Raw genomic sequence first — 55,151 nt, forward strand, 5'->3', positions numbered from 1 at the left:
GGGGTGGAGCAGCCCGGTAGCTCGTCAGGCTCATAACCTGAAGGTCACAGGTTCAAATCCTGTCCCCGCACCCAAGGCCCTAGACCGTAACACCCACCCTGTCCGCGCGCGGTCAGGGCTTTTTTGTACCTCTGCGTGCAATCCAGAGTGGCATTCCGGCAACGCTCGAAGCCGGAAGCGCGAATTTTTATGGCCTTGGCCGCCTTACAGCCGATTTTCTCCATTCAAAGCCCATAGCGCATGGCGCGGTTTTGCGTCATGACTTCCGTTGGAAGGACGCGGGCCGACTATCAGCCCGTCGATTGAGGTGTTTGAGGATAATATGGCGAACGGTGTCGTTAAGTGGTTCAACCCGGCCAAGGGCTTTGGTTTCATTCAGCCCGAGGACGGCGGCCAGGACGTGTTCGTCCACATCGCCGCGGTTGAACGTTCGGGCCTGGCTGGCCTGAATGAAGGTGACCTGGTCAATTACGAGCTGGAAGAAGATCGTCGCTCGGGCAAGACCTCGGCCGGCAACCTGCGCGTCACGGGCCAAGGCGCCGTGCCGGCCGGTGGCGGCGCCCGCGGTGGCCCCGGTGGCGCTCGTCCGCCGCGCAGCTTCGACGCCCCGCGTGGCGGCGGCTACGGTGGTGGTGGCGGTGGCGGCGGTGAAGCCGGCACGGGCGTCGTGAAGTGGTTCAACACCACCAAGGGCTTTGGCTTCATCCAGCCGGACAACGGCGGTGGCGACATTTTCGTGCACATCTCGGCCGTGGAACGCGCCGGCCTGCGCGGCCTGAACGAAGGCCAGCAAGTCGGTTACGAGCTTGAACAGGACCGCCGCTCGGGCAAGACCTCGGCCGGCAACCTGCGCATCCTCTAAGGGTGCGAATTCGAAAAGGCCGCCCGGACGGAGGGCCTTTTCAGAGACTTTTGAGGGGCCCCGCCGACGTGCGAACGTCGGACGGGGCCTTTCGGCGTTCTGGACAAGCTTTACCGGTGGCCGCTTTGGCGCTCCCGGCGGGCCGGCTCGGGCCACCCGGCGATGAAAAAGGCCGCCCGGCATGGGGCGGCCTTTCACCATTCTGGATGGGGGCGAGGCTGACCGTCAGGTCCCCTAAAGGGCCCGTTCCGAAGCCGCCTGATTCACGCTGAGCGCCGTCAGGTTGACGATGCCGCGCGCCGTGACACTGGGCACGAGCACGTGCAGCGGCTTGCTCATGCCCAGCAGGACCGGGCCGACCAGCAGGGACTCCGTGGCGGCGCTGAGCAGGGTCAGGGCGATATTGGCCGCGTCGAGCGTCGGCATGACCAACAGGTTGGCCGAGCCTTTCAGCGGGCTGTCGGCGACCATGCGCTCGCGCAGGTGCTGGCTGAGGGCGGCGTCGGCGTGCATCTCGCCGTCGACCTCGAGCTCCGGCGCCTGCTCGCGCAGGATCGCCAGGGCCTCGCGCATCTTGCGGGCGGTCGGCGAATTGCTGGCGCCGAACGAGGAGTGCGAGAGCAGGGCGGCCTTGGGCGTCAGGCCGAAACGCCGCACGGCCTCGGCGGCCAGCTGGGTGCACTCGGCGACCTGTTCGGCGGTCGGGTCGACGTTCACGTGGGTGTCGCAGAAGAACAGCGTGCCGTTGTCGAGGATCAGGGTCGACAGGGCGTAGACCCGGCTGACGCTCTCCCGGCGCGGGATGATCGGCAGGGCGTAGGTCATGTGCTGCCACCAGTCGCCGCTGCCGCCGACCAGGGCGGCCTCGACATAGCCCGACGACAGCAGCATCGAGGCGGCCACGGTGCGACGGCCCTCGACGCGACGCTCGGCGGCGGTCGGCGGCACGCCGCGGCGACCCACCAGCTTCTGATAGTCGGCGACCAGCGGCCCGAACAGGTCCTTGTCGGTATAGGGGTCGACGATCTCGACCTTACCGCCCAGGTCCAGGCGCAGGCCCATCTCGGCGACCTTGGCCTTGATCACTTCGCGACGGCCGACCAGCACGGGATGGGCCAGGCCTTCATCGACCACGGTCTGGACGGCGCGCAGCACGCGTTCGTCCTCGCCCTCGGCATAGGCCACCTTGACCGGGGCCTTGCGCGCGCGCTCGAACACCGGGCGCATCAGCTGGCCCGAGCGGTAGACGAAGAGCTCCAACTCCGCCTGGTAGGCGTCGAAGTCGGTGATCGGCCGGGTGGCCACGCCGCTGTCCATGGCCGCCTTGGCGACGGCCGGCGCGATCTGCAGGATCAGGCGCGGGTCGAACGGCTTGGGGATGATGTATTGCGCGCCGAACACCGGGGCGACGCCGCCATAGGCCGAGGCGACGACTTCGGAGGCCTCGGCGCGGGCCAGTTCGGCGATCGCCTCGACGGCCGCGACCTTCATCGCCTCGTTGATCTCGCTGGCCCCGACGTCCAGGGCGCCCCGGAAGATGAAGGGGAAGCAGAGGACGTTGTTGACCTGATTGGCGTAGTCGCTGCGGCCGGTGGCCATGATGGCGTCGGGACGGGCGGCGTAGACCAGCTCGGGCAGGATCTCCGGCTCCGGGTTGGCCATGGCGAGGATCAGCGGGTTCGGCGCCAGCAGCGGCAGCCACTCGGCCTTGAACACCCGCGGAGCCGACAGGCCCAGGAAGATGTCGGCGCCGGCGATGACCTCCGACAGGGTGCGAGCGTCGGTCTGGCGCGCATAGCGGGCCATGTTGTCGAGCATGTCGTCGTCGCGACCGGCGTACACGACGCCCTTGATGTCGGTCAGGGTGACGTTCTCGACCGGCAGGCCCATCGAGACCAGCAGGTCGACGCAGGCCAGGGCCGCCGCGCCGGCGCCCGAGGTGACCAGCTTGACGTCCTTGAGGCTCTTGCCCTGGACCAGCAGGGCGTTGCGGACGGCCGCGGCGCAGACGATGGCGGTGCCGTGCTGGTCGTCGTGGAAGACCGGGATGTTCATCCGCTCGCGCAGGGTGCGCTCTATGATGAAGCACTCGGGGGCCTTGATGTCCTCGAGATTGATGCCGCCGAAGGTGGGCTCCAGCGCCGCCACCACCTCGATGAAGCGGTCGGGGTCGTTGGCGTCGACCTCGATATCGAAGACGTCGATGCCTGCGAACTTCTTGAACAGGACGGCCTTGCCCTCCATCACCGGCTTGCTGGCCAGCGGGCCGATATTGCCCAGGCCCAGCACGGCGGTGCCGTTGGAGATCACGGCCACCAGATTACCGCGCGCGGTGTAGTCGCGGGCCTTGTCAGGATCGGCGGCGATGGCTTCGCAAGGCGCGGCGACACCGGGGGAATAGGCCAGGCCCAGGTCGCGCTGGGTGGCCATCCGCTTGGTGGCCTCGATGGCCAGTTTCCCGGGCCGCGGCAGACGGTGGTAATCCAGCGCCGCCTTACGGAAATCCTCGTCCATCGGTGTCCCTCTTGAAGCATCTGCGCGCACGCGGCGCGGCCCGTCTCTGTCGCGAGCCGTCACGGGTCAAGCTATAGGGGTCTAGCTACCGGGGATGGCCCGGTTTTCCAACCCTGCGCGCGCCTTTGGCGTCGCGTGCGATGATGACGTCATCGAAAAGGGCCTCGTCAAATCGCTCCGCTAAGTAATAAATCTATTATATAATGCCTCTGCTTCGGGCGCCCGCCGCCCCGTTCCTCGGCGCTGTTCCTTCCCGCGCCGCCTCGAGGGGCATGGTGCTGGACAGGGCGCCCGGAGCGACCGAGCATCGACTCGGCAATGAGATCCGAGGGCGGAGCATGAGCGGACTGACGACACACATCCTCGACCAGGCGGCCGGAAAGCCGGCGGCCGGCGTGACGGTTCGGGTGTCGCGGCGCGAGGGTTCGCACGTCTCGCTGCTGGCGGAATACCGCACGGACGCCGACGGTCGTGCGCGGCTTGTCGCCGGCGAGGACCTGGAGGTCGGCGCCTATCGCCTGGAATTCGCGATCGGCGCGCATTTCGCGGCGTCCGGCCTGCCGGTCACCGCCCCGCCGTTCCTGGACGTGGTGGTCATCGATTTCGCCGTCTCGAACGTCGACCAGCACTGGCACGTGCCGCTGCTGGTTTCGCCGTACGGCTATTCCACGTACCGGGGCAGCTGATGGGCGAGACGATCCGCTTTCTGTTGGACGGTGAGGTCCGAGAAGTCCGTGGGGCGAACCCGACGACGACCCTGCTGGAGCACCTGCGCGGGCCAATGCGCCGGACCGGGACCAAGGAGGGCTGCGCCGAGGGCGACTGTGGGTCTTGCACCGTGCTGGTGGGCGAGGCGGACGGCGAGGCCGTGGCCTGGCGTGCGGTCAATAGCTGCATCCAGTTCCTGCCCATGCTGCACGGCAAGGCGCTGCTGACGGTCGAGAGCCTGGCCAAAGGGGGCGCGCTGCATCCGGTGCAGCAGGCGATGGTCGACAAGCACGGCTCGCAGTGCGGCTTCTGCACGCCGGGCATCGTCATGTCGCTGTACGGTCGCGCGATCGCGGCCAAGGGCGCGGCCGCGCCGGTCGGCGAGGTGCTGGCTGGGAACCTGTGCCGCTGCACCGGCTATGGCCCGATCCTCGAGGTGGCCAAGGGCGTGGAGGCGGAGGCGGCGCCGGCGGTCGATCTGTCGACGGTGCGCGACGAGACGATGCTGAGCCTCAGTTACGAGGACGAGATTCACGGCGTCACCCGCACGTGGCTGTCGCCGCGCACCGTCGATGAACTTGCTCAGGCCTATCTGGAACATCCCGACGCGACGATCGTGGCCGGCGCGACCGATGTCGGCCTGTGGGTCACCAAGCAGCGGCGTCCGCTGCCGACCCTGATCAGCGTGTCCGAGGTCGTCGAACTGAAGGCTCTGGAGGAGACGGTCGAGGGTCTGCGCATCGGCGCCGGCGTTCGCTATGTCGACGCCATCGAGGCGGTGGCGAAGCTCTATCCGGACCTTGGCGCGATGATGCGGCGGCTGGGCTCCACCCAGGTGCGCAATAGCGGCACGATCGGCGGCAACATCGCCAACGGCTCGCCGATCGGCGACATGCCGCCGGCGCTGATCGCGGCGGGGGCGACCCTGGTGCTGCGCCGGGGAGGCGAGCGGCGCGAGCTGGCGCTGGAAGACTTCTTCCTCGACTACGGCAAGCAGGACCGCCGGCCCGGCGAGTTCGTCGAGGCGGTGATCACGCCGAAGCTGGACGCCGGCCGGATCTTCAAGGTCTTCAAGCTGTCCAAGCGCTTCGACCAGGACATCTCGGCGGTATGCGGGGCGTTCTCGCTGGCGATCGAGGGCGGCGTCGTCACCGACGCCCGCATCGCGTTCGGCGGCATGGCCGGCACGCCCAAGCGAGCCAAGGGCTGCGAGGCGGCGCTGATGGGCCAGCCGTGGACGGAGGCGACCGTCGCGGCCGCCATGGCCGCGCTCGACACCGACTACGCGCCGATGAGCGACATGCGCGCCTCGGCCGCCTACCGGTCACTGACCGCGCGGAACATGCTGCGCAAGGTGTTTCTGGAAACCGAGGACACAGCCGCGGAAACGCGCGTCATTCCGGAAAGTGTCGGGCCGGAGAGGGCTCATGGCTGATTCCGCCGCGACCGCGTCCGTCCAGAACGCCGCCTTCCAGGGCGTCTCCGCGCCGCTGCCGCATGACAGCGCCGCGCGGCATGTCGCGGGCTCGGCGATCTATATCGACGACATGCCCGAGCCAGCCGGCCTGCTGCACGTGGCCTTCGGGATGAGCGCCAAGGCGCACGCCAGGATCACCAGGATGGATCTGTCGGCCGTCCGCGCCGCGCCCGGGGTGGTGCTGGTGCTGTCGGCCGAGGACATTCCCGGCGAGAACGATGTCAGTCCGGTCCTTCACGACGACAAGCTGTTCGCTGATGGCGAGGTTTATTGCGTCGGCCAGAGCCTGTTCGCCGTGGCCGCCACCTCGATCGCCGCCGCTCGCGCCGCCGTCGGCAAGGCCGTCGTCGACTACGAAGACCTGCCTGTCGCCGTCGACATCGCCGCCGCGCGCGAGATGGACCTGAAGCTCGAGGCCAGCCAGCGCATGGCGCGGGGCGACGCCCAAGCCGCGCTGGCGACGGCGCCGCGCCGCGTCCAGGGCAGGTTCGCGATCGGCGGTCAGGACCACTTCTATCTCGAAGGCCAGGTGGCGCTGGCGACGCCGGGCGAAGACGGCGATGTCCACATCTGGTCCTCGACCCAGCACCCCAGCGAGGTCCAGCATCTGGTCGCCCGCGTGCTGGATCGTCCGCACACCGCCGTCACCGTCGAGGTCCGCCGCATGGGCGGAGGCTTCGGCGGCAAGGAGACGCAAGCCTCGCTGTTCGCCGCCGCCGCCGCCCTGGTCGCGGTCAAGACCGGGCGCGCCGCCAAGTGCCGTCCGGACCGCGACGAGGACATGGTCATGACCGGCAAGCGGCATGACTTCGAAGTCGCCTACGATGTCGGCTTCGACCATGACGGCCGGCTGACCGGCCTGTCGCTGGACCTGGCCTCGCGCTGCGGAGCGACGACCGACCTGTCGATGGCGATCAACGATCGGGCGATGTTCCACGCCGACAACACCTACTACCTGCCGGCGGTCGAGATCCTGTCGCACCGGTTCAAGACCCACACGGTCTCGAACACCGCCTTCCGAGGTTTCGGCGGACCGCAAGGGATGCTGGCCATCGAGCGGGTGATGGACGCGGTCGCCGCCGAGGTCGGGATCGATCCGCTGGAGGTGCGCCGCCGCAACCTCTATGGCGGCGAGGGTCGCAACCTGACGCCCTACCACCAGGTGGTGGAAGACAATGTCGCGCCGCAGCTGATCGACGAGCTCTCGGCCTCCTGCGCCTATGAGGACCGCCGTCGCGAGATCGAGGCGTTCAACAAGACTAGCCCGGTGCTTAAGAAGGGCATCGCCCTGACGCCCGTGAAGTTCGGCATCTCGTTCACCACCACCCACCTGAACCAGGCCGGGGCGCTGATCCACCTCTATGCCGACGGCTCGATCATGCTGAACCACGGCGGGACCGAGATGGGGCAGGGGCTGAACATCAAGATCGCCCAGATCGTCGCCAACGCCTTCCAGGTCGAGATCGGCCGCGTGAAGATCACCGCGACCGTCACCGACAAGGTGCCCAACACCTCGGCGACCGCCGCCTCGTCGGGCGCTGACCTGAACGGCATGGCGGCCCTCAACGCGGCCGAGACCATCAAGGCGCGGCTGGTGGCGTTCGCGGCCGGGAAGTGGGGCGTGGATCCCACCGAGGTGGCGTTCACGCCGGACGGCGTCCGCGTCGGGGCCGAGACCTTTGAGTTCGGCTGGTTCGCGCGCCAGGCCTATCTGGCGCGGACCTCGCTGTCGGCGACCGGCTACTACGCCACGCCCAAGATCCACTATGACCGCGCCACCCATACGGGCCGGCCGTTCTATTACTTCGCCTATGGCGCGGCCTGCAGCGAGGTGCTGATCGACACCCTGACCGGCGAGATGAAGGTGACCCGCGCCGACATTCTGCACGACGTCGGCAAGTCGCTGAATCCCGCCATCGACCTCGGCCAGATCGAGGGCGGCTTCATCCAGGGCATGGGCTGGCTGACGACGGAGGAGCTGGTCTACGACGCGCAAGGCCGCCTGCGGACCCATGCGCCGTCGACCTACAAGATCCCGACCATCGGCGACCGCCCGGCGCACCTGGACGTTCGCCTGTGGAAGGCCGGCCGCAATGTCGAGGCCACGGTGCACCGCTCCAAGGCCGTGGGCGAGCCGCCGCTGATGCTGGCGATCTCGGTCTACTGCGCGATCAACCACGCGGTGGCCAGCGTCGGGGACTACAAGCTCCTGCCGCAGCTGGACGCGCCGGCGACGCCCGAGACCATCCTGATGGCCTGCGAGGACGTGCGGGTGAGGGCCATGAATGCCTGAGTTTCTTTCTCCCGTTCTCCCCGGCGAAGGCCGGGGCCCAGATCGAACCCACGAGCGGGCGCACTTGTGGTCTCGGCCGTGGGCGCGAGCGCACCACCCCATCCGGATGAATCTGGGCCCCGGCCTTCGCCGGGGAAATCGGATTCTTGGGGTAGTCGCATGAGCCGGAACTGGGCGCGTGCGGCCTTGGCCAGGCTGGACGCCCACGACGAGGCCGCCCTGGTCACCGTGCTGGCCACCGAGGGCTCGGCCCCGCGCGAGGCCGGGACCAAGATGGTCGTCTGGCGCGACGGGCAGTCCGGCACGATCGGCGGCGGCAATCTGGAATACCGTGTCGCTGACCAGGCGCGACGGATGCTGGACGGCGGCCAGGCCCATTTCGCGATCCAGGACTACCCGTTGGGCCCGCTGCTGGCCCAGTGCTGCGGCGGCCGCGTGCGCCTGTTCCTGGAGCGTCTGAACGACAACAGCCGCGACTGGCTGACCGAGGCCGCAAGGCGGATGGACGCCGCCCAGCCGTTCGAGGTCCGCACCCGCTTCGATCCCGGCCTGCTGACCAAGGTGGTCGCGCCGATCATGGCCACCGATGGCGACGGCCCGGCGGTCTCCTTCGGCGAGGTCCAGGCCGCCGCGCGCGGCGCGCGGCCAGAGCTCGGCGATGTGATGGTCGAGCGCGCCGACGCCCCGCGTCCGCCGCTGTTGCTGTTCGGCGCCGGCCATGTCGGCCAGGCCATCGCCAGGGCCTTCGAGCCGCTGCCCTTCCGCCTCTTCTGGTACGACACCCGTCCCGAAACCGCCGACATCCCCGGCGTCACGGTGCTGGCGCCCGCCGAGGTCGCCGCCAAGGCCATGGGCGCAAGCCCCGACGCCTACGGTCTGGTTCTCACCCACGACCACGCGCTCGACTACGCGCTGGTCTCGGCCGGCTTGGCAGGCGGCGGATTTTGTTTCTTCGGCGTCATAGGTTCGAAGACCAAGCGGGCTAGGTTCATGAGCCGGCTGCGCGACGACGGGTTCTCGGAGGCGGTGCTGACCCGTCTGACCAGTCCCATCGGCCTGCCGCAGCTGAAGAGCAAGGCGCCCGAGGTGATCGCGGTCTCGGTGGCGGCCGACCTCCTGATGCGCCAGGAAGCGGCGCGCATTCGAAACGACGAGAGCGCCAGTGCAAGCTTATAGGGCGTCGATCCTCCACCTCGTGGATGATCCGACCAAGAACGCGGAAGCCGTGGCCTTCCACGAGGATGGCCTGCTGCTGGTCGAGGACGGCCGCGTCGCGGGCTGCGGCGCCTATGCCGAGCTGTCGCCGTGGCTGGGTGACGCCGAGCTGCACGACCTGACCGGCCATCTGATCACGCCGGGCTTCATCGACACCCACATCCACTTGCCGCAGGTCGACGTCATCGCCGCCCACGGCAAGCAGCTTCTGGACTGGCTGGAGCAGCACACCTTCCCGGCCGAGGCGGCCTTCGCCGATCCCAAGCACGCGGCCGACACGGCGGCGTTTTTCATCGACGAGCTGCTGCGCAACGGCACCACCACGGCGCTGGTGTTCGGCTCGGTGCACAAGGTCTCGGTCGACGCCCTGTTCGCCGAGGCCTATGAGCGCGACATGCGGCTGATCGCCGGTAAGGCGCTGATGGACCGCAATGCGCCGGACGGCCTGACCGACACGGTCGAGAGCAGTCGCGCCGACATGGAGCAACTGATCGCCGACTGGCACGGCAAGGGCCGCCTTGGCTACGCCGTCACCCCGCGCTTCGCGATCAGCTGCAGCGACGCACAGCTGGCCATGGCCGGTGAAGTCCTGGCCGCGCATCCCGACGTCTGGATGCAGACCCACCTGTCGGAGAATATCCACGAGATCAAGGAGACGGCGCGCCTGTTCCCCGCGGCTAAGGACTATCTCGACGTCTACGACCGCTTCGGCCTGCTGCGCGAACGATCCGTCTTCGCCCACTGCGTCCACCTGAAGGGCGACGCGTTCCGGCGGCTGGCGGCCAAGGGCGGGGCGGTGGCTTTCTGCCCGACCTCGAACCTGTTCCTGGGGTCTGGCCTGTTCCCGCTGGAGGAGGCCTGTTCGCACGGGGTCAAGGTCGGCATGGGCACCGACGTCGGGGCGGGCACGACCTTCTCGATCCTGCATACGCTGGGCGAGGCCTACAAGGTCGGCCAACTGCGGGGCGACGCGCTGGATCCGTTCCAGGCGCTGTACCTGGCGACCCTGGGCGGGGCGCGGGCGCTGGATCTCGGCGACAAGATCGGCAATCTCGAGCCGGGCAAGGAAGCCGACTTCGTGGTGCTGGACCTGGCCGCGACGCCGCTGATGGCGCGGCGGCTGGCCGGGGCGAAGAGCCTGGAGAACAAGCTCTTCGCGCTGACCGTGCTGGGGGATGATCGGGTCGTGGCCCGGACCTATCTGGCGGGCGTGGAGCGGTACAGGCGCTAGGCCCCCATCGTCTCCGCATAGAGCTTCAGCAACCGGGCCCCGTCCACCGCCACGGTCGCGGCCTGGATCGGCTGGTCGTCCCAGGCTGAGGGGCCGAACAGCTCGCCCTCGGGGCTCTGGCAGGTCTGGCCGAGCGTGATGCCCTCGGTCACCACGCGCACCGGACCCCGGCGCACGGCGAACAGCGTCGGATCGATCACGAAGGCCACCGCCGCGGCGTCGTGCACGCAGCAGCCGACGATGCCGTCGCGGCCGCCGTAGAACGCCGCATAGGGCTTGGAGATCGCGTTCAGGAACCCGCCGGCGTCACTGCCCGTGGCGGCCAACGCCTCCATGTAGTCTGGCGACATCACCACCTGGGTGGTCACGTCCAGGCTGACGGCGGTCAGGTTCCAGGGAGCGGTGAACACCTGGTCGGCGGCTTCCGGGTCGTTCCAGATATTAGCCTCGGCCACCGGGGTGACATTGCCCGGCTTGCCGGCCACGCCGAACGCGCCGCCCATGATCACCACGGACTTCAGCAGGGTGGCGACCTCGGGATCGGCCTTCAACGCCAAAGCGAGGTTGGTCAGCGGACCGACGGCGCAGAGGACCACCTCGCCCGGATACTGGCGGGCCAGGTCGATGATCGCCTGGTGGGCCGGTTTGGCCTCGGGCTCGGCGGGAACCAGGCCGGTCAGCTCGACATCGCCAAGGCCGTTCTCGCCATGCACGAAGGTCGGCGAGGGGTTGCGCGGCCGGGTCAGGGGCTTCTCCGCGCCCTTGTAGACCGGCGCCGTCAGGCCGAAGCGGGCCTTCAGGTAAAGCGCGTTGCGCGTCGTGGTCTCGATGTCGGAATTGCCGAAGACAGTTGTCACCGCGATCAGCTCGAGGGCGGGGCTCGCCTCGATGAACAGCAGCGCCATGGCGTCGTCGATGCCGGGATCGGTGTCGAAGATGATCTTGGTCGTCATTCGCAGGCTCTAGCGCTTTTCTTCGTTCGAGGCGAGGCGCTGGTCGGCCCCGCCCTGCATCAGGGACACGTGGGCCGAGACGACCTTCCAGCCGGCCTCGGTGCGGATCCAGGTCTGGCTCTGGCGGCCGATCTTGCCGCTGTCCTCGCGGCGGAATTCGACATGGGCGACGGCGAAGTCGGTCCCGAAGGTGGTGATCTCCGTCCGCAGCCGCGTGCGCGGCGGCGAACCGCCGGTCCGGCCGACACGGAAGGCGGCGATCTCGTCGAAGCTCCACAGGTTCTCGGCCACGCCCAGCCGCACCGTGTGGGCCGAGTTCCAGAACGCGCCGTCCAGGGCCTCGACATCGTTGCTCATCAGCGCCGCCTCATAGGCGTCGACCAGGGCCGTCACCTCGGCCAGCACGGCGGGATCGTTGACGATCATAGAGCGCCCTTCGGGGGATGGGCGGCCACGACACCCTCGCGCTGCAGCCTTACGGCGGCGGAGAAGGCCAGGTCCTCACGCCAGGCCGGGGCGATGATCTGCACGCCGATCGGCAACTGGCCCGGACGGTTCACGGGCGCGGCCACCACCGGCAGGCCGATATAGCTGATCGGCTGGGTGAAGGCGCCGAGGTTCTTGCGCACCGAGACGGGGACGCCGTCCATCTCCATCGTCGCCTGGCCGATCGGCGGAGCGGGGCAGACGGACGACGGGGCCAAGAGGACATCGTAGCGCTGGAAGGCCTCGCGGACCTCGTCGCGGAAGATCGTGCGGAAGCGCTGGGCGGCCTTGTGTACGCCCTCGGGCAAAAGGGCGCCGGCCAGCAGGCGGTCGCGGACGGCCGGGTCGTAGTCCATGGCGCGTTTGGCCAGGTCGTCGTGATGCAGCTCGCCGCCCTCGAAGGCGGTCAGGCAGAAGGCCGCGGCGCGGGCGGCGACCGCGTTCGGCAAGGTGACGAGGTCGTCGGCCTTCAGCGCCGAGCCGACGCGGCCGAGGGCTTCGAGCACTTCGGGGAAGGCGCCCTGCTGGAACCAGCCGCCCAGCACGCCGACCCGCAAGGGACGCTCGGCCAGTGTGTCGAGGCGATCGGCCAGAGGCTCGGCGTCGCGCACGCAGATCGCGTCGCCTTGGGGATCGGGACCCTGCAGGACGTCGTACGCAAGGGCCAGATCTTCGACCGACCGCGCGAACGGACCGACATGGTCCAGGCTCTCGACGAACGGGAACACGCCCTGGCGCGACAGGCGGCCGTAGGTGGGCTTGAGGCCGAACACGCCGCACAGGCTGGCCGGGATGCGGATCGAGCCATTGGTGTCCGAGCCCAGGGTCAGAGGAACCAGCCCCGCCGCCACGGCCGCCGCCGAGCCGCCCGACGAGCCGCCGGCGATCCGGCTGGGGTCGTGCGGATTGTGGACCGGCCCGTCGTGGGCGTTCTCGGTGACGAAGCCGTAGGCGAACTCGTCCATGTTCAACGCTCCGACCAGGATCGCCCCTGCGGCGGTCAGGCGTCGGACCAGGGTCGCGTCGTGGGCCGGCGGGGCGGCGTCGCGGCGGATCCTCGAGCCGGCCAAGGTCGCCAGACCCTCGATGTCGAACAGGTTCTTCACCGCCACCGGCACGCCGGCCAGCGGACCGACCGGACGGCCGGCGGCGAGGTCGGCGTCGACCGCCTCGGCGGCGGCCAGGGCGCGCTCGGCGGTGACGGCCGTGAAGGCGTTGATCCCGCCGTTCAGGCGCTGGATGCGCGAGAGGGTGGCCTCGGTCACGGCTCGGGCGGTGACGCGGCCCGCGCGGACCTCGCCGGCGATCTCGACGACGCTGCAGAAGCTCACGGCTGGAACGTCTCCGGCGGTTCGCCGGCGAGGTCACCCCCAGCTGTCTCTTGGAGCGCTGACACGAACAGGGACGCCTGGGTGCGCAGCAGGGCGACGTTGTCGATCACAGTCGGCAGGACGTCCGGTGACAGGGTCAGGTCGCGCGCGGCGGCGCGGGCGGCCGTCCACGGCGCGATCTCGTGGTCCTTCAGGTCCAGAAAGGCCTTCGTCTCCGCGTCCAGCGCCATGCGGTCTCCCTGAAGCTCTGCAAGTAAGAAAAAACTTCATACACCCGCGTTCGTGGGAATCGCCAGCCCCGGCGCCGCTGGAAGGGCGCAGCGCCCAAGCCCGCGCCATCCTGGCCGCCGATCGCCCGCGTCGCGAGCAGGGAAGGGCGATCGTCACTCCGGCCCTCCGCCAGGCCTAGGCGCTGAGCCAGCGTAAGCGCGAGATACGCTTGTAAGAAGGAACTTACTTGATGGCGCATCACCGGCTGGCTTCCACCCCCGACACCATCCGCTTCGGCATGTTCGACGCGGCTTTCGATCCCGTGCTGACGGTGAACTCCGGCGACAGCGTCACCTTCGAGTGCGTCTCGGGCGGCGTCGAGGTCATGCCGCCGCCGGGTTCGCCCCTCGTTGTGCCGCCCGCGCTGAGGGCGATCCATGACAGCAATCCGCCGAGGATCGGTCCGCACATCCTGACCGGCCCCGTCGCCATCGCCGGCGCCGAGCCGGGCGACACGCTGGAGGTGCGGATCGAGACGATCGAGCCCAATAACGACTGGGGCTATTGCGCCGTTCGGCCCCTGGCCGGCACCCTGCCGGAAGACTTCCCCGAGCGCTATGTCAGCCACATCGCCGTCGACCGCGCGGCCGGGACCTGCAAGCCGGAATGGGGCCCGGAGCTGCCGTTGGCGCCGTTCTTCGGCACCATGGGCGTCGCCCCGCCGGCCAGCTACGGTCGCCTCTCCAGCCGCGAGCCCCGGGAGCACGGCGGCAACATGGACAACAAGGAGCTGGTCGCCGGCTCGACCCTCTACCTGCCGGTCTGGGTTCCTGGCGCGAACTTCTCGGTCGGCGACGGCCACGGCCGCCAAGGGGACGGTGAGGTTTGCGTCAACGCGCTGGAGATGGGCCTGACCGGGACCTTCACCTTCGCGCTGCACAAGGGGGGCGAGCCCTTCAAGTGGCCGCGCGCCGAGACGCCGACCCACTACATCCTGATGGGCTTCAACGAGGATCTCGACCTAGCCATGAAGCTGGCCCTGCGCCAGACGATCGACTTCATCATCGCGCGCTCGGCCCTGACCCGCGTCCAGGCCTACCAGTTCTGCTCCCTGGCCGTGGATTTCCGGGTGACCCAGACCGTCAACGGCGAGAAGGGGGTCCACGCGCTGCTGGCCAAGGGGCTGTTGTTCTAGCGATACTACTTCTGAGCGTGGCGAAGATCGCGTGCGAACCCACGCGTCGCGTGCGGGCGTCGAAGAGGCTCGCGCTTCATGCGATCGACGCAAATCCCAATCCCGTAAAGGGTTGGTTGTTCCAGAACGACACGCGCGCCCCGTTTCGGCACAGGATTTATCCTTAATATTCCCGCGAACGCTGAAAGCGCTCCGGCCCACGTCTTGCACTCGCTAGGTCACGCTGAGGTTGCAGCTTGTTGCGAGGGGTTGAGGCGATGGATTTTCGGGGCACGGAAGGCGCGGACGTTCTGAACGGCGGCGCGGGTGACGATGTCATCTACGGGTTCGGCGGCAATGACACCCTGAAGGGTGGCGCGGGCAACGACGTCCTGGCCGGCAACGACGGCGCCGACATCCTGCAAGGCGGCGACGGCGACGACTATATCCTGGGCGGCGCGGGCGCCGACACCATCGACGGCGGCGCGGGCAATGACTGGGCGGCCTACGAGGACGCCACGGCCGGCGTGAAGATCGACCTGAACCTCGCCGGCGCGCAGAACACCGGCGGCTCCGGGACCGACAAGCTGACCGGCATCGAGAACGTCTACGGCTCGGCCTTCAACGACACCCTGACCGGCGACGCCAAGGACAACATGATGGTCGGCGCCGCCGGCAATGACACGATCAGCGGCGGCAAGGGCAATGACACCCTGTGGGGCGACGCTGGCGCGGACGTCCTGGATGGCGGCGACGGCGACGACTACATCGTCGGCGGCGCGGGCGACGACATCATCAAGGGCGGCGCGGGCGACGACTGGTCCTCGTACGAAAACGCCACGGCCGGCGTGACGGTCGACCTGACCAAGACCGGCGCCCAGGACACGGTTGGCGCCGGCAAGGACACCCTGACCGGCATTGAACTGCTCTACGGTTCGAAGTTCGACGACGTCCTGACCGGCGACGCCAAGGACAACTACCTCTGGGGCAGCGACGGCAACGACAGACTGTACGGCGGGGCGGGCGACGACCACCTGTCGGGCGGCAACGGCGTCAACCTGATCGATGGCGGCGAGGGCTTCGACACGGTCGACTATGCGTTCAGCGACAAGGGGGTGACGATCAACCTGTCGGGCGGTCCGGCGCCGCAGATCCCGATCCCGGACGGCTTCGACGCGATCCGCTCGGTCGAGGCGGCGATGGGCTCGGCCTATAGCGACGCCATCGTTGGCAACGACGCCGAGAACTACCTGTTCGGCGACGCCGGCGACGACGTCATCTTCGGCATCGGCGGCCACGACACCCTGGACGGCGGCGATGGCAACGACGTCCTGCGCGGCAGCTTCTACAAGCCCGGCGACATGCTGCTGGGCGGCGCGGGCAACGATCAGATCATCGTCTGGGCGGGTCCGGGCAGCGAAGGCGACGCGACCACCGTCGATGGCGGCTCGGGCGTAGATGATCTGATCTTCTCGACGGCCGCCGACATCACCCTGAATCTGGCGAACGCCGGTGACCAAGTGATCTCGCCGGGCGTCCACATGATCGTCTCGAACATCGAAAACGTCATGGGCAGCTACGGCAACGATCGGATCACCGGCGACGCGGGCGCCAACGTGATCATCGGCGGCCAGGGCAACGACGTCCTCGACGGCGGCGCGGGCTTCGACATCGCGTCCTATGAGGGCGACCAGGCCGTCCGGGTGGACCTGTCCAAGACCGGCCCGCAGAACACCGGCGGCGCGGGCGTTGACACCCTGAGCAACTTCGAAGGCCTCAGGGGTTCGCTCCGGGCCGACATCCTGATCGGCGACGCCAAGGACAACACGCTCGAAGGCAATTCGGGCGACGACATCCTGGATGGTGGCGCGGGTGCCGACACGGCGGTCTACTGGGCGAGCTCCTCGAACTACACTTGGGCCCTGAACGCCAACGGAACTTGGACGGTGAAGGGCCTGGAAGGCACGGACACCCTGCTGAACATCGAGAAGCTGCAGTTCAGCGACAAGACGGTGGCGCTTTCGCCGTCGACCACGACGGTGACGGTGGATGAGTTGCTGTCGCCGAAGGTGCTGCTGACCTCGACCGAAGGCTTCAAGGACGCCATTCTGTCGGCCGACGGCCGCAAAGCCTATGTCGCGACGATCGACGGCAATGTGGCCGGCATCGACACCGTCACGGGCGACCGTCTGGCCAGCATCAAGGTCGGTACGGACCTGGGCGGCATGTCCCTATCCGGGGATGGCCGCTATCTCGTGGTGACCGAAGCCAAGCTCCAGGATCGCTCGTCGCCGGGCGGCGCGCCGATGAAGATGGCGGTCGTCCACGTGCTGGACCTGCAGACGGGGACGGTGAAGGATTATTCGACGATCACGGCCGACCACGGCTTCGTCGATGCGGCGTTCATGAGCGACGGCAAGATCATCCTCACCCAGGACGTCTATGTGGGCGGCGTCGCGCCGCTCACGACGCTGGATCTGGCGACGGGCCAGTTCACGCAAGGCGACGCGAACCGCTACGGGGGCGCTGGGACGCTGCTGTCGACCGACGACCAGAAAAAGGTCCTGATGGCGCCGATCATGTACCCCTATGGGCCCCTCTATACGATCGAGGTGGGCAAGGGCGAGACGGCGTCGCACAATCACGGCGGCGTCCAGGATGGCGTTTCGACGAGCAACTTCGGCATCATCGCGATGTCGGGCGACGGCTCGATGATCGCCCAGCTATCCTATCCGAACGTCATCTACATCTACGACGGCGCGCTGGACTACAAGGTCGACCTGTCCCAGTTCGACCAGAACGTCTCCTACGTGCATGGGATGACCTTCAGCGCCGACGGCAAGCACCTGTATGTCGTCGACGCCGTCGAGGACCGCATCCTCGACTACTCGACCGCGACCTGGTCGTTGAACGAGGTCTACGAGATCGGTGCGGACATCGTTTATCAGGACTACGTCTTCAATGCCGGAGCCATCTATGGCGACCGGGTTTCGCTGAGCGACGACGGCCAGCGCATGCTAATCCTCGACGCCAACAAGGTCGTCTCGCTGAACATGAGCCTGCTGAAGCCGGCGGGCGGCACGGAGGGGGCCGACCTGATCGAAGGCTTCAACAACGTGGACTATTTGCGTGGGTTCGGCGGCGACGACACGATCAGGGGCGGCGGCGGCGATGACACCCTGATCGGCGGCAAAGGCGCCGACAAGCTGACCGGCGGCGGCGGCGCGGACACCTTCGTCTTCGCCAAGGGTGACACCACTTGGTCGCCCAACGGCGATTCCGGCGTCGACGTGATCACCGACTGGGAGGCCACTGACAGGCTGTCGTTCGGTCCGCACAGCGAGTTCATCCACTACGCCGAGCAGACCTCGAGCAGCTGGCTCGCGGCCGCGACCACCGCGCCGCAGATCATGGGCTCACAGCACCTGTCGTACCTAGCCATGCAGGTCGGCCCCGACGTCTACGTGTTCGCCGCCGCCAGCGGCGCGCAGAACGGCGCGGTCGAGAACGTCGTCAAGCTGGCCAACACCACGCTGGACAAGATCAGCGCCGACAACTTCGTGCCGGTCGGCGACGACAGCGCCAACATCCTGGTGGGCGGGGCGCTGAACGATAAGATCTATGGCTACAGCGGCAATGACACCATCAAGGGCGGTCAAGGGGCAGACGTCCTGTTCGGGGGCGCGGGCGCCGATACCTTCGTCTTCGAGGTGGGCGATACGACCCTGACGACTTCCAACAATACCGGCATCGACGTGATCATGGACTGGGAGGTCGGCGACAAGCTGTCGTTCACGTCGCTTGGCGGAGGCTTCGAGCTGCGCAAGGGGACGGCAAGCATTTGGCAAGAGGCCGTGTCCGACGCCGCGCAGTCCATTGGAGCCGGGAACCCAGCTTACCTAGCCTACCAGGTCGGAAACGACGTCTATGTGTTCTACAAGCCGAACGGCTTGTCGGGAACTATCGAGAACACGGTTCGGTTGGCGAACACCACGCTCGACAAGATCGATGAGAAGACCTTTAGCCCCGCCGCGACAGTCCCCATAAGAGGCGACGACAGCGCCAACATCCTGACGGGCAGCGCGCAGGACGACCTGATCTACGCCTATGGCGGGAACGACATCATCACGGGCGGCAAGGGCAACGATGTCATGGCCGGCGGTCCGGGCACGGACGTGTTCAAGTTCCTGGCCGGCGAAGGCCTATTCAATCCGACGCTTCAGAATTTCGACACGATCACGGACTTCGGCTCAGGTGACAAACTGGCTTTTAGCAATGCACCGACGGTAGTGACGGGAAACGACGTCCTGCACTTCAACGCGTTCATGAACCCGGACGGCACGATGAGTACTTCCTCCCAGCTGACGATCGAGGCTTACAACAACGGAGCCCTGAACGGCATCTATAGCCAAAAATACCTGGTCGTTGGCGCTGGCGCGGACACCTATATCGTCGCCAATACCGACGGCGTCGCAGGGTTCGACCAAGTCGTCCTCCTTAAGAACGTCTCCTCATCGCTCGTGACGGCCGACATGTTCATGGCCGCCTAAGGCGCCCGACCTCCCGCAACCTCTGTCGGGTCCCCTACGTTGACGTTGCGTCGGCGTAGGGGCCTGTTGCTCCGGCTGGACGCCCGGCGTGAAGATCGGGCCCTTGGAGGGAAGCGTATGAGATCGATCCTGCCCGTGGTCGCGCTGCTCGCGGTGGCCGCCTGTTCGCCCCAGCCCGCCGCCGACAAGAAGGCCGACGCGCCCGTCGTCGCCGCGCCGCCGGCCGCCGCGCTGAAGCCGCCGAAGGCTGATATCCCGGCCGGCGACTACACGCTGGACAAGCATCACGCGACGTTGGTGTTCAGCGTCAGCCACCTGGGCTTCTCGAACTACACGGCCGCGTTCGCCGACTTCGACGCCAAGCTGCATTTCGACCAGAACAACGCCGCGGCCAGCACGCTGGAGGCGACGATCAATCCGATGTCGCTGACCCTGCCGGTCCCGCCGGAGGGATTCCTGGCCGAGCTGACCGGGCCGCAGTGGCTGAACGCGGCGACCTATCCGGCCATCACCTTCAAGTCGACCAAGGTCGAGACCACCGGTCCCGACACCGGCAAGGTCACCGGCGACCTGACCCTGCACGGCGTCACCAAGCCGGTCGTGCTGGATGTGACCTATAATGGCGGTTATCCGGGCCATCCGATGGATCCGCACGCCCGTATCGGCTTCTCGGCCAAGGGCGCGTTCAAGCGCTCGGACTTCGGCATCGCCTACGGCGTCCCGGCGCCGGGCACGACCATGGGCGTCAGCGACGAGGTCCAGGTGGCGATCGAGGCCGAGTTCAGCGGTCCGCCGCTGGCGACGGCTCCGACCGCCGCCGCGCCAAAACCTTAGCGCGCGCCGCGCGTCAGATAGCCTTCGAGCAGCGCCAGGGCGTGGTCCAGCCGCGCTTTGCGCCACTCGGGAGCGCTCATGTCGGTGTCCAGCGTCGCCGACAGCGAATAGCCGTTGGCCAGGTGGAAGCGGCTCATGGCCGCGATGGTCACGTAGATCTGCACCGGGTCGAGGTTTGGACCAAAGATCCCCTGGCGCTGGCCGCTCTCGATCAGCTTCTCGATCGTGCGGCGCAGCGGGAAGGCGGTCTCGGTGACCACGCGCGACTGGGCGGCGAACTTGCCGTGCTGCAGGTTCTCGTTGCGCAGCAGGCCCTCGAAGCGGGGGTTCTTCTCGAAATAGTCGAAGGTGAAGCGCTGCAGCTCAAGGAAGCCGTCGAGCGGCTTGTCGAAGTCGATCTTCAGCTCGGCCTCGCGAGTGCGCAGGTCCATGTAGGCGCTCTCTAGGACGGCCATGTACAGGCCCTTCTTGTCCCCGAAGTAGTGGTACAGCATCCGGATGTTGCACTTGGCGGCCTTGACGATCCGCTCGATGCGCGCGCCGGCGAAGCCCGCCTGGGCGAATTCCTTCAAGGCCGCGGCGAGGATCGCCTTGCGCGTGCGCTCGGCGTTGCGCTTGCGCGGGGTGTTCTCGGTCTCGGTCTTGGTGGTCGCGTCCAGGACGGCGTCGGTCACGGGATCTTGGCTCCTTGATGGATCCAGGCGCCCAGCTGGGCGCGCTCCTCTACAGTCATGCTTGTCTCGTTGCCAAGGGGCATGCTGGTCGAGAGCACGGCGCGCTCGCGGATTTTCGGGGCGTAGGTCCGGATATGCTCAGGCGTGTCGAAGGTCGCGCCCAAGGGCGGGGCGGAAAAGCCCGGGTGCGTCGGCGTGGCGCCGTGGCACATGACGCAGTGCTTCTGGATGATGGCCTGGGCGGTTGAGAACGGGACCGGGGTTGAGATCTCGACCTTGTCCTTGGGCTTCATGCTGGCGACGACCGTGGCGGCGAAGATCAGCATCGCGCCGTAGAACAGGAAATCATGGCGGATCTTGCCGTGGTGCTTGAGCAGGAAGAACTGCCGGATCGAGATCCCGCCGGCGCTGATCATGGCCAGCAGCAACCAGCTCAGCGGATGGCCGGTGACCATCGGATAGTGGTTGCTGATCATGATGAAGATGACCGGCAGGGTCATGTAGGTGTTGTGCACCGACCGCTGCTTGCCCATCGCGCCCAGGCGCGGGTCGACCGGCCGACCGGCCAGCATGTCGGCGACGATCCTGCGCTGGTTGGGGATGATCACCAGGAAGACGTTGGCGACCATGGCCGTGCCAATGATCGCGCCCACGTGGATGAAGGCGCCGCGGTCGCTGAACAGCTTGGACAGGGCATAGGCCGCCGCCGTCAGCGCGCCGAACCACACGATGCCGAACCACAGGCCGCGCTGGCCCAGCGGCGAGCGACACAGGGCCTCGTAGACCGCCAGCCCGCCGAAGATGAAGGCCAGGCCCGCGCCGATCGCCGCCGGCTGGCTGAACGCGTGCTTGGCGGTGTCGATCAGATAGACCGGCGCCTGCCAGTAGTAGAGCACGATCAGCAGGGCGAAGCCCGACAGCCAGGTGGTGTAGGCTTCCCATTTGAACCAGTGCAGGTGGTCGGGCATGTGCGCCGGGGCCACCATGTACTTCTGCGAATGATAGAAGCCGCCGCCGTGCACGGCCCACAGCTCGCCCTTCACGCCGTCTTTCTCAGGGACGGGCGCGCGCAGATTGTTGTCCAGCCAGACGAAATAGAACGAGGCCCCGATCCAGGCGACGCCGGCGATCACGTGCAGCCAGCGCAGCGAGAGGTTCAGCCAGCCGGGAAGGTCGTAGTCCATCCTATTGCGCCACCGCGTCGAGCAGCCGGAGTTTGGAGATCAGGCCGATCTGCAGAATCGCCTCGGCGATCTCCTCGGCCTCGTCGTTGGCGAGGCGCGCCTGCATGGCGGCCAGGATCGAGCTCTTGTCGTTCAGCCGCACCGCGATGATGAACGGGAAGCCGAAGCGCTCGCCGTAGGCGGTGTTCAGGTCATGGAAACGCGCGAACTCGTCCGGCGTCAGCCTGTCGAGGCCCGCGCTGGCCTGTTCGGCGTTGCTCTCGGCGGTCAGCGACTTGGCGATCGCGGCCTTGCCGGCCAGTTCGGGGTGGGCGCGGATCAGCGCGAGCTTGTCGGCGGTGGTCGCGGCGTCCAGCACGGCCATCATCGCGCCGTGCAGGGCCTCGACGCTGGCGAACGGCCGCTCATTGAAGGCGCGTTCGACGACCCAGGGTGACAGCTCGAAGGCGAAGCCCAGGGCGGTGGTGAAGCCGGTCTGGTTCATGCTGTTCAGCCGAGCCAGGGTCAGGGGCGGTGCGCCGCTCATTGTAAGGCTCCTCTCCCTTCCCCCTCGATGGGGGAAGGGGCGGGGATGGGGGTGAGTGCAGGGCTTTTCGGAGCGGGCGCGAGAGGCGCGAAAGGGGCGGTGGTCAGAGCGCGGGCTGACGCCGTGATCACCCCCATCCCAACCCTTCCCCCATCAAGGGGGAAGGGCTCTGAAAGCACGCTCATGCCGTTTCTCCCGCGTAGGGGTGGGTCGCGATCCAGTGGCGGGCGATGTCGATGCGCCTGGCCACCCAGACGCGGTCGTGCCGAGTGATGTGTTCCAGGAAGCGCCGCAGGGCGCCGATGCGGCCAGGCTTGCCGACCACGCGGCAGTGCAGGCCGACGCTCATCATCTTGGGCGCGGTCTCGCCTTCCAGATAGAGCGCGTCGAAGGCGTCGCGCAGATAGGTGAAGAACTGTTCGCCGGTGTTGAAGCCCTGGGCCGCGGTGAAGCGCATGTCGTTGGCTTCCAGCGTGTAGGGCACGATCAACTGGGCGCGGCCGTGCTGGTCGTCCCAGTACGGAAGATCGTCGGCATAGCTGTCGGCGTCGTAGACGAAGCCGCCTTCCTGCGCGACCAGACGGGCGGTGTTGGGGCTGGTGCGCCCCTGGTACCAGCCCAGCGGCCGCTCGCCGGTCAGTCGCGTCTGGATCTCGATGGCGCGATGAATGTGCTCCAGCTCCTGCTCGGGCGTGAAGTGCTGGTAGTCGATCCAGCGATAGCCGTGGCTGGCGATCTCCCAGCCGGACTTCATCATCGCCTCGACGGCGTCTGGGTGGCGCTCCATGGCCTGGGCGACGCCGAACACCGTCAGGGGCAGTTGGTGCTCCTCGAACAGTCGCCGGATGCGCCAGAAGCCGGCGCGCGAGCCGTATTCGTAGAGGCTCTCCATCGACATGTTGCGCATGCCTTCGATGGGCTGGGCGCCGACCATTTCCGACAGGAAGAACTCGCTGACCGGATCGCCGTGCAGGATGGAGCGCTCGGCGCCTTCCTCGTAGTTCAGCACGAACTGCACGGCCACGCGGGCGCCGTTCGGCCAATTAGCCTGGGGTGGGTGTTCGCCGTACCCGATCAGGTCTCTCGGATAGCTCATGCGAAGACCTTCGCCGCCGCGTCGACGCCCGCGCCGGCCGGGGCGCTGAAGCCCTCCCAGCGCAGCACGGCCTCGAACGCCGCCAGCGTCTGCAGCACCGCGTGTTTCCGCGCGTTCACGCCCATGGTCCCGATCCGCCAGATCTGGCCGGCCAGAGGTCCGAAGGCCGCGCCGATCTCGATCTCGAACTCGGTGCGCATGCGGGTCTTCACCCGGTCGTAGTCGACGCCGCTGGGCGCGATCACGCCGGTGACGTTGGTCATCTTGTGAGCCTGGTCGCCATAGACCTCAAGGCCCAGCGCCTCGATGCCCGCGACCATGGCCGCGCCGGCCTGCTTGTGGCGGGCGAAGCGCGCGTCGAGGCCTTCCTCCAGCACGATCCGCGCGCATTCCCGCGAGGCGAACAGCATGTTGGCCGCCTCGGTGTGGTGGTTCAGGCGCTTGTCGGACCAGTAGTCCATGATCATCGCCAGGTCGAAGTAGTTGGAGGCGATCCGGCGACCCTGGCCCGAGGCGGCGCCCGCCGTGGCGATGCCGCGCTCGACATGTTTGCGACTGGCGATGTGCTCTGCGGCGCGGTCGCTGATGGTGATCGGGGCCGAGCCCGAGGGCCCCCCCAGGCACTTTTGCAAACCGGCGGTGACAATGTCGGCCTGCCAGGCGTCGACCGGGACGTTCATGCCGGCCAGCGTCGCGGTCGCGTCGACATAGAGCAGGGCGTCGTGGCGGCGGCAGATCTCGCCGATGGCCTCGATCGGCTGGGCGATGGTGGTCGAGGTGTCGCCATGGACGCAGGCGACCAGGCGCGGTTTGACGCGGGCCACGGCGTCCTCGACCGCCTGCGGGTCCACGATCGTACCCCATTCGCCTTCGACGAAGGTGACCTTGGCGTCGCAACGCTCGGCGATCTCGGCCAGCAGCAGGCCGAAACGTCCGGCGTTGACCACCACGACGTCGTCGCCCGGCGAAAGCGTCGAGACCAGGGCCGCCTCGATGCCGGCGCGCGAGGTGCCGTCGATCAGGAAGGTCCATCGGTTCGTGGTCTGGAAGACGCCGCGATACAGCGCCATGACCTCGTTCATATAGCCGGTGAACTCGGGGTCGAACTGGCCCAGCAGTTGCACCGACATGGCCCGCAGCACGCGCGGATGCACGTTGATCGGGCCGGGCCCCATCAGCAGGCGGGCGGGGTGGTCGAGCTCGCGGAATGTGTCGGTCATCGTGTCTTTGTTCTTGGGCCACCCTCGTCCTTCGACAGGCTCAGGATGAGGGTTACTGTTGGGTCGTCGCGGCGGATCATTCGTAGTCCTCACCCTGAGCCTGTCGAAGGGCGAGGATTACGCGCCGCCAGCTTCTCGACAAACCCGAGCATGGCTTGGGCCGCCAGGGCGCAGTCGGCCTCGGTGACGGCTTCGGCCGGGTTGTGGCTGATCCCGCCCTCGCAGCGGATGAACAGCATGGCGACCGGACACAGGTCGGCCATCACCATGGCGTCGTGACCCGCGCCCGACGGCAGGCGACGCACGGGCAAGGAAAGGTCAGCCAGCGCTCCATCCAGCAGGCCCATCAGCGATGGGGCGCAGGGGCTCTCGGCCAGGGCCTGCATCAGGGTGACGGTCGCCGACAGGCCGCGCTTGGCGGCGATGGCGTGGATCTCGGCGCCGATGGTGATCACCGCCTCGTCGCGCGTCGCCGAGGTCTCGGCGCGGATGTCCATCGAGAACTCGATCGCGCCGGGAATGACGTTGAAGGCGCCGGGCAGGGCGGTCATGCGGCCGACCGTGCCGACTAGGCCATCGGTCCCCGCGCGGCAGATCCGCTCCAGGGCCAGGATCGCCTCGGCGGCGGCCGGACCAGGGTCCTTGCGCAGGTTCATCGGCGTGGTGCCGGCGTGGCCGGCAGTCCCCTCGATGCGGACCATCAGCCGCTTCTGGGCGGCGATGGCGGTGACGACGCCCAGGGCCAGGCCCTCGACCTCCAGCACCGGACCCTGTTCAATGTGCGCTTCGAGGAAGGCCAGCACCTGCTCGGGCTTGCGCGCCGCGCTCGCGATAGCGTCCGGATCGCCGCCGAACGCCTTCAACGCCTCCGCGACCGACACGCCCTCGGCGTCCTTCATCTCCAGCGCCGAGGCGTCCAGCGTCCCGGCGATCGCCCGGCTGCAGCTCATCGAGGCCGGGAAGCGCGAGCCTTCCTCGTCGCCGAACGCCACGACCTCGATCGCGAACGGCAGGCGGCGGCCGGCGCGGTTCAAGGCCTCGACCACATCGATCCCAAGCATGATCCCCAGCGGCCCGTCATAGCGCCCGCCATTGCGGACGCTGTCGATGTGCGACCCGATGATCAGGGCCTTCGCGTCAGGGAACTCGCCCTCGTAGCGGCCGATCAGATTGGCGGCGGCGTCGCGGCGTACGCTCGTGCCGGCTTCCAGCATCCAGCCGCTCACGGCGGTCAGAGCGGCCTCATGCGCCGGAGTCAGGAACCGTCGCGTCAGCTGCCCCTCGACCTCGCTGTAGGGCGCGAGGCCCAGCAGGTCGCAACGCGCCTTGGCTCTGGCCCCGATGTCGAACGCTTCCGCCACTCCCGATTCGACCCCGCTCTACTCGCCGTCGAGGCCCCAGCGATAGCAGGAGAGACCCGCGAAGCCCCGTTCCGCAACCGTCGCCGCGTGCTCATCACGCGCGGGCGCCTCGACACGCGCCATCCATCGAGGGGCGGCGCCTGTTGCTAAGTCATAAACGACTTACTTGGCGACGGCGAGAGCGGCTATTCCGTCTGGGCCACGAACTTGCCGGCCGCGCGCACCTGCCCGGTCGCGACGCCGGTGGGCGCGCCGCCGGGCGGTTCGTCGGTGATGGCCAGTAGGGCGGTATAGGTCCCCGCGCCGGTCAGGCCGGCGGGCAGGGCGATGGCCTTGGGCGCGTCGCTGGGAACAATGCCCAGGGAGATGGCTTTCTGGCCCTCGGGGATGATCCACAGTTCGGCCTCGCGGCCGGCCGGCATCTTCATCGAGACGGGCGTCAGGATCAGCTTGCCGGCGGCGTGATCGAGGGTCGCGACCAGGGCGGGCTGCTTGGTGGCCGGATCGGCGATCAGCGCCACCTCGGCGACGGCCGGCGGCGGCTTGGCCGGGGCGACGGCCGGCGGCGAGGCCGGACGCGGGGTCACGACGAGGGCGACGATGCTGGCCGCCGCCAGCGCCAGGGCGCCAGCCGAAGCGCCTTGCCACAGGCGGACATTGTTCCAGGCCGAGGGTTTCCGCGTCGCGGCGCCGATCAGATTGGCGATGCGCGGCCAGATGGAGGCCGGGGGCTCGACCGGCGGGATGCGTTCGGCCAGATGGGCCAGGCGACCTTCCCACCATTCGACGGCGCGGGCGAAGGCCGGTTCGGCGGCGATCCGGCGTTGCGCTTCCGCGCGCTCATCGGCGTCGAGGACGCCCAGAGCGTATTCGCCGGCCAGCGGGCGGTCTTCACCTTCGGGGGGCAGGGCGTCGGTCATGCTTCGAGGCACGCGCGCAGGCTGATCAGGCTGCGCCGGATCCAGCTCTTCATCGTACCCAGAGGCACGCTTAGCATGTTGGCCAGGGCCTCGTAGGTGACGCCCTCGAAGAAGGCGGTGCGCACCGCGCCGGCGTGTTTCGGGTCCAACTGATCCAGGCAGCCTTCGAGGCGGCGGCGGTCGTCCTCGTCCTCGATCAGGGTCGAGGCCAGGGGAGCGCCGTCGGGCAGGGCCTCGGCCTCCTCGACTCCGGCGGTCACGGCGCTTCCCCCCCTGGCGCCCCGGGCGCGCAGGCGGTCGATCGAGCGGTTGCGCGCCAGACTGACCAGCCAGGTGATCGGGCTGGCCTTCTCGGCGTCGAACCTGTCGGCCTTGTTCCAGACGGTGAGGTACACATCCTGAAGCACGTCTTCCGCCTCCTCGCGGTCGTTCAAGATACGGAGGCAGACGCCGAACAGTTTCGCGGATGTGTGACGATAGACGTATTTCAGCGCGTCTGAGTCGCGGTTGGCCACGCGCGCGATGGCGCGCGACAGCAAGGCGCGGCTGGTGTCGGCGTCCATCAAGCGTCCCCGCGAGCTCCCAAGGGCCGGGACGCTCGCACGGTCAATTCGGTCTGGCAACGTGACTATTTCCCCATCCAGCGCATCACGGCGTATCCGGTCGAGGCGGCGGCGGTGGTGACCAGGGTTCCCCAGGCCATGTCGACCAGCGTGATCGTGGTCGACCAGGTCTTCAACGTCGCCTGGTTGGTGAGGTCGTAGGTGGCGTAGGCGACGAGGCCGAAGACGACCGCATGGGTCAGCAGGCGTCGCCACCCGCCCTCACGCAAGGCCGGCTGGATGGCCAGCACGACGATGGCGGCGACGTACAGAAAGTAGAAGACGACGGCCGGCGGCAGCGACGGCTTGTCGGCCAGCAACTCGCCGATACGCGGCTTGTAGAGGCGCGGCGTGGCCAGGGTCAGCCAGACCCCGTCCAGGACCAGCATGGTCAGGGCGGTGGTCGCGTAGCCGGCGGCGAGGCGGATCATCGGGCGGTCTCCAGAACCGGACGCATACGATAGTGGCTGACGCCCCATTCCTCGCCGCCGCGATGGCCGAAGAGGCCGGCCGTGGCCAGGAAGAACAGTCGCCAGCGCCGCCGCCAGACGGCCGCGTCCTTGCCGTAGACCTCGGTCAGCACCGGATCGAGCTTGGCGCGGTTGGCGTCCATGTTGGCCAGCCACTGGCGGGCGGTGCGGGCGTAGTGCTCGCCGCTCCAGCGCCAGTCGGCCTCGACGGTGAACAGGTCCGGGAACTGCCGCGCCAGGTCGTGGCTGGGCATGACGCCGCCGGCGAAGAAGTACTGGGCGATCCAGTCGGCGGGATCGTTTGTCTCGAACCGGTAGGGCGTCGCGCGGTGGGTGAAGACGTGCAGGAACAGCAGTCCGTCCGGCTTCAGCCAACCGCGGACCCGCGCCAGCAGCGCGCGCCAGTTGGACATGTGCTCGAACATCTCGACCGAGACCACGCGGTCGAAGCGGCGGTCCGTGCTGAAGTCGTTCATGTCCGCGGTGACGACGGTCAGGTTGCTCAGGCCGCGTTCGGCCGCGCGACCCTCGATGAAGGCGCGCTGCGAGGCGGCGTTGGAGACGCTGACGATCCGAGAGTTCGGAAAGCGCTGGGCCATCCACAACGACAGCGAACCCCAGCCGCAGCCCAGCTCCAGCACGTCCTGGCCGTCGCGCAGGTTGGCATGGGCGGCGGTCTCGCGCAGGGCCTCGGCCTCGGCATGCTCCAGCTTGGTCGCGCCGGGCGGATAGAGGCCGCTGGAATATTTCAGGTTCGGACCCAGCACGGTCTCGAAGAAGGCGGCGGGCAGTTCGTAGTGCTGGGCGTTGGCGTCTTCGGTGTGGGTGGCGATCGGATGGCGGTCCATGTCGCGGGCGAAGAGGGCGGTCGCGTCGGCCGGGGCGTAGGAGAGCCGGCGGCGCACGTCGCCGACCAGCATGTCGATCACCCTGCGCGACAAGACGTCGGGCGCCGGCGCATCCTCGAACGCGCGGATCGCCGCCTTCACCAAGCTCATGGGCCGTCCTCTCCCCTGTTCCGGGTATAGTTACGCGCGGAACCACGGATAGGATGCGTCCGTTTATCTCGACGACCCGTAGCTGCTCCCGAAGTGTCGCTCGGACGCTCTTGGGAGATAGCTTTGGCCACCGTCGTTCCTCGTCTGTCCGTCGCCGTGATCGGCGCCGGGATCTCGGGACTTTCCGCCGCCTGGCTGCTGTCGCGCGGCCATGACGTGACGTTGTACGAGGCCGACGACCGGCTCGGCGGTCACGCCCATACGGTGCGCGTGGACGGCACGGCGATCGACACCGGCTTCATCGTCTACAACGAGCCGAACTATCCGAACCTGACGGCGCTGTTCCAGCATCTGGGCGTCGAGACGGCGGCGACCGACATGTCGTTCGGCGTGTCTCTGGACAACGGAGCGCTGGAATATTCCAGCACCAACATCCTGGCCCAGAAGCGCAACGCGCTGAACCCGCGCTTCATCAAGATGCTGCTGGACGTCATGCGGTTCTATCGCGAGGGCCGCCGCATCCCGCCGGATCTGGAGAGCGGCGGTCTGTGCCGGCTCGACGAATATCTGCGCCAGCAGGGTTTCGGGCGGGCGTTCCAGGAAGACCACCTGCTGCCGCAGGCGGCGGCGATCTGGTCGACCTCGATGAGCGATATCCGCGAGTTTCCGGCGGCCGCCCTGCTGCGGTTCTTCGACAATCACGGGCTGATGCTGCCGGTCGACAAGCGGCCGATCTGGCGCACCGTGGCCGGCGGCAGCGCCCGCTATGTGGAGAAGCTGGCCGCCGGGATCTCGGGCGACATCCTTACGAGCCGGCCCGTGAAGGCGATCCATCGTCAGCCGGACGGGGTCTCGATCGAGGACGCGGCCGGTCAGATGCGGACCTACGACCAGGTGGTCATCGCCGCCCACGCCGACCAGGCGCTGGCCATGCTGGCCTCGCCGACGGCGGAGGAGCGCGCGCTGCTGGGCGCCTTCCGCTATAGCCGCAACCGGGCGGTGCTGCACCGCGACGTCGGCCAGATGCCGCGCCGGCGGGCGGCCTGGGCCAGCTGGAACCATGTCGGCCGGCGCGGCGAGGACGGTGGGGTGACCTACTGGATGAACCGCCTACAGCCGATCGGCGAGGCGCCGGTGTTCCTGTCGCTGAACCCCGACAAGACGCCGGGCGAGCTGCTGCACGACCAGGTCTACGAGCACCCGCTGTTCGACAGTCCGGCCATGCTGGCCCAGCGACGGTTGTGGTCGCTGCAAGGCCGCTGCCGGACGTGGTTCTGCGGCGCCTATTTCGGCTCGGGCTTCCACGAGGACGGCCTGCAGGCGGGCCTCGCCGTCGCCGAGCAACTGGGCGGTGTCCATCGTCCGTGGATGACGCCGGATCCGTCGGGGCGCATCTTCCTCAAGTCTCCCGCGGTCGAGGCCGAGCGGGCGCGGGTCGCATGACGTTCCGCTCGGCGCTTTACAGCGGTCATGTCCTCCACGAGCGCATGCGACCCAAGCGCCATCGGCTGCGCTATCGGGTGTTCATGCTGCTGCTGGATCTCGACGAGATCGACGCGCTGGACCGGTCGCTCAAGCGGTTCTCGCGCGGGCGCTGGAACCTGATCGGCTTCCACGATCGCGACCATCTCGACGAGCCCGAGACGTCGTTGAAGGAGACCGTGCTGGCCAAGCTGGCGGCGCTGAGCCTGGCGCCGGAGGGCGCGCGGATCAGCGTACTGGCCATGCCGCGCATCCTGGGCAAGGGCTTCAACCCGCTGAGCGTGTTCTTCTGCCACGACGCCGACGGCAAGCTGGTCGCCACGGTCCACGCCGTTCGCAACACCTTCGGCCAGCGCCACGACTACGTGCTTCCGGTCCGGCGGACGGTGGGCGGGTGGATCGAGCAGGACGCGCGCAAGGCGTTCTACGTCTCACCGTTCCTGCCGATGGACCTGCGCTACGGCTTCGAGATCGCGCCGCCGGGCGAGACCGTCCATGTCGGCGTCGACGTGCTGGACGCGGAGGGCCTGGTGCTGGCCGCGACTTTTTCGGGTGAGCGGCGCGATCTGACCGATGGCGCGATCTGGAAGGCGCTCGCTAGCCATCCCTGGCAGGTCGCGGGCATCCTGGCGGCGATCCATTGGGAAGCGCTGAAGCTGGTCGCGAAGGGCTTCAGGATCTTCCCGCAGGATCGCGCCACGCGCGGCCTCAGGCGGCCGGCGTCGCCGCTTCCGCCCACGCCTCCAGAGCCTTCAGAGCACGCAGGCTCATCAGCCGCTTCTTGGCCCGGCCACGCTCCTTGAGCGGGATCTTCTTGCCGTCCTCGTCGACCTTGGGCGCTTCCAGCGGCGGCAGCAGGCCGTAGTTGATGTTCATCGGCTGGAAGCTGCCGGGGCCATTGCCGGCCTCCAGGTGGCCGCCGGTGATGTGCTCGACCAGAGCGCCCAGCGCCGTCGTCGGCGGCGGGGCGTCGATCGGCGCGCCCTTGCGGTCGGCGGCGGCGAAGCGACCGGTCAGCAAGCCCATGGCGGCGCTCTCGACATAGCCCTCGACACCCGTGACCTGGCCGGCGAAGCGCAGGCGCGGCTGGACCTTCAGGCGCAGCGACCTGTCCAGCAGCTTGGGCGAGTTGATGAAGGTGTTGCGGTGCAGGCCGCCCAGCCGGGCGAACTGGGCGTTCTCCAGGCCCGGGATCATCCGGAAGGTCTCGGCCTGGACGCCGTGCTTCAGTTTGGTCTGGAAGCCGACCATGTTCCACAACGTGCCCAGGGCGTTGTCCTGGCGCAGCTGGACGATGGCGTAGGCCTTGACCAAGGGATCGCGCGGGTTGGTCAGGCCGACCGGCTTCATCGGGCCATGGCGCAGGGTCTCGCGGCCGCGCTCGGCCATCACCTCGATCGGCAGGCAGCCGTCGAAATAGGGGACGTTTTCCCACTCCTTGAACTCGGACTTCGGACCGGCCAGCAGGGCGTCGATGAAGGCCTCGTACTGCTCTTTGTTCATCGGGCAGTTGATGTAGGCGGCCGCGTCGCCGCCGGGGCCTTCCTTGTCGTAGCGCGACTGGCGCCAGGCCTTGTCCATGTCGATCGAGTCGAAGTGGATGATCGGCGCGATGGCGTCGAAGAAGCTGAGCTGGCCTTCGCCGGTCACGTCCAGGATCGCCTGGGCCAGGGCGGGCGAGGTGAGCGGGCCGGTGGCGACGATGACATTGTCCCACGCTTCCGGCGGCAGGCCGGCGATCTCCTCGCGGACGATGGTGACCAGCGGATGGGCTTCCAGGCGGCGGGTGACTTCGCCCGAGAAGCCGTCGCGGTCGACGGCCAGGGCGCCGCCGGCCGGCACCTGGTGCTGGTCGGCGCAGGCCATGATCAGGCTGTCCAGCTTGCGCATCTCGGCGTGCAGCAGGCCCACGGCGTTGAACTGCCAGTCGTCCGAGCGGAACGAGTTGGAGCAGACCATCTCGGCCAGGCCGTCGGTATTGTGGGCGTCGGTGCGAATCTTTTTTACTTGCCCCAGCGCTTTGCTGCTTGAGGGCGCGCCGGTCGCCTCGTCCCTGCGCATCTCGTGCAGGACGACGGGCACGCCGCCCTGGGCGATCTGCCAGGCGGCTTCGGAGCCGGCGAGGCCGCCGCCGACGACGTGGACGGGCTTATGGGTAGAATTCGTGGTCATGGGGCGGGCCTATACCCCCGGCTGTCGCTCGGCGAAACCTGCTGTTAGTGTCGCGTGACTGGGCGGGGCCCTTCGCGCCTGGCGAGCATGGGTGGGAACATGGCGAGCTTTTCCGTGGGCGAGGCCGCGACGGCCGGCTTTGGCTTGGTCGGTCGCAAGCCCCTGGCGGTGGTCGGATGGGCGATCGCCGTCGTGGCGGCGCTGATCGTCCCGGCCGTCCTGTGCGTCCTGGCGATGGGGCCGGCTTTCGCCCAGATCCTCCAACTGGCCATGACCCAGCGGGGCGGCGATCCCAGCCCCGAGATGATGCAGCGGATGCTCCAGGCCCAGTCGGGCATGACGGCCTTCAACCTGCTCTACTGGCTGTGGTCGTCGTTCGTGAGGGCGGTGTTCTGCGCGGCGGTGTTCCGGGCGGTGCTGACGCCTGAGCAGTCGGCCTGGGCCTATCTTCGGGTCGGCTCACGCGAGCTGTGGCTGACTCTGCTGCTGCTGGTCGAGCAGGTGCTGGCGATGATCGCCATCTTCGTCATCGTCCTGGTCGTGGTGGTGATCGTGGCGATCGTCGCGGTCGGCGGCGGCGAGAGCGGCCACATGGCGGCGATCGCGACGGCCGTTGTCGGCTGTTTCGTGGCGGGAGGTCTTATCCTGTGGGTGGCGCTGCGCCTGTCGATGGCCGCGCCAATGACCTTCGTCGACAACCAGTTCCGCCTGTTCGAGTCGTGGAGCCTGACCAAGGGCCAGGGCTGGCGGCTGCTGGGCGTGGCCCTGCTGCTGGTGATCTTCGTGCTGGGACTGGAGATCCTGGTCGGCGCGGTGATGGTGGGCCTGCTGATCGCCGCCGGCGGTTCGCTGACGGCGCTGCACGGATCGGGCGCGATCGAGACCTTCATGGCCCGCCCGCCGCTGGAGATCCTGCGCGACGTCTGGCCCTGGCTTACGGGACTGGGCGTGCTCGGCGCCCTGTTCAGCGCGGTGGTCCAGGCGGTGTTCTTCGCGCCCTGGGCGGTCATCCACCGGGCGTTGACGCGCGAGCCGTAGCGGCGAGCGCGGCGAGGCCATAGATTGCGCGGATCGCGGCGACTCGGCGCGCAAGAGGACTTGGAAGGATGACGGACGGATCGGCGACGATCAGCGCGACCTTGCGCGCGGGCCTTTCCGATGTGGTCAGCGCCGTTCGCGACTGCTGGGCGGCCCTGGCCGTCGCGGCGGTGGTCAGCGTCGCCGCCGATGTCCTGCCACCGGGTTTGAAGACCATCGGCGCCGTGCTGCCCATCGTCATCGCTCAGGGCGCGCTGTTCCGACGCGCGTTCGGTCGCGAGATGGGTCTGAAGGGTCTGCGGTGGGGCCGCGACGAGTGGCGGCTGCTGGCCGCTCAACTGATGGTCCTGGCCCTGCTGTGCCTGATCGGCGCGATCCTGATGGTCATTGTCGGCGGCGTCGCCCTGGGCGTGGCCCGCACCGCCGCGCCGAACTTCGACCCCGGCACGATCGACGGCTGGAAGGGCGCCTTCGCCAGCGCCGGCCCGGCCGGCTTCGTGCTCAGCCTGGTCCCGTTGGCCAGCCTGGCGATCCTGATCTGGCTGAGCCTTCGCCTGTCGCTGTCGGCCCCGGCCACGGTCGAGCAGTCGGGCGTGCGGGTCCTGAGCGCCTTTCCGCTGACCAAGGGCCGCGTGCCGACCCTGTTCGTCGTCGGCCTGGCGATCGCCGCCCCGCTATTCGTGCTTAGCGCGCTGCTGGCCCTCGCGCCTGGCCAGGGGCTGGTCATCGCGGCGATCCTGGCGGCGAGTTCCTATTTCTACGCCATGCCGGCCTGGGCCGGTTCGCTGGCCCATTTCTACCGCGTCAGCGCGGTCACGCAGGAAGCCTAGATGTCCGTCCGCCCCGTCGACGCCGCGCTCGAAGGCCTCCAGACCATGCGGCGCAAGCCGCTGGCGGTGCTGGCCTGGGCGACCTTTTCGCTGGTCATGCTGCCGATCCTGGGCCTGTTCGCCAAGATCGTGCTGGGCGACGAAGGTCGGGCGGCCCTGGCGGGGCGCGCCGGCTCGGCCGACCCGCGCGAGATCCTCGACCTGATCACGCACCTGGGCGGGGTGATGGTGATCCTGATCGCGGTGGCCCTGTTCCTGGCCTCGGTGCTGCAGGCGGCGGTCATCCGCTCGGTGGTGGAGCCCAACAATGATCGCTTCGCCTATCTGCGCCTGGGCAAGGAAGAGCTGCAGTTGCTGATCGTGTCGCTGATCACCTGGGCCGCGGCTCTGGGGGTGACGGTGATCCCGTCCGGGGCAGTGGTGCTGGGCGCGTCACTGCTGTCGGGCGCGGCGGCCGGCTGGTTCGCGACCCTGGGCGCCCTGGCGGTGATCGGCCTGTCGCTATGGGTGGCCGTTCGCCTGTCCTTGCTGGGCCCGCACGCCTTCTCGCATCACCACATCGACATCCGCGAGGCCTGGGTGCAGACCCACGGCCAGTTCCTGCGCCTGCTGGGCATGTACGTCCTGGCCATCGTCCTGGCGGCCGTGGTCTCGATCATCGGGACGACGGTGTCGTCGATCATCGGCAACGTGCTGGGCGGCGGCGTCGACGCTGGCGCGGGCGACGTGGTGGCCAGCCACCCGCGCCTGATCCTGATGCTGCTGGCCAACCTGCTGCTGGCCCCGATCTTCCTGACCCTGCAGACCGTGATCCTGGTCGCCGCCCCGGCTCGCGCCTTCGCCCAGCTGAACCAGGACGAGATCGACGCGGGCCTGCACGGCTGAGGGATCGAAACCTCGTCCTTCGACAGGCTCAGGATGAGGTTTCTACTTCGGCCTCGGCAATGGTCCTCATCCTGAGCTTGTCGAAGGACGAGGATCACGCGCCCGCGCTGGGCCTCGCCGCCATCCGCTCGCGCCAGGCCAGGACGTGCTTGGCCTCGGCCGGCGTGTGCAATCCCGTGAAGTCCGCGAAGTCCAGCGTCGTCTGTCCCGCGATATCGGCGATCGTATAGGCGTCGCCGGCCAGGTAGGGGCGGCCGTCGGCCAACTCGCGGTCCAGCCACAGCTGGGCTTTTTCCACGACCTCGCGGTTCGACTCCCCGAACTCGACGTTCTGCTTCAGCAGCCGCGCGGTCAGCGGATGGGCGTGGCGCCAGAACAGGCCGACGGGGACCATGAGGCGGAACTCGATCCGCCGCGTCCACATCTCGACCGTCGCCTGCTCAAGGGCCGAGACGCCGAACAGCGGCGGGTTCGGGTGCAGCACCTCGAAATAGCGGCAGATGGCGACGGTCTCGCTGATCGTCGTTCCGTCGTCGAGCTCCAGCACCGGCACCTGGCCCAGGCTGTTGCGCGCCAGATGCTCGGGGCTGCGGTGGCCGCCCTGGCGCAGGCCGATCTGGATCTCCGGGACCTCGACGCCCTTCTCGGCCAGGAAAATCCGCACGCGCCGCGGATTGGGCGCGGGCATGGCCTCGCCGTAGAGCTTCATGGTGTCCTCCCTGATTTTAAACGGATGTTAGAGGCGCCCGTCGACGGACCGCAAGCCCGCGCGAATAAAGCCAGCCTCGGCCCTGTCGAAGCGGCGCGAACCTGTTTAGCCTTGGGGCGTCCATCCTTCGAAGAGCACGACATGTCCAAGTTCTCCGCCTCCGACGCGGCCTTCTCCGGTTTCCGGCTCGTGCGGGAGAACCTGAAGACCGTCGCCATCTGGGGCGGACTGCTGACGGTCGCCTCGTTCCTCTACAACGTCGTGTCGATCCATTTCTTCGGACCGCAGATGCACGCCCTGTCCGAATATTTCGCCAGCAATACCGACAATCCCGACGTGGAGGAGTTCGGCCGTCGGGTCGCGGACCTGACCCCGATGATGCTCTGGACGCTGCCCTACAGCCTGGTGCTGAACGGGGTGCTGTTCGCGGGGATCAATCGGCTGGTGCTGCGGCCCGAGGAGAAGGGCTTCGCCCACCTGGGCTTTGGCTTGACCGAGGCGCGGCAGGCGGCGGTCTGGCTGTCGATCAACGTCGCGATCTGCGGGGTGGTCGGCGTCGGCCTCGGTCTGGCGGAGTTCATGGGCGCGCTGGGCGGTCCCACCGGCGCGTTGCTGGCGCTGGCGATCACGCTGGCGACCCTCGGCGCGCTCTTCTATCTGCCCGTGCGCCTGTCCATGGCCTCGGCGACGACCTTCGACACCGGCAAGCTCACCGTCGTGCGCTCCCTGCCCCTGACCAAGGGTCTCTTCTGGTCGCTGCTGGGCGCCTATTTCCTGGCGGTGGTGATGTGCGTGATCGTCTTCCTGCTGCTGATGGTCATCCTTTCGGCCGCCACCGCGCTGCTGACCGGTGATATCGGCGCCGGCGGTCGGGTGCTGCACGCCGACAGCACCTCGCTGAAGGCCTATCTGACGCCGCTGGGCATGGTGCAGACCGTGATCTCGACGGCGATGTCGCTGTTGATCAGCCTGATCGTCTTCTCGCCGCCGCCGACCATCTACAGGATCCTGCGCGAGCAGGGCGCCGACCGCGACAGCACCGGCGGCTGGTAGGCGGGCCTGAAAGACAAAACGCCCCGGAGAGCGATCTCCGGGGCTTCGGCTTTTCTAGGCCCGCTTGGCCTTCTTCAGTTCGGCCACCCGGGCCTTGCGGCGGTCCTCGTGGCGGTCCAGCAGTTCCTTGAGGTAGCGGCCGGTCCAGCTGGCCTCGACCGTGGCCACGTCCTGCGGCGAGCCGGTGGCGACGATCTCGCCGCCGCCGTCGCCACCCTCGGGGCCGAAGTCGATCAGCCAGTCGGCGGTCTTCACCACGTCCAGGTTATGCTCGATGACGACCACGGTGTTGCCCTGGTCGGCCAGTTCGTGCAGCACCTCGAGCAGCTTCTTGGTGTCCTCGAAGTGCAGGCCGGTGGTCGGCTCGTCGAGGATGTATAGCGTCCGGCCGGTGGCGCGGCGCGACAGCTCCTTGGACAGCTTCACGCGCTGGGCTTCGCCGCCCGACAGGGTCGTGGCCTGCTGGCCGACCTTGATGTAGCTGAGGCCGACGCGCTTGAGCGTCTCCATCTTGTCGCGGATCGGCGGCACGGCCTTGAAGAAGTCGGCGGCCTCTTCGACGGTCATGTCGAGGACGTCCGCGATCGTCTTGCCCTTGAACAGCACGTCCAGGGTCTCGCGATTGTAGCGCTTGCCCTTGCAAATATCGCAGGTGACGTACACGTCCGGCAGGAAGTGCATCTCGATCTTGATGACACCGTCGCCCTGGCAGGCCTCGCAGCGACCGCCCTTGACGTTGAAGCTGAAGCGACCCGGGCCGTAGCCGCGCGCCTTGCTCTCCGGCAGGCCGGCGAACCAGTCGCGGATCGGGCCGAAGGCGCCGGTGTAGGTCGCCGGGTTCGAGCGCGGGGTGCGGCCGATCGGGCTTTGGTCGATGTCGATGACCTTGTCGAACTGCTCCAGGCCCTCGATCCGCTCGTGCGGGGCGGGGGCGTCGCTGGCGTTGTTCAGGCGGCGCGCGGCGGCCTTGTACAGGGTCTCGATCGTGAAGGTCGACTTGCCACCGCCCGACACGCCGGTGACGCAGGTGAAGGTCCCCACGGGGATCTCGGCGGTGACGTTCTTCAGGTTGTTGCCGGTGGCGCCGATAACCTTCAGCACCTTCTTCTTGTTGATCGGCCGGCGCTGTTCGGGGACCTCGATCTCGCGCGCGCCGGTCAGGTACTGGCCGGTGATGCTTTTCGGGTTGGCCATGATGTCGGCCGGCTTGCCCTCGGCGATGATCTCGCCGCCGTGGACGCCGGCGGCCGGACCCATGTCGATCACGTAGTCGGCGGTGAGGATGGCCTCCTCGTCGTGCTCGACCACCAGCACCGAATTACCCAGGTCCCGCAGACCCTGCAGCGAGGTCAGCAGGCGGGTATTGTCGCGCTGGTGCAGGCCGATCGACGGCTCGTCCAGCACGTACAGCACGCCGGTCAGGCCCGAGCCGATCTGGCTGGCCAGGCGGATGCGCTGGCTCTCGCCGCCCGACAGGGTGCCCGAGCCGCGCGAGAGATTCAGGTAGTCGAGGCCGACATCGACCAGGAACCGCAGGCGATCGTTGATCTCCTTCAGGATCCGCCGGGCGATCTCCATCTGCTTGTCGGTCAGCTTGCCTTCCAGGCTGGCGAACCAGTCGCGCGCCGGACGGATGGCCAGCATCGACACCTCGGCGATGTCCATGGCGTCGATCTTGACGGCCAGGGCTTCGGGTTTCAGGCGCTTGCCGTGGCAGGTCTCGCACGGAGTGTCGGACTGGTAGCGGCCCAGCTCCTCGCGCACCCAGCTCGAGTCCGTTTCACGCCAGCGGCGCTCCAGGTTCGGCAGCACGCCCTCGAAGGGCTTCTCGACCTCGTACTTGCGGGCGTTGTCGTCGTAGATGAACTTGATCTTGGTCCCCTTGGACCCGTTCAGCACCACGTCACGCGCGTCGGGCGACAGCTTGTACCAGGCCTCGTCCATCGAGAAGCCGTAGTGGCGCGCCAGGGCCTGCAGGGTCTGGGTGTAGAGCGGCGAGGGTCCCTTGGCCCACGGGGCCACGGCGCCCTTGTGCAGGCTCTTGTCCTTGTCGGGGATCACCAGGTCGGCGTCGAAGGCCAGCTTGGCGCCCAGGCCATCGCAGACCGGGCAGGCGCCCGCCGGATTGTTGAACGAGAACAGGCGCGGCTCGATCTCGGCGATCGTGAAGCCGCTGACCGGACAGGCGAAGCGTTCCGAGAACAGGATGCGCCGCGGCTCCTTCTCGCCGTCCTCCATATTGGCGAACTCGGCAACCGCGAGACCATCGGCGAGCCGCAGGGCCTGCTCGATGGAGTCGGCCAGGCGCTGCTCCATGTCGGGCTTGGTCACCACGCGGTCCACGACCACGTCGATGTCGTGCTTGAACTTCTTGTCGAGGACCGGGGCGTCCTCGATCGGATAGTATTCGCCGTCGATCTTCAGCCGCTGGAAGCCGGCCTTCTGCCACTCAGCGATCTCCTTGCGGTACTCGCCCTTGCGGTCGCGGACGACCGGGGCCAGCAGGTAGAGACGCGTGCCTTCGGGCAGGGCGGTGATCTTGTCGACCATCTGGCTGATGGTCTGGCTCTCGATCGGCAGGCCGGTGGCGGGCGAGTACGGCACCCCGACCCGCGCCCACAGCAGGCGCATGTAGTCGTGGATCTCGGTCACCGTGCCGACGGTCGAGCGCGGGTTGCGGCTGGTGGTCTTCTGTTCGATCGAGATCGCGGGCGACAGGCCCTCGATCAGATCGACGTCGGGCTTGCTCATCAGCTCCAGGAACTGACGGGCGTAGGCCGACAGGCTTTCCACATAGCGACGCTGGCCCTCGGCATAGATCGTGTCGAAGGCCAGGGACGACTTGCCCGAGCCCGACAGGCCGGTCAGCACGACCAGCTCGCCGCGCGGGATATCGACGCTGACGTTCTTCAGATTGTGCTCACGGGCGCCGCGAACGCGGATGAAGTTCAGTTGCTCAGCCATGTTTTCCGGAACGTTGGGCCGCGACATTGGTCGCGGCGCAGCGGCTATATGTAGGGCTCGACGCGCGAATTAACACAAGAACAACATGCGAACAAATGTCGCGCACGCGCGGGGGCGCTTCTGCTGACAGTGGATGTCAGCAGCGAGAGGCGGGAGAGACGCAGGAGGCGCAACCTCTCCTCAACCCTGTTTGGAAGCGGGTTCTTCAGTCCACGCATGATTAAAAGCGCAGGTTCGAGCCGAAGCTCGACCTTGCGAAGGAATGAGCCATGGCCAAGAAAGAGGCCGGGAACGCCAAGCTGGACGCCAAGCAGGAGGCGTTCAACGCGCTGAAGGCGCCCAAGCCGCGCTCGATCGTCATCGACATGATGGTCTTCTGCGCCGGGATCGGCTCGCTGGTCTGGGTCCTGCGCGAGATGGCGCCGACCTAGAACCTGGCCTCAGGCCCGGTCTATCCGCGCCGCGTAGCAACCCCACTTGGCGTAGTGGGCGTGCAGATAGGCGATCCGCGGATCCTCGAACATCCTTTCGATCAGGCCTTGCGCCTGGGCGCCCTCGACGATGTCGGCGGCGATCATCATGCCGTCGGCGTCGAAGGCCCGCAGCGACAGCAGGCGGCGGCGCAGGGCGGGGGGCATTTCGTCGATCGCGGCGACGGGTTCGACTCCCTCGCGCACGAAGATGGCGTGACTGGCGCGGAACGGCGTCGAGGCGCTCTGGTGCTCGTAATTGACCAGGATCAGGGTTTCGCCCGGCTCCGCGTCATCCAGGCTGACCCGGCAGGGAAAGCCCAGCGGCGCATCGGCGACGACGCGACGGGCGCCGCGCGAGGCCAAGGCTTCGTCGTCCATCGCGAACAGCGGGGCGAACGGTTCGGCGGGCAGGCTGGTGACGGTGTAGGCCATGGGTAACTCCTAGGGTTGTCCGCGTTGTCGCGTCAGCCGCCGAGGAACGACACCCGATCCTTGCGACGGCGATCCAGCTTGCCGAACTTCGTTCGCGGGCGTAAAAGCCGCCCCTTCCCATCCGATGGAGGCTCCCATGATCAGCAAGACGGAAGACCGCTTCGTCCTTCCCGTTTCCCTGACCGTGGGTTCGCATGTCCTTCGTCACTCTGGACGCCGTTTCCGCCGCCACGCCTGACGGCCGGCTTCTTTTCGAAAATCTGAACCTGGCGATCGGGGCCGAGCGGATCGGTCTCGTCGGGCGCAACGGCGTCGGCAAGAGCACCTTGCTGGCGTTGATCGCCGGCGCACGCGCGCCGCTGACTGGGACGGTCACGCGGGCGGGGACCGTCGCGACCCTCGATCAGACGCCAGACGTCTCGCCGGGGGCGCGACTGGCCGACCTGCTGGGCGTCGGCGAGGCCTGGGATCGCCTGTCGCGCATCGAGCGCGGGGAGGGCGACGAGGTCGACCTGGCCGAAGCGGACTGGGATCTGCCGGCGCGGCTGGATCAGGCGCTGGCCGATGTCGGCCTGGCGGGCTTCGACCCCGAGCGACCGGCGACGGCGCTGTCGGGTGGGCAGGCGACGCGCGCCGGCCTCGCGCGGCTGCTGATCGCCCGGCCCGACGTTCTCTTGCTTGATGAGCCGACCAACAATCTCGACACCGAGGCGCGGGGGATCGTCGGCAAGGTGCTGGCCCGCTGGCGCGGCGGGGCGGTGGTGGTCAGCCACGACCGCGGCCTGCTGCGCGGCATGGACCGGATCGTTGAGCTGTCGTCGCTGGGCGCGCGGTCTTACGGCGGCGGCTGGGACCTCTATGTCGAACGCAAGGCCGAGGCGGCGCAGGCCGCCCAGCGCGACCTCGACCACGCCGAGAAGGAGGTCCGCCGCGTCGCCCGCGAGGCCCAAGTGGCCTGCGAGCGCAAGGAGCGCCGGGACGCCGCCGGCCGCAAGTTCGCGGACCGGGGCGGGACGCCGAAAATCGTGCTGGGCATGATGGCCGAGCGGGCCGAGAACAGCGGCGCGCGCGAGGGTAAGCTCGCCGACAAGCTGACGGCCGAGGCGGCCCAGGCCAAGGTCTCGGCCGAGGCCCGCGTCGAGCGCGCCCGGACCCTGGGCTTCGACCTGCCGTCGTCAGGCCTGGCGGAAGGGCGCGGCGTGCTGGCTTTCGAGGCGGTGACCTTCGGCTGGCCGGACGGAACGCCGGTGATCGAAGACCTGTCGTTTCGCATCGCCGGGCCCGAGCGGGTGGCGATCTCCGGACCGAACGGGACGGGCAAGACGACCCTGATCCGGCTGGCCACCGGCGCGTTGGCCCCGACGGCGGGGGCGGTGAAGCTGTCCGTCCCGTTCGCCCTGCTCGATCAGCGGGCGGCGCTGCTGGCCGACGACGAGACCATCCTGGAGAACTTCCGCCGCCTGAACCCGACCGCGTCCCAGAACGACGCCCATGCGGCCTTGGCGCGGTTCCTGTTCCGTAACACTGCGGCGCATCAGGTCGCGGGGACCCTGAGCGGCGGCGAGCGCCTGCGGGCGGCTCTGGCCTGCGTGCTCTGCGCCGCCGTCCCGCCGCAACTGCTGATCCTGGACGAGCCGACCAACCACCTGGACCTGGCCTCGATCGAAGCCGTCGAGGCGGCGCTGTCGGGCTATGACGGGGCGCTGCTGGTGGTCAGCCACGACGCCGATTTCCTGGATGCGATCGGCGTCGAGAGAACGATAAGCTTGGGCGGCGAGCCATGACGACCGATCTCGAAGCCTTCATCCTGGATCGTCTGCCGCTGGAGCCCGCGCCAGGCGTCCCGGAGATCCGCCTGCATCGCGCGGGGCCGCGCAGCGGCCTGATGCGGCTGGCCGAGGCCGATCCGGGTTTCGGCTCGCCCTACTGGGCGCGGCCGTGGGGCGGTGGCCTGGCTTTGGCGCGACACGTCCTCGATCATCCGGAGATCGTCGCCGGCAAGCGCGTGCTGGACCTCGGCGCGGGCTCGGGCCTGGTGGCCATCGCCGCCGCCCTGGCGGGCGCGGGCGCGGTGAGGGCGGTCGACATCGATCCCTATGCCGCGACCGCCACGCGCCTGAACGCCGCCGCCAACGGCGTGGCGGTCGAGGTCACGCGGTCCGACATCACCGGCGGGGATCCGCCTGAGGTCGACCTGATGCTGGTGGGGGATCTCTTCTACGACCCTGACCTGGCCGGGCGGGTCACGGCCTATCTGGAGCGCTGCGCCGCGTCCGGAATCGCGGTGCTGATCGGCGATCCCTTCCGGGCCTTCCTGCCCACCGAACGCTTGCGCGTCGTGGCCGAGTATCCGGTCGCCGACTACGGCGACGCCCAGGGGGCGATGCGAGCGGCGGCGGTGTTCGAATTCATCGGTTAGGCAGAGTGTGATCCTCGTCCTTCGACGGGCTCAGGATGAGGATCAGTGCTGGCGTTCGGTGGAAACCTCATCCTGAGCCTGTCGAAGGACGAGGTTTCTGTTCCTAGGCCTTGCGGTTCAGGGTGATCGCCGCGCCGTGCTGCGGGCGGTCGGTGACCATGCCGCCGGCGCCGTAGGTGGCGGCCGGGGCGGCGCGCTGGCTGGCGATCTCCTGGGCCACGGCGTGGACCAGGCCCTCGGTGACCGTCTTGGCGGCGTTCACGGCGCGCGCCTGGCGGGCGAGAACCGCGTCGAAAGCCTCGGTGGCGCGGATCAGCCTCTGGCGCAGCTCGGGACGGGCGCTTTCGAGCAGGGCGGGGTTGTGGCGCACCCGCATCGACTCGTGCCGGTAGACATTGGCCAACTTGGCCGTCTCTTCGACATACTGCGCCGCCTCGTGCGGGCGGTGGCTTTCGAAGGCCGAGGCCTCCCGGGCGATCAGGTCGGTCAGGCGCTCGGTCAACAGGGTCAGCTGGTGGACGCGATCGTCGGCGTCGATGGCGGCGATGGCCATGGGGTTACTCCTTCAGACCTTGCATCTTCAGCATTTCGCGTTGGATCGTGGCGGCCAGGCCGATGCCGCCGGCCTTGGTCACTTCCTTCGACATCGCGTCGGTCAGGACCGACTTGAACATCTCCTCGCCGTTGCCGCCGCCGAACGGTTCGGAGGTTTTCACGCCCTCGAACATCTGCTGCATCATCACGGACATGAACGAGGACTCGAAGGTCTTGGCCGTGTCGGCGATCTTGGCGCGCCGGGCGGCCTCCTTGGCCGCGCTGGCGGCGTCCTGAACCGCGCCCTGGGCCGTGCTCGCGGCGCTCTGCACCGCCTTGGCGGCGGTCTTGATCGTGGCGGCGGTCGCGCCGAACTGCGGGACGAAGGTGGAGATGGTCGACAGCGTGCTCATCACATCACCTCGATGTCGGCTTGCAGGGCGCCCGCGGCCTTCACGGCCTGCAGGATCGAGATCATGTCGCGGGGCGTGACGCCCAGCGCGTTGAGGCCGCCGACCAGGCTCTTGAGCGACGGCGAGCCGCCCAGGGTGAGCAGTTTCTTGCCCTTCTCCTCGTCGACATTCACCGTCGATTGCGGGACCACGGCCGTCTGGCCTTGGCTGAAAGGCGCCGGCTGGCTGACGGCGGGGTTTTCCTGGACCGAGATGGTCAGGTTGCCCTGGGCGATGGCCACCTTGCTGATGCGGACGTCGTCGCCCATGACGATGACGCCGGCCACTTCGTCGATCACCACCTTGGCCGGACCGTCGGGCTCGACCATCAGGTTCTCGATGTTGGTCATGAAGGTGATCATGTCCATGCCGGGAGGGGCGCGGGTGGCGATGATCGTGGGGTTCTGGGCCTGGGCGCAGCCGGGGAACTTGGCGTTGATGGCGTCGGCGACGCGGCGGGCGGTGGTGAAGTCCGGATTGCGCAGGGTCAGGCGCATGATGTCCATATTGACCATCTGGAAGCCGGTCTCGCGCTCGATGACGCCGCCGCTGGCGATGCGGCCGGCGGTCGGAACGCCCTTGGTGACCGAGCTGCCCGAGGCGCCGCCCGCCGAGACCGAGCCGGTCTGGACCGTGCCTTGCGCCACGGCATAGGTCTGGCCGTCCGCGCCTTGCAGGCTGGTGACGAGCAGGGTGCCGCCCAGCAGGCTTTTGGCGTCGCCCAGGGTCGAGACCGTCACGTCGACCTTCGAGCCGGCCGCCGAGAAGGGGGGCAGGGCGGCCGTGACCATGACGGCGGCGGTGTTCTTGGTGTTAAGATTGCCGTCGCGGACGTTGACGCCCTGGCGTTCCAGCATGGCCTCGAGGCTCTGCTTGGTCATCGGCGCGTTGCGCAGGCTGTCGCCGGTGCCGTTCAAGCCGACGACGATGCCGTAGCCGATCAGCTGGTTCTCGCGAACGCCTTCGAAGGCGACGATGTCCTTGATCCGCGACTTGGCGAACGCCGGGGCGGCGACCAGCGCCGAAGCGGCGACCAGGGCGGTCAGCAGGATGCGAAAGAATGAACGCGGCATGGCAATCTCGTCGTGGGGAACCGTCCCCGCGCCGCTCCATGCCAGAAGCGGGCCAGTTTCCTGATCGTGCTCAGGGCCTTGTGACTCAACGGATTCGGGATTCGGCGGTGGTCCGCAGGGCGCCTCGCGGCAGAATCTGCCCGGCATTAACCATACTTCAAGCGCCCAGGCGGATTATGTTGAGATCGCGGGATAAGTGACTCGCGCCATGAGCTTTTTGGAGCTGTCGGATGAAGGTTTCCAGCACGGGGGGCGTAGGTGCGAGCGGCGCGTCGCGGGCCAAGCCGGCCGGCGGGTCGACGGGCTTTTCGCTGCCATCCGTGAACGCCGCCAGCGGCGCCGCGAGCACCGCCTCGGTCGGCGGCCTGTCCGGCGTCGGCTCGGTCGACGCCCTGCTGGCGCTTCAAGAGATGGGCGCGGTCGGCAATCCGCTGGAGCGCAAGCGCCGCGCGGTGCGCCGCGCCGAGCACATCCTCGACCTGCTGGGCGATGTGCGGGTCGGGCTGATCGACGGCGACATCTCATCCGACACCCTGGACCGCCTGACGCGCGCCATCCGCGAGCAGCGGGACAATACCGACGATCCCAACCTGGAAGGGATCCTCAACGACATCGAGACGCGCGCCGCCGTCGAGCTGGCCAAGCTTCAGGCGCGTAGCTGAGATGGCCGGGGCGGGGACTTCAAAATCGGCGTTTCCCTGCCACGCCAGTCTTTCTTGCGCGTTCTATACGCGTCGTCGCCGTGTTCACGGCCCTTTTGCGGGAGGCGCGCGACCTGAACGCGCCGCTCACGCGAGGTTCATTGAACCCGGCTCACCTTTTGCTATAAGCACGCAGCCCTTAAGGGCTGAGTTCATTGGGGCGTGAGGCGTTGATGCAAACGGCCACTGTTCTTGTCGAAAAGTCTGACTATCGTCCTTCCGAGGACGAGCCTTTCATGAATGAGCGGCAGCTTGAGTATTTCAAGGACAAGCTGCTAGCCTGGAAAGAGGAGATCCTTCGCGAATCTCGCGAAACGGTCGCTCATCTCCAGAAAGAAACCGAGAATCACGCCGATCTCGCTGATCGCGCGTCCTCGGAAACCGACCGGGCTCTTGAGCTCCGTACCCGCGATCGTCAACGGAAGCTGATCTCCAAGATCGACCAGGCCCTGCGCCGCGTCGAGGACGGCTCCTACGGCTATTGTGAGGAGACGGGCGAGCCCATCGGCCTGGCTCGACTGGATGCTCGCCCTACGGCGACCATGAGCGTCGAAGCCCAGGAACGCCACGAGCGCCGCGAACGCGTCCATCGCGACGACTAAGCGCTGCTCTCCAAGGGAACTTGGGGCGACTCAATGTGTTTCAAGCGGCCTTGGGTGGGGAGCCCAGGGCCGCTTTTGTTTTGAGATCAGGTGCGTAAGGTCGTGCGCGGACCCGGAGACACCGCTTGAGCTTTTTCGAGAGCCTGCTCGTCCTGCTGGCCGCCGCCGTCCTGCTGCTGCAGGTTTCGCGTCGGCTGAACGCGCCCTATCCGGCCCTGCTGGCCGCGGCCGGCGTGTGCTTCGCCCTTGTCCCCGGCCTGCCGAAGATCTCGATCGAGCCGCATACGGCCCTGGCCCTGTTCCTGGCCCCGGTGCTGGTCGACGCGGCCTTCGACTTCCCGGTCGCTGATGTGCGCAAAATGTGGCGGCCGTTGTTCGCCCTGGCCATCGTGGCGGTGATCCTCAGCGCCGGCGCGGTGGCGTGGCTGGGCGTGACCATGGTCGGCCTGCCGATCGCCGCGGCCCTGGCCCTGGGCGCGATCGTCGCTCCGCCGGACGCGGCGGCCGCCACCGCCATCCTCACCACCGTGCGCCTGCCGCGCGGCTCGGTCGCGGTGCTGAAGGGCGAGAGCCTGCTGAACGACGCCTCGGCCCTGCTGCTGTTCTCGGCGGCGCTGGCTTTCCAGGCCCAGGGCGGCATCGACACCGCCCTGGCCGTGAAGCTGACGCTTGCGGCGCCCGGCGGGGTGATCCTGGGGATCGTCCTGGCGCGCGTGCTGCGCTTCATGAACCCTTTCGTGACCGGCACGCTGGGCGGCAACATGGCGGAGTTCGTCGCGTGTTTTGGAGCCTGGATCATCGCCGAGCGCCTGGGGCTGTCGGCGGTGCTTTGCCTGGTGGCCTTCGCCATGACCATCGCCAGAACGGCCAGCCTGCGCACGCCGCCGCGCATGCGCATCCACAGCTTCGCGGTCTGGACCTCGTCGGTGTTCCTGCTGAACGTCCTGGCCTTCCTGTTGATGGGCCTGCAGGCGCGCACCATCGTCGCCAGCATGCCGCGCGAGCGCCTGATGGAGGCGGCCGTTTTCGCCGCCGCGGTGGTCGGCTGCCTGGTCGCGGTGCGGATGGTCTGGGTGCTGACCTATATCCGGCTGTCGCAGATCCTCCCCGGCCTGCGAGGCGACGCCTATCCGACCCCCAGCCTGCGCCACGGCGTGCTGGTCGGCTGGTGCGGCATGCGCGGCCTCGTGACCCTGGCGACCGCCTTCGCCCTGCCGGGCGACTTCCCGCAACGCGACCTGATCGTGCTGACCGCCTTCGCCGTCGTGCTGGCCACCCTGGTGCTGCAGGGCCTGACCCTGTCGCCGTTGGTCCGTCTGCTGCGCTTGGACGGCGAGAACGGCCTCGACGCGGAATTGGTCCGTATCCGGGCCGACATGGCCGGCGTCGCCCTCAAGGCGCTGGAGGGCAAGACGAGCGCGGCCGCAGACCACTGGCGCTACCGTTTCGCCGCGGTGCCGACCACCTTCCCGACGCGGACCGGTGAGCTGGAAGCGCGGAGGGCCCTGGGCCTCAAGGCCATCCGCCGCCAGCGTGAGCGGCTGGAGGAATTGCGCGACGGCCAGGCTGTCGGCGCCGACGCCTTTCTGGTCCTGCAGGAGGAGCTGGATTTCGAGGAGGTCTCGATCAGCCGCGAGGACGAACGCCAAATCGAGGAAAGCTGATCATCACCACATCGTCTTCGCCGCGCGACCCGGCCATTCGCGGTCGTAGGCCTCGCCGCCGACCTCGCCGGCGGTGACGGCGGCCAGCATGGCGCCGGGCGTGGGCAGGGACTTCGGGTCGACCTGGCTTTCCGGCTTCCAGAGGCCCGAGCGGACGATGGCGCGGGCGCATTGGAAGTAGGCTTCGACGACCGTGACCACCATGGCCGTGCGCGGCGGCTTGCCGTCGACGGCGAAGCTGTCCAGCAGGTCGGGATCGACGCTCAGCATCGCCCGGCCGTTGACGCGGAAGGTTGTGCCTGAGCCGGGGATCAGGAACAGCAGCGCCACGCGCGGGTCGCGGACGACATTGCGCAACGAATCGATTCGGTTATTGCCGCGCCGGTCGGGCAGGATCAGCGTCCGGGGATCGGCGATGCGGACGAAGCCGGGCAGGTCGCCGCGCGGGCTGCAGTCCAGGCCTTCGGGGCCGACGGTGGCCAGGGCCACGAACGGGGAGGCCTGGATCAAGGCCGCGTAGTGCGGGGTGATGTGGTCGGTGACCTTGACGGTCGAGGCGGGGGCCGGCTGGGGCTGATACAGCGCCTCAAGAGCCTCGAGGGTGGTGATCTCGTGCATCGCATCCTCCCGTGGCCCTGCTTCTAGAGCCTTGGCGGACGGCGGACAATCTCAGGACAGGGCGGCGCGGACGCAGGCCTCGCGCAGGCGGCGAGCCGAGATCGGCTTGTCGACGATCGGGGTGAGGCGACCCTGCAGTTGGTCGGCGTTGCCGGTGACATAGACGACGGGGATGCGGCCCAGCTTCCGCTGGATGGCCTCGACGGCCTCCTCGCCGGTGCCGCCGACGATCCGATAGTCGGCGGTAATCAGATCTGGCGGATTCGCCAAGGCCAAGGCCAAGGCGTCCGACAGGCTGTCGGCGATATCAAAACTCGTGAAGCCCTGCTCCGCCAGAAGGGCTTCGACCTCGAACGCGACGAGGATTTCATCCTCGATAATCAACACGTGTCGGGCCTTCGCGTGCTCGGTCATTCGCCGCAGCCTTCGTGATCGTCCCTATGTCCAGTCAATGTCGCCGCGCGTCGCCGCGCCAGTCGCGTTTTCGTGATCTTCATAAGCGTAAAGGTTGTGTGTGCCTGTTCGGCTGCGCAGCGTGGGAAAGCAGGCTATGGAAGGAAAAAACAGAATTCGCAGGAGCGCCCAGCCTTGTCCCTGATCCTTACCGAGAAGCGCGGCCACGTCGCCATCCTCACCCTGAACCGTCCGGAGACGATGAACGCCCTCGGCGCGCCGGGCGACGGCGACCAGGTGGTCGCCGCTTGCGAGGCGATCAACGACGATCAGGAGATCCGCTGCGTGATCCTGACCGGCGCGGGAAAGGCCTTCTCGGCCGGCGGCGATGTCAAGGCGATGAAGGCGCGCGAGGGCGCGTTCGGCGGCAACGGCGTGGCCGTGCGCGACGGCTACCGCAAGAACATCCACCGAATCGTCCGGGCCATCTACGGCCTTGAGGTCCCGTCGATCGCGGCGGTGAACGGGGCGGCGATCGGCCTGGGCTGCGACGTGGCCTGCATGACCGACATCCGCATCGCCGCCGACACGGCCCGGTTCGGCGTCACCTTCCTGAAGCTGGGTCTGATTCCCGGCGACGGCGGCGCCTGGCTGATGCCGCGCACGATCGGCATGAGCCGCGCGGCGGAACTGCTGTTCACCGGCGACGTCATCGACGCGGCCAAGGCCGCCGACTGGGGTCTGATCAGCAAGGCCGTGCCGGCCGAGACGCTGATGGACGAGGCCCTGACGCTCGCCAACCGCATCGCCCAGCAGCCGCCGTACGCCCTGCGCATGGCCAAGAGCCTGCTCAAGCACGGCCAGACGGCCAGCTACGACACCCTGATGGAGATGAGCGCGGCCGCCCAGGCCATCGCCCACCACACCGAGGACCACATGGAAGGCGTCGACGCGATCCTCGAAAAGCGCGCGCCCGTGTTCAAGGGCGCCTGAGATCATGGGCAAGGAAGCGAGCGGCGTCTGGGGTCAGCTGTCGGACGGCGACAGCGAGGGCAAGCTGCTGTGGGAGCCGCCGAAGCTGATCTTCCGCGGGGCCTATCGCGGCATCTACCAGGGCCACGCGCTGAAGAACCTGCGGACCGAGGGCGATGACCTGGTGCTGAGCGACGGCACGCGGTTCACCCTGGAGCCGGGCCAGGCCGACAAGTGGCTGCACGCCATCCAGAACCCGCCCTCGCGCCTGGACAAGCTTGGCGTCAAGCCGGGCATGACCGTGGTCATCGACGGCGTCGAGGACGCGGCGTTCCTGGCCGAGCTGTCTACCCGCGTCGAGCCGGTCGACGCCGATGAGGCCGACGGCGTCGATATCCTGTTCCTGGCCGCCGACGACCTGGCCGACCTCGACCGGCTGGAGGACCTGATGTGGATCCTGGCCGACAAGGGCGCGATCTGGATCGTCTCCCAGAAGGGCAAGGGCGCGCCGCTGAAGGACACCGACGTGCTGACCGCCGCGCGCGGCTTTGGCCTGTCCGACACCAAGGTCTGCGCCTTCTCCAAGAGCCACACGGCGCTGCGGTTCGTGAAACGCAAGACGCCGAAGGCCGCGCCGGCGACAGCTCCTGTCGCGGATGACGAAGGGTTCGACGAGGAGGCGTAGAGCTATCGCCGATACCGCTCATTCCGCGAAGGCGGGGAGGAGATGGCGATAGGGAAGCCTCGTCAGGCCGCTTCCATCGCCTTCACGGGCTGGGCCTTCACCCCGGTCTTGCGGCCAAACTGCATGACTCCGTCCTCAACCTTGCCCAGGCGCAGGGCCGCCAGGTCCAGAGCGTAGTTCTGGTGCACCTTCCACGGCTTGCGCAGGCCCTGCTTGGGGAACTGGCCGATCGCGCGGGTGACGTAGCCGGACGAGAAGTCGAGCCATGGCGCGACCTCCATCTCGCCGTCGACGCGCGGCACGCAGAAGTCGGTTCGCGTGCGGTCCATGTGGTTCAGCAGGCGGCAGACATATTCGGAGGTCAGGTCCGCCTTCAGCGTCCAGCTGGCGTTGGTATAGCCGAACGCGGAGGCCAGGTTCGGCACGTCGCTGAACATCATGCCCTTGTAGCTCATCGACTGGGACAGGTCGGCGACCTTGCCGTCGACCACGACCTCCATGCCGCTGAGCAGCTGCATCTGCAGGCCGGTGGCCGTGACGACGACGTCGGCGTCCAGGGTCTTGCCGGACTTCAGCTGGAGACCGGTCTCGGTGAAGGTCTCGATGTGGTCGGTGACCACCGAGCTGGCGCCCGACTTGATCGAGTCGAACAGGTCGGCGTCCGGCACCAGGCACAGGCGCTGATCCCAGGGATTGTAGCGCGGCGTGAAGTGGGTCTCGATATCGTAGTCCGGGCCCAGGTGCTCGCGGACCATGCCCAGCAGGCGCTCCTTGACCTTCTCTGGCTTCTTGCGGGCCATGTTGAAGAACAGCATCTGGAAGAGGACGTTCTTCCAGCGGGTGAGGCCATAGGCGGTCATGGCCGGCAGCTTGGAGCGCAGCCAGTTGGCGATCCCGTCCTCGGCCGGGCGTGAGACCACATAGGTCGGCGAGCGCTGCAGCATGACCACGTGCTCGGCCGTCTTGGCCATCTCTGGCACCAGGGTCACGGCGGTGGCGCCGCTGCCGATCACCACGACCTTCTTGCCGGTGTAATCGAGGGCTTCGGGCCAGTGCTGCGGGTGGACGATCGCCCCCCTGAAGCGCTCGGTCCCCGCGAACTCGGGCGTGTAGCCGGCCGAATAGCGGTAATAGCCGGCGCACATATAGAGGAAGCCGCAGGTGAAGGTGACGGTCTGACCGTCATGCTCGGCCTCGACCGTCCAGGTCGCCGTCTGCGTCGACCAGCTGGCGCGCTTGACCATGTGCTTGAAGCGGATGTGACGGTCAACGTCGTGCTCACGCGCCGTTTCGCGGACGTAGTTCAGGATCGACGGGCCGTCGGCGATGGCCTTGGCGGCTTTCCACGGCTTGAAGCTGTAGCCCAGGGTGTACATGTCGCTGTCGGAGCGGATGCCCGGATAGCGGAACAGGTCCCAGGTGCCGCCGATCGCCTCGCGCCCCTCCAGGATCGCATAGGTCTTGCCGGGGCAGTGCTTCTTCAGGTGATAGGCCGCGCCGATCCCTGAAAGCCCCGCGCCCACGATCAGGACGTCGACATGTTCGATGGTCATCCGCTTCCGCCCGTTTGCTCCGCCCGCCGGTTGACCCGGTGTGGTCGTATGTGAACAGTGTTCACCAACAAACGACCGTTTTGACCGAACGTCAACCGCGGCCTATCGGATAGTTCATGTCTCTTCGCGACTTCGGCCTGCTGGTCCTGATCTGTCTGGTCTGGGCCAGCAACAACATCATCTCCAAGATCGTGGTCGCCCATTGGGGCGTGCCGCCGCTGTTCTACGCGGCGGTGCGCTTCTCGCTGGTGGCCTTGGCGACCCTGCCGTGGCTGCTGCCCGCGCCCAAGCCGACGTGGCGGATCGTGGTGGTGGCGCTGCTGATGGGAGCGGGGAACTTCGCCCTGCTGTTCATGGGCTTCAAGACCGCCTCGCCGTCGGCGGCGTCGGTGGTGATCCAGCTGGGCGTGCCGTTCACGACCCTGCTGTCGATGCTGATGCTGGGCGAGACGATCCGCTGGCGGCGGGGGCTTGGCATCGCCCTGACCCTGGCCGGGGCGGTGACGGTGATGTGGAGCCCGCAGGGCTTCGTGCTGTCGCCGGGGCTCTGGCTGATCGTGGCGGCCGCCTTCGCCGGCTCGCTGGGCGCGGTGATGATGAAGCAGGTCGAGGGCGTGCGGCCCTTGCAGTTCCAGGCCTGGGTCGGCTTCTCGTCGATCTGGCCGCTGGCTGCGATGAGCGCGGCGATCGAGCCCGGACAGGTCGCGGCGGGGATCGCGGCGGGCTGGCCGTTCGTGGCGGCGGTGGTGTTCTCGGCCCTGGTGGTTTCGGTCGTGGCCCATACGGCCTATTACGGGCTGATCCAGCGCTACGAGGCCAATCTGATCGCTCCGCTCACCCTGCTGACGCCGCTCTTCACCATCCTGCTGGGCGTGCTGGTCACCCACGATCATTTCGACCTGCGGATGGGCGTGGGAGCCGGCCTGGCCCTGACCGGCGTCTTGATCATCGCGCTTCGGCGGAATCAGGTCATGCCGTTGCTGATGTCGATCCGGAACCGCGCCCAATGAGTCTGAGCCTTATCGAGGCCCCGTCGCCCAATTTCGACGCCCGCAAGGCCGTGCCCGACACGATCGTGCTGCACTACACGGGCATGGAGACCGGCGAGGCCGCGATCGAGCGCCTGCGCGACCCCGAGGCCAAGGTGTCGGCGCACTACTGCGTCGAAGAAGACGGCCGCATCTTCCGCCTCGTGCCCGAGGAGCGCCGCGCCTGGCACGCCGGGGCGGCCTTCTGGAAGGGCGTCAAGGACATCAACTCGGCCTCGGTCGGCATCGAGATCGTCAATCCCGGCCACGAGTTCGGCTACCGCCCGTTCCCCGAGGCCCAGATCGCCTCCGTGATCAATCTGCTGGCCGACGTGCGCTCGCGCTGGATGATCCCAGACAGCCGCATCCTCGGCCACTCCGACATCGCGCCGGGCCGCAAGGTCGATCCGGGCGAGCTCTTCCCGTGGAAGCGTCTCGCCGAAAGCGGCCACGGCCTCTGGATCGAGCCCGCGCCGTCGCCCGGCGCGCCGCTGGGCCAGGGCGAGGAGGGGACCGGCGTCTTCGCCCTGCAAGCTGGCCTGACCCGCCTTGGCTTCGACTGCGCCCCCACCGGCAAGTACGACGAGTGGACCACGACGGTGGTCGGCGCCTTCCAGCGCCACTGGCTGCAGAGCCGCTTCGACGGCATCGCCGACGGCGAGACCCGGGCGCGGCTGGTGGGCCTGCTGCGCGCGGCGGCGGACTGATGCACCCGGACGGCCGCTTCCACGTCGAGGATCGCGCGGTCCTGCTGGACTTCATCCGCGCCCACCCGTTCGTGACGATCGCCGCGTCCGTCGGTGGCCGGCCATTCGTGGCCCAGTCGCCGGTGGTGATCCGCGACCTGGACGGCGAGATCGCCCTCGACTTCCACCTGTCACGCGGCAACGTCCTGGCGCCGCACCTGACCCAGGGCTTCCGGGCGGTGGTGCTGGCCACGGGTCTGGACGCCTATGTCAGCCCGGACTGGTACGAGAGCGCTGACCAGGTACCGACCTGGAACTACCAATCCGTCGAAGCCGAGGGCTCGGTCGCGCCGCTGGACGAGGCCGAACTGGTGGCCCTGCTGGACGACCTGTCGGCCCAGGAAGAGGCGCGGCTTCTCCCCAAGAAGCCCTGGACCCGCGACAAGATGAAGGCCGGCAAGTTCGAGGCCTTGCTGCGCGGGATCATGGGCGGCCGGCTGTTCGTCGAGCGGCTGGACGGGACCTTCAAGCTCTCGCAGAACAAGAACGACGCCGATCGGTTGGGCGCTGCCCGGGGGCTGGGCGAGCATCCGATCGCGCGCCTGATGCGAGAGCTTTGACGCTGGAGCGTTGACGTTTGGGCTCCGCCCCGTCAAACACCGTCCCGGACCAGATGATCGGGCGGTCGCGTCGTCTTCGGACGCCGAGGAAAGTCCGGGCTCCACGGTGACAAGGCGGTGGGTAACGCCCACCGGGAGCGATCCCAGGGATAGCGCCACAGAAAGCAAACCTCCTCCCTACGGGGCGGGAAGGGTGAAAGGGTGGGGTAAGAGCCCACCGCGGA

The 55,151-nt window shown here is 68.1% G+C and carries 52 protein-coding genes, 1 other RNA gene and 3 pseudogenes (1 of these 56 running past the window's edge); 29 read left to right on the forward strand and 27 right to left on the reverse strand.

The window, feature by feature from the left end:
* Positions 1-322 precede the first annotated feature (322 nt).
* Both AC1RJ9_RS15685 and AC1RJ9_RS15690 read left to right on the forward strand, forming a co-directional pair.
* A pseudogene (locus AC1RJ9_RS15685) lies at positions 323-526 on the forward strand (cold-shock protein); the annotation flags it as partial.
* Positions 527-667: 141 nt separating this feature from the next.
* Entirely contained in the window at positions 668-862 is a 195-nt protein-coding gene (locus AC1RJ9_RS15690; protein WP_233206781.1) for a cold-shock protein, read from the forward strand.
* Positions 863-1,096: 234 nt separating this feature from the next.
* Here AC1RJ9_RS15690 and AC1RJ9_RS15695 read toward each other — a convergent pair whose 3' ends face one another.
* On the reverse strand, positions 1,097-3,376 hold the full coding sequence (locus tag AC1RJ9_RS15695) for an NADP-dependent malic enzyme (RefSeq protein ID WP_492837814.1): 2,280 nt from the start codon (positions 3,374-3,376) through the stop codon (positions 1,097-1,099).
* Positions 3,377-3,714: 338 nt separating this feature from the next.
* On the opposite strand from AC1RJ9_RS15695, the gene uraH reads away from it, so the two are divergent.
* From uraH to guaD, 5 genes are all read left to right on the forward strand, one after another.
* Positions 3,715-4,062, forward strand: coding sequence for a hydroxyisourate hydrolase (uraH, locus tag AC1RJ9_RS15700; protein WP_492837815.1), 348 nt, complete (start codon positions 3,715-3,717; stop codon positions 4,060-4,062).
* Complete coding sequence (gene xdhA / locus AC1RJ9_RS15705; protein ID WP_492837816.1) at positions 4,062-5,519, forward strand: xanthine dehydrogenase small subunit; 1,458 nt, start codon at positions 4,062-4,064, stop codon at positions 5,517-5,519. Before uraH ends, xdhA begins: the two co-directional genes overlap by 1 nt.
* Positions 5,512-7,854, forward strand: coding sequence for a xanthine dehydrogenase molybdopterin binding subunit (xdhB, locus tag AC1RJ9_RS15710; protein ID WP_492837818.1), 2,343 nt, complete (start codon positions 5,512-5,514; stop codon positions 7,852-7,854). The genes xdhA and xdhB overlap by 8 nt, the downstream gene beginning before the upstream one ends.
* A 159-nt stretch (positions 7,855-8,013) precedes the next feature.
* Entirely contained in the window at positions 8,014-9,030 is a 1,017-nt protein-coding gene (gene xdhC / locus AC1RJ9_RS15715; protein WP_492837819.1) for a xanthine dehydrogenase accessory protein XdhC, read from the forward strand.
* Positions 9,017-10,300 carry a guanine deaminase gene (gene guaD, locus AC1RJ9_RS15720; protein WP_492837820.1) on the forward strand — a complete coding sequence of 428 codons (1,284 nt, stop codon included), beginning with the start codon at positions 9,017-9,019 and terminating at the stop codon, positions 10,298-10,300. The genes xdhC and guaD overlap by 14 nt, the downstream gene beginning before the upstream one ends.
* Here the strand turns inward: guaD and AC1RJ9_RS15725 are convergent.
* From AC1RJ9_RS15725 to AC1RJ9_RS15740, 4 genes are read right to left on the reverse strand one after another with little or no spacing between them, the layout of a single operon-like run.
* On the reverse strand, positions 10,297-11,259 hold the full coding sequence (locus AC1RJ9_RS15725) for a nucleoside hydrolase (RefSeq protein ID WP_492838074.1): 963 nt from the start codon (positions 11,257-11,259) through the stop codon (positions 10,297-10,299). The two genes, guaD and AC1RJ9_RS15725, sit on opposite strands and share 4 nt — an antisense overlap.
* A gap of 3 nt (positions 11,260-11,262) precedes the next feature.
* Complete coding sequence (gene hpxZ, locus AC1RJ9_RS15730; protein WP_492837821.1) at positions 11,263-11,679, reverse strand: oxalurate catabolism protein HpxZ; 417 nt, start codon at positions 11,677-11,679, stop codon at positions 11,263-11,265.
* Positions 11,676-13,070 carry an AtzE family amidohydrolase gene (locus tag AC1RJ9_RS15735; protein ID WP_492837822.1) on the reverse strand — a complete coding sequence of 465 codons (1,395 nt, stop codon included), beginning with the start codon at positions 13,068-13,070 and terminating at the stop codon, positions 11,676-11,678. Before AC1RJ9_RS15735 ends, hpxZ begins: the two co-directional genes overlap by 4 nt.
* Positions 13,067-13,300: a hypothetical protein gene (locus AC1RJ9_RS15740; RefSeq protein ID WP_492837823.1), complete on the reverse strand. Its 234-nt coding sequence runs from the start codon at positions 13,298-13,300 to the stop codon at positions 13,067-13,069. Before AC1RJ9_RS15740 ends, AC1RJ9_RS15735 begins: the two co-directional genes overlap by 4 nt.
* 227 nt (positions 13,301-13,527) lie before the next feature.
* On the opposite strand from AC1RJ9_RS15740, the gene AC1RJ9_RS15745 reads away from it, so the two are divergent.
* From AC1RJ9_RS15745 to AC1RJ9_RS15755, 3 genes are all read left to right on the forward strand, one after another.
* Positions 13,528-14,475: an acetamidase/formamidase family protein gene (locus AC1RJ9_RS15745; protein ID WP_492837824.1), complete on the forward strand. Its 948-nt coding sequence runs from the start codon at positions 13,528-13,530 to the stop codon at positions 14,473-14,475.
* Positions 14,476-14,732: 257 nt separating this feature from the next.
* Positions 14,733-19,004 carry a calcium-binding protein gene (locus AC1RJ9_RS15750; RefSeq protein WP_492837825.1) on the forward strand — a complete coding sequence of 1,424 codons (4,272 nt, stop codon included), beginning with the start codon at positions 14,733-14,735 and terminating at the stop codon, positions 19,002-19,004.
* Between the two features lie 117 nt (positions 19,005-19,121).
* Positions 19,122-19,838, forward strand: a complete 717-nt coding sequence (locus tag AC1RJ9_RS15755; RefSeq protein WP_492837826.1) for a YceI family protein — start codon at positions 19,122-19,124, stop codon at positions 19,836-19,838.
* On the opposite strand, the gene AC1RJ9_RS15760 is transcribed toward AC1RJ9_RS15755, so the two are convergent.
* The 10 genes from AC1RJ9_RS15760 to AC1RJ9_RS15805 all read right to left on the reverse strand — a co-directional run bounded on the left by AC1RJ9_RS15760 (position 19,835) and on the right by AC1RJ9_RS15805 (position 28,889).
* On the reverse strand, positions 19,835-20,512 hold the full coding sequence (locus AC1RJ9_RS15760; protein WP_492837827.1) for a TetR/AcrR family transcriptional regulator: 678 nt from the start codon (positions 20,510-20,512) through the stop codon (positions 19,835-19,837). The genes AC1RJ9_RS15755 and AC1RJ9_RS15760 overlap by 4 nt on opposite strands.
* Complete coding sequence (locus tag AC1RJ9_RS15765) at positions 20,509-21,696, reverse strand: urate hydroxylase PuuD (protein WP_492837828.1); 1,188 nt, start codon at positions 21,694-21,696, stop codon at positions 20,509-20,511. Before AC1RJ9_RS15765 ends, AC1RJ9_RS15760 begins: the two co-directional genes overlap by 4 nt.
* A gap of 1 nt (position 21,697) precedes the next feature.
* On the reverse strand, positions 21,698-22,222 hold the full coding sequence (gene uraD / locus AC1RJ9_RS15770; RefSeq protein WP_492837829.1) for a 2-oxo-4-hydroxy-4-carboxy-5-ureidoimidazoline decarboxylase: 525 nt from the start codon (positions 22,220-22,222) through the stop codon (positions 21,698-21,700).
* Between the two features lie 181 nt (positions 22,223-22,403).
* Positions 22,404-23,318, reverse strand: coding sequence for an allantoinase PuuE (puuE, locus tag AC1RJ9_RS15775; protein ID WP_492837830.1), 915 nt, complete (start codon positions 23,316-23,318; stop codon positions 22,404-22,406).
* Positions 23,315-24,538, reverse strand: coding sequence for a pyridoxal-phosphate-dependent aminotransferase family protein (locus AC1RJ9_RS15780; RefSeq protein ID WP_492837831.1), 1,224 nt, complete (start codon positions 24,536-24,538; stop codon positions 23,315-23,317). Before AC1RJ9_RS15780 ends, puuE begins: the two co-directional genes overlap by 4 nt.
* 89 nt (positions 24,539-24,627) lie before the next feature.
* Complete coding sequence (locus AC1RJ9_RS15785; protein ID WP_492837832.1) at positions 24,628-25,899, reverse strand: allantoate amidohydrolase; 1,272 nt, start codon at positions 25,897-25,899, stop codon at positions 24,628-24,630.
* Positions 25,900-26,084: 185 nt separating this feature from the next.
* A complete protein-coding gene (locus AC1RJ9_RS15790; RefSeq protein WP_492837834.1) occupies positions 26,085-26,819 on the reverse strand; it encodes an anti-sigma factor in 735 nt (244 codons plus the stop codon).
* Positions 26,816-27,382, reverse strand: coding sequence for a sigma-70 family RNA polymerase sigma factor (locus AC1RJ9_RS15795; protein ID WP_492837836.1), 567 nt, complete (start codon positions 27,380-27,382; stop codon positions 26,816-26,818). Before AC1RJ9_RS15795 ends, AC1RJ9_RS15790 begins: the two co-directional genes overlap by 4 nt.
* Before the next feature lie 65 nt (positions 27,383-27,447).
* Positions 27,448-27,852: a DUF2177 family protein gene (locus AC1RJ9_RS15800; RefSeq protein WP_492837838.1), complete on the reverse strand. Its 405-nt coding sequence runs from the start codon at positions 27,850-27,852 to the stop codon at positions 27,448-27,450.
* Positions 27,849-28,889, reverse strand: a complete 1,041-nt coding sequence (locus tag AC1RJ9_RS15805; RefSeq protein WP_492837840.1) for an SAM-dependent methyltransferase — start codon at positions 28,887-28,889, stop codon at positions 27,849-27,851. Before AC1RJ9_RS15805 ends, AC1RJ9_RS15800 begins: the two co-directional genes overlap by 4 nt.
* Positions 28,890-29,012: 123 nt before the next feature.
* Between AC1RJ9_RS15805 and AC1RJ9_RS15810 the strand changes: the two genes are divergently transcribed.
* The gene (locus AC1RJ9_RS15810; protein ID WP_492837842.1) at positions 29,013-30,332 is read left to right on the forward strand and encodes an NAD(P)/FAD-dependent oxidoreductase; all 1,320 of its coding nucleotides are present in this window, start codon (positions 29,013-29,015) and stop codon (positions 30,330-30,332) included.
* The gene (locus AC1RJ9_RS15815) at positions 30,329-31,174 is read left to right on the forward strand and encodes a DUF1365 domain-containing protein (RefSeq protein ID WP_492837843.1); all 846 of its coding nucleotides are present in this window, start codon (positions 30,329-30,331) and stop codon (positions 31,172-31,174) included. Before AC1RJ9_RS15810 ends, AC1RJ9_RS15815 begins: the two co-directional genes overlap by 4 nt.
* Here the strand turns inward: AC1RJ9_RS15815 and trmFO are convergent.
* Positions 31,080-32,543 (reverse strand): methylenetetrahydrofolate--tRNA-(uracil(54)-C(5))-methyltransferase (FADH(2)-oxidizing) TrmFO, encoded by a 1,464-nt coding sequence (gene trmFO, locus AC1RJ9_RS15820; RefSeq protein WP_492837844.1) that lies wholly within the window; start codon positions 32,541-32,543, stop codon positions 31,080-31,082. The two genes, AC1RJ9_RS15815 and trmFO, sit on opposite strands and share 95 nt — an antisense overlap.
* 99 nt (positions 32,544-32,642) lie before the next feature.
* Here trmFO and AC1RJ9_RS15825 point away from each other — a divergent pair, with 99 nt between their 5' ends.
* The 3 genes from AC1RJ9_RS15825 to AC1RJ9_RS15835 all read left to right on the forward strand — a co-directional run bounded on the left by AC1RJ9_RS15825 (position 32,643) and on the right by AC1RJ9_RS15835 (position 35,296).
* Positions 32,643-33,581 (forward strand): hypothetical protein, encoded by a 939-nt coding sequence (locus AC1RJ9_RS15825; protein WP_492837845.1) that lies wholly within the window; start codon positions 32,643-32,645, stop codon positions 33,579-33,581.
* A 68-nt stretch (positions 33,582-33,649) separates the two neighbouring features.
* Positions 33,650-34,411, forward strand: a complete 762-nt coding sequence (locus tag AC1RJ9_RS15830) for a hypothetical protein (protein ID WP_492837847.1) — start codon at positions 33,650-33,652, stop codon at positions 34,409-34,411.
* Positions 34,412-35,296: a hypothetical protein gene (locus AC1RJ9_RS15835; RefSeq protein WP_492837849.1), complete on the forward strand. Its 885-nt coding sequence runs from the start codon at positions 34,412-34,414 to the stop codon at positions 35,294-35,296.
* Positions 35,297-35,305: 9 nt separating this feature from the next.
* Here the strand turns inward: AC1RJ9_RS15835 and AC1RJ9_RS15840 are convergent.
* Both AC1RJ9_RS15840 and AC1RJ9_RS15845 read right to left on the reverse strand, forming a co-directional pair.
* Positions 35,306-35,394, reverse strand: a pseudogene (locus AC1RJ9_RS15840) (hypothetical protein); the annotation flags it as partial.
* On the reverse strand, positions 35,391-36,005 hold the full coding sequence (locus AC1RJ9_RS15845) for a glutathione S-transferase family protein (protein WP_492837851.1): 615 nt from the start codon (positions 36,003-36,005) through the stop codon (positions 35,391-35,393). The pseudogene AC1RJ9_RS15840 and the gene AC1RJ9_RS15845, both read right to left, overlap by 4 nt.
* A 141-nt stretch (positions 36,006-36,146) precedes the next feature.
* Between AC1RJ9_RS15845 and AC1RJ9_RS15850 the strand changes: the two genes are divergently transcribed.
* Positions 36,147-37,058, forward strand: coding sequence for a hypothetical protein (locus AC1RJ9_RS15850; protein ID WP_492837853.1), 912 nt, complete (start codon positions 36,147-36,149; stop codon positions 37,056-37,058).
* Positions 37,059-37,112: 54 nt separating this feature from the next.
* Here AC1RJ9_RS15850 and uvrA read toward each other — a convergent pair whose 3' ends face one another.
* Positions 37,113-40,022, reverse strand: coding sequence for an excinuclease ABC subunit UvrA (gene uvrA / locus AC1RJ9_RS15855; protein ID WP_492837855.1), 2,910 nt, complete (start codon positions 40,020-40,022; stop codon positions 37,113-37,115).
* Positions 40,023-40,291: 269 nt separating this feature from the next.
* Here uvrA and AC1RJ9_RS15860 point away from each other — a divergent pair, with 269 nt between their 5' ends.
* The gene (locus tag AC1RJ9_RS15860; protein WP_492837856.1) at positions 40,292-40,453 is read left to right on the forward strand and encodes a hypothetical protein; all 162 of its coding nucleotides are present in this window, start codon (positions 40,292-40,294) and stop codon (positions 40,451-40,453) included.
* 9 nt (positions 40,454-40,462) lie between these two features.
* Here AC1RJ9_RS15860 and AC1RJ9_RS15865 read toward each other — a convergent pair whose 3' ends face one another.
* Complete coding sequence (locus AC1RJ9_RS15865; RefSeq protein ID WP_492837857.1) at positions 40,463-40,927, reverse strand: DUF1203 domain-containing protein; 465 nt, start codon at positions 40,925-40,927, stop codon at positions 40,463-40,465.
* Positions 40,928-41,051: 124 nt separating this feature from the next.
* On the opposite strand from AC1RJ9_RS15865, the gene AC1RJ9_RS15870 reads away from it, so the two are divergent.
* The 3 genes from AC1RJ9_RS15870 to AC1RJ9_RS15880 are packed head-to-tail and all read left to right on the forward strand — an operon-like array spanning position 41,052 to position 43,346.
* Positions 41,052-41,165, forward strand: a complete 114-nt coding sequence (locus AC1RJ9_RS15870; RefSeq protein ID WP_395444437.1) for a hypothetical protein — start codon at positions 41,052-41,054, stop codon at positions 41,163-41,165.
* Complete coding sequence (locus AC1RJ9_RS15875) at positions 41,122-42,711, forward strand: ABC-F family ATP-binding cassette domain-containing protein (RefSeq protein ID WP_492837859.1); 1,590 nt, start codon at positions 41,122-41,124, stop codon at positions 42,709-42,711. Before AC1RJ9_RS15870 ends, AC1RJ9_RS15875 begins: the two co-directional genes overlap by 44 nt.
* A complete protein-coding gene (locus tag AC1RJ9_RS15880; protein ID WP_492837860.1) occupies positions 42,708-43,346 on the forward strand; it encodes a class I SAM-dependent methyltransferase in 639 nt (212 codons plus the stop codon). The genes AC1RJ9_RS15875 and AC1RJ9_RS15880 overlap by 4 nt, the downstream gene beginning before the upstream one ends.
* Before the next feature lie 11 nt (positions 43,347-43,357).
* Here the strand turns inward: AC1RJ9_RS15880 and AC1RJ9_RS15885 are convergent.
* The 4 genes and pseudogenes from AC1RJ9_RS15885 to AC1RJ9_RS15900 form a co-directional block, all read right to left on the reverse strand.
* A pseudogene (locus AC1RJ9_RS15885) lies at positions 43,358-43,439 on the reverse strand (hypothetical protein); the annotation flags it as partial.
* 10 nt (positions 43,440-43,449) lie between these two features.
* Entirely contained in the window at positions 43,450-43,899 is a 450-nt protein-coding gene (locus AC1RJ9_RS15890) for a flagellar basal body protein (RefSeq protein ID WP_492837862.1), read from the reverse strand.
* A 4-nt stretch (positions 43,900-43,903) separates the two neighbouring features.
* Complete coding sequence (locus AC1RJ9_RS15895) at positions 43,904-44,293, reverse strand: rod-binding protein (RefSeq protein WP_492837864.1); 390 nt, start codon at positions 44,291-44,293, stop codon at positions 43,904-43,906.
* Positions 44,293-45,405 (reverse strand): flagellar basal body P-ring protein FlgI, encoded by a 1,113-nt coding sequence (locus tag AC1RJ9_RS15900; RefSeq protein WP_492837865.1) that lies wholly within the window; start codon positions 45,403-45,405, stop codon positions 44,293-44,295. The genes AC1RJ9_RS15895 and AC1RJ9_RS15900 overlap by 1 nt, the downstream gene beginning before the upstream one ends.
* Positions 45,406-45,635: 230 nt before the next feature.
* Here AC1RJ9_RS15900 and fliX point away from each other — a divergent pair, with 230 nt between their 5' ends.
* From fliX to AC1RJ9_RS15915, 3 genes are all read left to right on the forward strand, one after another.
* Entirely contained in the window at positions 45,636-46,067 is a 432-nt protein-coding gene (fliX, locus tag AC1RJ9_RS15905; RefSeq protein WP_492837866.1) for a flagellar assembly regulator FliX, read from the forward strand.
* A gap of 212 nt (positions 46,068-46,279) precedes the next feature.
* Entirely contained in the window at positions 46,280-46,708 is a 429-nt protein-coding gene (gene dksA / locus AC1RJ9_RS15910) for an RNA polymerase-binding protein DksA (protein ID WP_492837867.1), read from the forward strand.
* Between the two features lie 125 nt (positions 46,709-46,833).
* The gene (locus tag AC1RJ9_RS15915) at positions 46,834-48,372 is read left to right on the forward strand and encodes a cation:proton antiporter (RefSeq protein ID WP_492837868.1); all 1,539 of its coding nucleotides are present in this window, start codon (positions 46,834-46,836) and stop codon (positions 48,370-48,372) included.
* A gap of 3 nt (positions 48,373-48,375) precedes the next feature.
* Here the strand turns inward: AC1RJ9_RS15915 and AC1RJ9_RS15920 are convergent, their stop codons facing one another.
* Together AC1RJ9_RS15920 and AC1RJ9_RS15925 are read right to left on the reverse strand one after the other, a co-directional pair.
* Positions 48,376-48,990, reverse strand: a complete 615-nt coding sequence (locus tag AC1RJ9_RS15920) for a pyridoxamine 5'-phosphate oxidase family protein (RefSeq protein WP_492837869.1) — start codon at positions 48,988-48,990, stop codon at positions 48,376-48,378.
* A gap of 51 nt (positions 48,991-49,041) precedes the next feature.
* The gene (locus AC1RJ9_RS15925; protein ID WP_492837870.1) at positions 49,042-49,404 is read right to left on the reverse strand and encodes a response regulator; all 363 of its coding nucleotides are present in this window, start codon (positions 49,402-49,404) and stop codon (positions 49,042-49,044) included.
* 174 nt (positions 49,405-49,578) lie between these two features.
* On the opposite strand from AC1RJ9_RS15925, the gene AC1RJ9_RS15930 reads away from it, so the two are divergent.
* Positions 49,579-50,376, forward strand: a complete 798-nt coding sequence (locus AC1RJ9_RS15930) for a crotonase/enoyl-CoA hydratase family protein (protein ID WP_492837871.1) — start codon at positions 49,579-49,581, stop codon at positions 50,374-50,376.
* A gap of 4 nt (positions 50,377-50,380) precedes the next feature.
* Entirely contained in the window at positions 50,381-51,040 is a 660-nt protein-coding gene (locus AC1RJ9_RS15935) for a DUF3052 family protein (protein WP_492837872.1), read from the forward strand.
* A gap of 62 nt (positions 51,041-51,102) precedes the next feature.
* On the opposite strand, the gene AC1RJ9_RS15940 is transcribed toward AC1RJ9_RS15935, so the two are convergent.
* Entirely contained in the window at positions 51,103-52,593 is a 1,491-nt protein-coding gene (locus AC1RJ9_RS15940) for a flavin-containing monooxygenase (RefSeq protein WP_492837873.1), read from the reverse strand.
* A 116-nt stretch (positions 52,594-52,709) separates the two neighbouring features.
* Between AC1RJ9_RS15940 and AC1RJ9_RS15945 the strand changes: the two genes are divergently transcribed.
* The 4 genes from AC1RJ9_RS15945 to rnpB form a co-directional block, all read left to right on the forward strand.
* Positions 52,710-53,603, forward strand: coding sequence for a DMT family transporter (locus tag AC1RJ9_RS15945; RefSeq protein ID WP_492837874.1), 894 nt, complete (start codon positions 52,710-52,712; stop codon positions 53,601-53,603).
* Complete coding sequence (locus tag AC1RJ9_RS15950) at positions 53,600-54,328, forward strand: N-acetylmuramoyl-L-alanine amidase (protein ID WP_492837875.1); 729 nt, start codon at positions 53,600-53,602, stop codon at positions 54,326-54,328. The genes AC1RJ9_RS15945 and AC1RJ9_RS15950 overlap by 4 nt, the downstream gene beginning before the upstream one ends.
* Positions 54,328-54,927 carry an FMN-binding negative transcriptional regulator gene (locus tag AC1RJ9_RS15955; RefSeq protein ID WP_492837876.1) on the forward strand — a complete coding sequence of 200 codons (600 nt, stop codon included), beginning with the start codon at positions 54,328-54,330 and terminating at the stop codon, positions 54,925-54,927. The genes AC1RJ9_RS15950 and AC1RJ9_RS15955 overlap by 1 nt, the downstream gene beginning before the upstream one ends.
* Positions 54,928-54,976: 49 nt before the next feature.
* Positions 54,977-55,151: RNase P RNA component class A (gene rnpB / locus AC1RJ9_RS15960), an RNA gene on the forward strand (it continues 208 nt past the right edge of the window).

This window comes from Caulobacter sp. GW822-FHT07D08 (assembly GCF_058798735.1).

Coding starts and splice junctions, on each gene's coding strand:
- AC1RJ9_RS15875 (WP_492837859.1), top strand. CDS start 41,122: ATGTCCTTCGTCACTCTGGACGCCGTTTCCGCCGCCACGCCTGACGGC.
- AC1RJ9_RS15740 (WP_492837823.1), bottom strand. CDS start 13,300: ATGGCGCTGGACGCGGAGACGAAGGCCTTTCTGGACCTGAAGGACCAC.
- AC1RJ9_RS15900 (WP_492837865.1), bottom strand. CDS start 45,405: ATGCCGCGTTCATTCTTTCGCATCCTGCTGACCGCCCTGGTCGCCGCT.
- AC1RJ9_RS15765 (WP_492837828.1), bottom strand. CDS start 21,696: ATGGACTACGACCTTCCCGGCTGGCTGAACCTCTCGCTGCGCTGGCTG.
- uraH (WP_492837815.1), top strand. CDS start 3,715: ATGAGCGGACTGACGACACACATCCTCGACCAGGCGGCCGGAAAGCCG.
- AC1RJ9_RS15825 (WP_492837845.1), top strand. CDS start 32,643: ATGGCGAGCTTTTCCGTGGGCGAGGCCGCGACGGCCGGCTTTGGCTTG.
- dksA (WP_492837867.1), top strand. CDS start 46,280: ATGCAAACGGCCACTGTTCTTGTCGAAAAGTCTGACTATCGTCCTTCC.
- AC1RJ9_RS15880 (WP_492837860.1), top strand. CDS start 42,708: ATGACGACCGATCTCGAAGCCTTCATCCTGGATCGTCTGCCGCTGGAG.
- uvrA (WP_492837855.1), bottom strand. CDS start 40,022: ATGGCTGAGCAACTGAACTTCATCCGCGTTCGCGGCGCCCGTGAGCAC.
- AC1RJ9_RS15800 (WP_492837838.1), bottom strand. CDS start 27,852: ATGATCCGCCTCGCCGCCGGCTACGCGACCACCGCCCTGACCATGCTG.
- AC1RJ9_RS15795 (WP_492837836.1), bottom strand. CDS start 27,382: ATGGACGCCGACACCAGCCGCGCCTTGCTGTCGCGCGCCATCGCGCGC.
- AC1RJ9_RS15790 (WP_492837834.1), bottom strand. CDS start 26,819: ATGACCGACGCCCTGCCCCCCGAAGGTGAAGACCGCCCGCTGGCCGGC.
- AC1RJ9_RS15845 (WP_492837851.1), bottom strand. CDS start 36,005: ATGAAGCTCTACGGCGAGGCCATGCCCGCGCCCAATCCGCGGCGCGTG.
- AC1RJ9_RS15925 (WP_492837870.1), bottom strand. CDS start 49,404: ATGACCGAGCACGCGAAGGCCCGACACGTGTTGATTATCGAGGATGAA.
- AC1RJ9_RS15835 (WP_492837849.1), top strand. CDS start 34,412: ATGTCCGTCCGCCCCGTCGACGCCGCGCTCGAAGGCCTCCAGACCATG.
- uraD (WP_492837829.1), bottom strand. CDS start 22,222: ATGAGCGGCGCACCGCCCCTGACCCTGGCTCGGCTGAACAGCATGAAC.
- AC1RJ9_RS15865 (WP_492837857.1), bottom strand. CDS start 40,927: ATGGCCTACACCGTCACCAGCCTGCCCGCCGAACCGTTCGCCCCGCTG.
- AC1RJ9_RS15935 (WP_492837872.1), top strand. CDS start 50,381: ATGGGCAAGGAAGCGAGCGGCGTCTGGGGTCAGCTGTCGGACGGCGAC.
- AC1RJ9_RS15815 (WP_492837843.1), top strand. CDS start 30,329: ATGACGTTCCGCTCGGCGCTTTACAGCGGTCATGTCCTCCACGAGCGC.
- puuE (WP_492837830.1), bottom strand. CDS start 23,318: ATGAGCTATCCGAGAGACCTGATCGGGTACGGCGAACACCCACCCCAG.
- AC1RJ9_RS15830 (WP_492837847.1), top strand. CDS start 33,650: ATGACGGACGGATCGGCGACGATCAGCGCGACCTTGCGCGCGGGCCTT.
- AC1RJ9_RS15950 (WP_492837875.1), top strand. CDS start 53,600: ATGAGTCTGAGCCTTATCGAGGCCCCGTCGCCCAATTTCGACGCCCGC.
- AC1RJ9_RS15780 (WP_492837831.1), bottom strand. CDS start 24,538: ATGACCGACACATTCCGCGAGCTCGACCACCCCGCCCGCCTGCTGATG.
- AC1RJ9_RS15920 (WP_492837869.1), bottom strand. CDS start 48,990: ATGCACGAGATCACCACCCTCGAGGCTCTTGAGGCGCTGTATCAGCCC.
- AC1RJ9_RS15750 (WP_492837825.1), top strand. CDS start 14,733: ATGGATTTTCGGGGCACGGAAGGCGCGGACGTTCTGAACGGCGGCGCG.
- AC1RJ9_RS15860 (WP_492837856.1), top strand. CDS start 40,292: ATGGCCAAGAAAGAGGCCGGGAACGCCAAGCTGGACGCCAAGCAGGAG.
- AC1RJ9_RS15890 (WP_492837862.1), bottom strand. CDS start 43,899: ATGGCCATCGCCGCCATCGACGCCGACGATCGCGTCCACCAGCTGACC.
- trmFO (WP_492837844.1), bottom strand. CDS start 32,543: ATGACCACGAATTCTACCCATAAGCCCGTCCACGTCGTCGGCGGCGGC.
- AC1RJ9_RS15940 (WP_492837873.1), bottom strand. CDS start 52,593: ATGACCATCGAACATGTCGACGTCCTGATCGTGGGCGCGGGGCTTTCA.
- hpxZ (WP_492837821.1), bottom strand. CDS start 11,679: ATGATCGTCAACGATCCCGCCGTGCTGGCCGAGGTGACGGCCCTGGTC.
- AC1RJ9_RS15955 (WP_492837876.1), top strand. CDS start 54,328: ATGCACCCGGACGGCCGCTTCCACGTCGAGGATCGCGCGGTCCTGCTG.
- fliX (WP_492837866.1), top strand. CDS start 45,636: ATGAAGGTTTCCAGCACGGGGGGCGTAGGTGCGAGCGGCGCGTCGCGG.
- AC1RJ9_RS15850 (WP_492837853.1), top strand. CDS start 36,147: ATGTCCAAGTTCTCCGCCTCCGACGCGGCCTTCTCCGGTTTCCGGCTC.
- AC1RJ9_RS15895 (WP_492837864.1), bottom strand. CDS start 44,293: ATGAGCACGCTGTCGACCATCTCCACCTTCGTCCCGCAGTTCGGCGCG.
- xdhC (WP_492837819.1), top strand. CDS start 8,014: ATGAGCCGGAACTGGGCGCGTGCGGCCTTGGCCAGGCTGGACGCCCAC.
- xdhA (WP_492837816.1), top strand. CDS start 4,062: ATGGGCGAGACGATCCGCTTTCTGTTGGACGGTGAGGTCCGAGAAGTC.
- AC1RJ9_RS15870 (WP_395444437.1), top strand. CDS start 41,052: ATGGAGGCTCCCATGATCAGCAAGACGGAAGACCGCTTCGTCCTTCCC.
- xdhB (WP_492837818.1), top strand. CDS start 5,512: ATGGCTGATTCCGCCGCGACCGCGTCCGTCCAGAACGCCGCCTTCCAG.
- AC1RJ9_RS15695 (WP_492837814.1), bottom strand. CDS start 3,376: ATGGACGAGGATTTCCGTAAGGCGGCGCTGGATTACCACCGTCTGCCG.
- AC1RJ9_RS15805 (WP_492837840.1), bottom strand. CDS start 28,889: ATGAGCTTGGTGAAGGCGGCGATCCGCGCGTTCGAGGATGCGCCGGCG.
- AC1RJ9_RS15755 (WP_492837826.1), top strand. CDS start 19,122: ATGAGATCGATCCTGCCCGTGGTCGCGCTGCTCGCGGTGGCCGCCTGT.
- AC1RJ9_RS15945 (WP_492837874.1), top strand. CDS start 52,710: ATGTCTCTTCGCGACTTCGGCCTGCTGGTCCTGATCTGTCTGGTCTGG.